Raw genomic sequence first — 55,887 nt, 5'->3', positions numbered from 1 at the left:
AACGATTACCACCACGGAAACGGCGATAACGATTTTCGAGCCCAGCTTGCCGCCTTCCAGCGTCTCACCGATGCCCATGTCCATGATCAAATGGCGCACACCGGCTACCAGGTGATACAGCAGAGCGGACAGGATGCCCCAAATCACTAGCTTGGCTAGCGGACTGGTCAGACACGCTTTCACCTGACCGAAGCCTTCCTCGGAGCTCAGCGACTTGTCCAATGCGTAAAGCATGATGGCAAGGCACACGAAGAGGATGACACCGGAAATTCGGTGAAGGATGGACGTGTAAGCAGTGACTGGGAGTTTGATGGTCCTTAGGTCTAGGTTTACAGGTCGTTGGCTTTTCACGGCTTTTTTTTCACACTGAAGAGCCCCTAACAATCAGGGCAAAGTTGTTGGGGAGTGCACTGGTCAGGTAACCACCACCCAGGGATGCGACCCCCAATAAAAGCAAGCCCAAAAGCCCTTGGCGGTCGGTGGCCGAGTATAGACAGTTAGGCTACTAATGACAACGCAAACACCTAACCCAAACAGCTGATTGCGCAACTGACATAAAAGGCGTAAATGGCTGGCAATTTCGAGAAAAAAGTGCGGTTAAAGCCTTCTGGAGCAAGACTTTAGGCAAATTGACATTCAAATTTATCTCACTATAGTGGTGCGGGCCCTGCGTGGGGGGTCTGTCTGATGATTTCAAGCATAAATAGGAGGCCACATGGCTGACAAAAAAGCGCAGTTGATCATCGAGGGCGCAGCCCCCGTCGAGCTGCCCATTTTAACCGGCACCGTTGGTCCCGATGTTATCGATGTTCGGGGCCTGACGGCCACGGGCCGCTTCACCTTCGACCCAGGCTTCATGTCGACCGCTTCGTGCGAGTCGAAGATCACCTATATTGACGGTGACAACGGCATTTTGTTGCACCGCGGTTACCCGATCGAACAGCTGGCTGAAAAATCGGACTACCTGGAAACCTGCTATCTGCTGCTCAACGGCGAACTGCCGACCGCAGAACAGAAGGCTCAGTTCGTCAGCACCGTGAAGAACCACACCATGGTTCACGAGCAGCTGAAGACTTTCTTCAACGGTTTCCGTCGCGACGCCCACCCGATGGCCGTCATGTGCGGCGTAGTCGGCGCCCTTTCGGCGTTCTACCACGACTCCCTGGACATCAATAACCCGCAGCATCGCGAAATCTCCGCGATCCGCCTGGTTGCCAAGATGCCTACCCTGGCTGCAATGGTTTACAAGTACTCCATGGGTCAACCCATGATGTACCCGCGCAACGACCTGTCGTACGCGGAAAACTTCCTGCACATGATGTTCAACACCCCGTGCGAGATCAAACCGATCAGCCCGGTACTCGCCAAGGCCATGGACCGGATTTTCATCCTCCACGCCGACCACGAGCAGAACGCATCGACCTCCACCGTTCGCCTGGCCGGCTCTTCGGGCGCCAACCCGTTCGCCTGTATCGCCGCTGGTATCGCTGCACTGTGGGGCCCTGCCCACGGCGGCGCCAACGAAGCGGTACTGACCATGCTCGATGAAATCGGCGATGTTTCGAACATCGACAAGTTCATTGCCAAGGCCAAGGACAAGAACGATCCGTTCAAACTGATGGGCTTCGGTCACCGCGTTTACAAGAACCGCGACCCGCGCGCCACCGTAATGAAGCAGACCTGCGACGAAGTCTTGCGCGAACTGGGGATCAACAACGATCCGCAACTCGAACTGGCCATGCGCCTGGAAGAGATCGCCCTGACCGATCCGTACTTCATCGAACGCTCGCTGTACCCGAACGTCGACTTCTACTCGGGGATCATCCTCAAGGCGATCGGCATTCCAACCAGCATGTTCACCGTAATCTTCGCCCTGGCGCGGACCGTCGGCTGGATCTCCCACTGGAAAGAAATGCTCTCCAGCCCGTACAAGATCGGCCGCCCGCGCCAGCTGTACACCGGCTACGAGTCGCGTGACATCACCAAGCTGGAAGACCGCAAGTAAGACCTGTCTTGCGGTAGCGTCTTAGCCCTATCAAAAACGGCCTCTACTTATATAGGGGCCGTTTTTGATTGAGCGCTTTCGTAGTTTTGGGTCGCCTATCTATCCATCAACTAAGATCAAGCTCACTCAGGACTTCTTTCGGACAGCTCCCATCAACTGATCAATACGCTCGAGATCCTCCACTCCAAACCCCGTCGCCTTCCGCCAGTTCCGAACGGCATCATCCATTTTCGTCCTTGCCTGCCGCAAGGCTTTATCCTCAGTAATTACCCTTTTCAGATCGGCATCCGCCAAAGCTGAGTTCTCTAGCAATTGTTCGAAATCTTTAGCGGGCCCACCTTCAACGTACCGCGGCCCCACAAAGTTTTCGACCTTCGCTTTCTGGTCCAATGCGTGGTTCCGGGTGGTGGTGAAAGGTGGAGTGTCGGTTAAATTCGCTCTGATTTTTTTGAAATCTTCAATGGCAACAAGCCTTTCTGCATCCCTGGCGCGAGTCAGCTCGGCGGCTCGGTAGGAGGGACGCAGCTTGTTGACGGCATTGAGACCTCCTTGAACGCCACGGCCTACCTTAATTACCGCAGCAACCGTAGTATTGACGGCACGCTGTAGCAACGCACCACCAGACAATCCCGTTACAAGAGCGGGCGCGAAATAACGACCTGTCGGGTCCACCCGATTGATCGGATCGCCCTGACAATATGCATACGCATTCACCCCGCCCCTCCCAAACGGGCTCAAACCGTCTGGACTATTGAATCGCATCAACACCGGATTGAATGCGCGATAACCATTCCCAAGCAAATAATGTCCGGTCAGCGGATCCCTACGCTCGCCATTGAACGCCAGGAGACTGCTCAAACCACTTTCAGGAGAACGATGCCCATAGGAGGAATAAACTGACTGCTGGCGCTGACCGGCGGCGACTGAATGCAAAACCGAACGCTGCAGATCAGTAGCAAGCAAAGAGCTATCAATTCGACCCGCTTCATGACGCTGTTGCGCCAACAACTGCGCCTCATGCTCAAACACCGAATACCGGACCCGCCCCTGCAGCTCCGTGGCCAATCGATCTTTGCGGTAATAGCGCTGAATTCCCGGCTCGTTCAGCGGTACAAAACTTGCGACCCGATCCAATGGGTCATAGTGGTAGCGGCATAACAATGTGTCTCGCTGAACGATCATGACTGGCTCCAATTCGTAACCCGAGGAAGAGTTACTAGATTCGGAGCATTCGTGGCAACCGTCTACTATCAGAACCGATAGTCAGCAGACAGATTCCTGCCGGCTGTACCGACACCATCGCGTGCCTGCTCGCGATGCCGGAATGTCAAATAGCGCGAGATCCCCTGACCAACCGCAACCCCGCAATCACCACCGCAAATACCGCCAATGTCGTGTTGTACAACGCCAGCGCCGGGAACCCGAGCGCCAGTGCCAGCACGCCCAGCCACCACCCTGCCCGGCCCTGCAGTACAAAACCGATCACGGCTGCAACCACGGCCGACCAACCCAGCACCTTGAAGTGAATCATCAAGCCCAGGCTCGACCGCACCTGACATTCCCACCGACTCGCCTCATCCACACAGACACCGACCCATTGCGCATCTTCCATGAAGCCATAGCGCGCACCATAGCTGGCGGCCAGCCAGACAGGCAGTAAAACAAGCAGCAGAATCACGGGCAGATGGCGGGACATGAAGCACTCCAATAGACGAAAAGCGGCGGTCAGCTTAATCGCCCGAAAGCGTTAAGCAAGTACCAACAACAGTTACTGGCCTTTCAATCACTGCAAAGTGTATCGTCAAGCTACTATTACTTGGGATTCTGGCCTATTTGGTGCCGATACTTGGCACTTTGGCGCAACTCCGGTGGTCATAGCCTGCGAAATTCAATCGGCACCTTCCTTCTAAGGGATCTAGTCATGCTCCGTTCCTTGCGCTTCGCCGCCCTGTTTGGCGGCCTTATATTGAGTGCGTCCGCACTGGCGGTCGACATCGACGCCGCCAGTTATGGCTATCCCCTGACCAACCCGTTCGAGGCAACCATTGCCACGACACCACCGGATTTGCGTCCGGAACTGCCGCTGGACGACGACATCGATCAATCTACGCGCAGCGTTACACTGCGGCCTGAGCGTGAGTTCCAATTGCCGGACAACTTTTGGGCAGTGAAGAAACTCGAGTACCGTATTGCCACGCAGGACAAGGCCGCGCCGCTGATTTTCCTGATCGCCGGTACTGGCGCACGCTATGACAGCACCCTGAACGAATACCTGAAGAAGCTGTACTACAAGGCCGGCTACCACGTGGTGCAACTGTCGTCGCCTACCAGCTTCGACTTCATCAGCGCCGCGTCACGCTTTGCCACTCCGGGCATCACCAAGGAAGACGCCGAAGACATGTACCGGGTGATGCAGGCCGTTCGGGCACAGAACCCGAAACTGCCAGTCACCGACTACTACCTCACCGGCTACAGCCTGGGCGCACTGGATGCGGCCTTCGTCGCGCACCTGGACGAAACCCGCCGCAGCTTCAACTTCAAGAAAGTCCTGCTGCTCAACCCGCCGGTCAACCTCTATACCTCAATCACCAATCTCGACAAGCTGGTACAAACCGAAGTAAAGGGCATCAACACCTCGACCACCTTCTATGAACTGGTCCTGGAAAAACTGACCCGCTACTTCCAGCAAAAGGGCTACATCGACCTCAACGATGCCCTGTTGTATGACTTCCAGCAGTCCAAGCAGCACCTGACCAACGAACAGATGGCCATGCTGATCGGCACCTCGTTCCGCTTCTCGGCGGCCGACATTGCCTTCACCTCGGACCTGATCAATCGTCGCGGACTGATCACCCCGCCGAAGTTTCCGATCACCCAGGGCACCAGCCTCACGCCATTCCTCAAGCGCGCCTTGCAGTGCGACTTCGATTGCTACATCACCGAACAAGTGATCCCGATGTGGCGCGCGCGCACCGACGGCGGCAGCCTGCTGCAACTGATCGACCAGGTCAGCCTGTATGCACTGAAGGATTATCTGCAAAACAGCCCGAAAATCGCCGTGATGCACAACGCCGATGACGTGATCCTCGGCCCGGGCGACCTGGGCTTCCTGCGCAAGACCTTTGGCGATCGCCTGACTGTTTATCCGCTGGGCGGCCATTGCGGCAATCTTAACTACCGCGTCAACAGCGACGCCATGCTGGAGTTCTTCCGTGGCTAAATATCTCCTGGTTATCGCAGCGTTACTCTGTGCAGGTGTCGCCAACGCCGACAACAGCAACGCCAACGCACCCGTGGTGGTTGACAGTGATGGCTTCAAAGAGCCGCTGAGCAAACTCAAAATCAACCCGGGCCTGGACCAACGCGAGTTCGAGCGTTCGACGCTAAACGCCCTGGCGGTCTACGACCCGCTGGAGGAGTGGAACCGTCGTGTTTACCACTTCAACTACCGCTTTGACCAATGGGTGTTCCTGCCAGTGGTCGATGGCTATCGCTACATTACGCCAAGCTTCTTGCGCACCGGGGTGAGCAACTTCTTCAACAACCTGGGCGATATCCCAAACCTGTTGAACAGCATGCTGCAACTCAAGGGCCAGCGCTCACTGGAAACTACCGGTCGCCTGCTGCTTAACACCACCCTCGGCGTCGCCGGCCTGTGGGATCCGGCCACTGCCATGGGCCTGCCACGCCAGAGCGAAGACTTCGGTCAGACCCTGGGCTTCTACGGAGTCCCGGGCGGCGCTTACTTCGTACTGCCGATCTTCGGTCCTTCGAACCTGCGGGATACAGGCGGCCTGGCAGTGGATTTCACTGCCGAGTCGGCAATCAACTTCCTCAACGTCTCCGAAGTCAGCTCCAACCATCCGGAAGTCTTGATCCTGCGCGGCATCGACAAGCGCTACCAGACCAGCTTCCGTTATGGCCAGATGAACTCGCCGTTCGAATACGAGAAAGTGCGTTACGTGTACACCGAGGCCCGCAAGCTGCAGATCGCCGAGTAATACCGGCGACCGCAAGACACCTCGGAACCTGTGGGAGCGGGCTTGCTCGCGAATGCGGTGTACCAGTCAAGATCAATGCTGACTGACACACCGCATTCGCGAGCAAGCCCGCTCCCACAGTTGTTTATGTGTTGTACATAAACGGGCGACCCAGGCTTCAGCCTTTGAGCGTTTTCCATATTTTGCTGGTGAGCATCACCCCTGCCAGCACCACTGCCCCCGCCACAATCCCCGCCACCGCATTGAGCAGCACCGGCACGATAAATCCTCCACCACCTGCCGCCGCGCTGACACTCTCGATCCAGTGATGCACCACCGGCACGCCGTGAGTGAGAATCCCGCCACCCACCAGAAACATCGCCGCCGTGCCGATCACCGACAGGCTTTTCATCATGTAGGGTGCCGCGCGCAGAATCGCGGCGCCAATGCCTTTGGCCATCCGCCCGGGTTTTTGCGTCAGCCACAGGCCCAGGTCATCGAGCTTGACGATGCCGGCGACCAGGCCATAGACGCCGATGGTCATGACAATGGCGATACCCGACAGCACGATGACTTGCTGGGTCAACGGCGCATCAGCCACGGTACCGAGGGTGATGGCGATGATTTCCGCCGAAAGGATAAAGTCGGTGCGGATCGCCCCCTTGATCTTGTCCTTCTCGAACGCCACCAGATCAGTGGCAGGGTCGGCCACGGCCTCGACCAATTGCGCATGCTCGACTGCGTCTTCAACCTTGCTGTGCAGGAACTTGTGGGCGAGTTTCTCGAAACCCTCGAAACACAGATAAGCGCCGCCAACCATCAGCAACGGAGTGACAAGCCAGGGAACGAACGCGCTGATGGCCAATGCCGACGGCACCAGGATCAGTTTGTTGATAAAAGAACCCTTGGCGACCGCCCAGACCACCGGGATTTCCCGCTCGGCACGCACGCCGCTGACCTGCTGGGCATTGAGCGCCAGGTCGTCACCGAGGACACCGGCGGTCTTCTTGGCGGCCATTTTGGTCATCAACGCCACATCGTCCAGTACAGCGGCGATGTCATCGATCAGCACCAGCAAACTGCTTCCAGCCATGGATCGGGTTTCCTTCTTGAATGATTGCCGTGCAGCATAGCGCGACACAACGGCGCGTGGCGCATTCTTGAGCGCTGCGCGAGGCCGGTGATACCATGCGCAACCGCCAGAGCAGGCAAGGAATCACCCGGTTTATGAGCACTATCCGCGAGCGCAACAAACAACTGATCCTGCGTGCCGCCAGTGAAGAATTTGCCGACAAAGGCTTCGCTGCGACCAAAACCAGCGACATCGCCGCCAAGGCGGGATTGCCCAAGCCGAACGTCTACTACTACTTCAAATCCAAGGAAAACCTCTATCGCGAGGTCCTGGAAAGTATCATCGTGCCAATCCTGCAGGCCTCGACACCGTTCAATCCGGACGGTGAGCCCAGCGAAGTGCTCAGCGGCTACATCCGCTCGAAAATCCGCATTTCCCGCGACCTGCCCTTCGCCTCCAAAGTGTTCGCCAGTGAAATCATGCACGGTGCACCGCACTTGAGTGCCGACCTGGTCGAGCAACTGAATGGCCAGGCCAGACACAACATCGACTGCATCCAGACCTGGATCGACCGCGGCCAGATCGCCCCGATCGACCCCAACCACCTGATGTTCAGCATCTGGGCTGCGACCCAGACCTACGCCGACTTCGATTGGCAGATCAGCGCCATCACCGGCAAGGCCCGGCTGGATGAAGAGGATTACGAGGCGGCCGCGCAGACGATCATCCGGTTGGTGCTCAAGGGGTGCGAGCCGGACTGATGCACCGCGGCGCGGCCATTCGCCAGCAAGCCCACTCCCAAATTGGGTTTGTGTTTGACGCAGATCAAATGTGGGAGCGGGCTTGCTCGCGAATGGGGCAACTCGGTCCCCGGTCAAACCCAGATCGCATCCCACAACGGATAGTCGCCAAGCTTTTCGACTAATCCCGCCCTCAGCGGATTGGCCACTACGTAGCGAGCAAGTTTGACCAGATCCTCTTCCTTGCGAAGCGCATGATCATGAAATCCCTGTTGCCAGAGGCTACCTGCTCTGCCGGTTGCCGCATTGATTGCTCGGGTACTCAAGGATTTCGCCTGGCACATCAGTTGCCCCAATGAGCCCTTGTTCAATTGAATCAACCAATGAAAATGATCGGGCATGACCACCCAGGCCAATGAATCGGCGAAGCCATCGTCCTGTGCTTGCTTGAATTGCTGAACGACCAGCCTGCCAAGGGTGTAATCCCTGAAGACAGGTTCCCGTTTCAAAGTATTGGCAGTCAGAAGGTAGATGCGGTTTTGTTCGGCATAGCGGCCGATACGTAGACGATGCGACGCTGACAATTCAGGCATTCCCTTGCCCTCTCCCATGTTGAAATCATGGGAAGGCTAGATCAGCGCACTCAGAGTTGCAGGGCAGACTTTTAGCTGGATGTGACTGGGAGATTGTCTTCGCGAGCAAGCCCACTCCCACAGGGGACTTGTGGTGTTAACAGAATTTTCGTCCACCGACGATCCCATGTGGGAGCGGGCTTGCTCGCGAAGGCTGCAAATCAGTCACCCATCAATCAAGCCGCAACCCCCGCATCCGCCCTCAACCCCAACGCCTCGATCGCAGTGATCGCACACTGCTCATCAACATCCGACAAATCCCCGCTGATCCCCACCGCTCCCAGCACACTCCCGGCCTGGTCGCGAATCAGCACACCACCCGGTGCCGGTACAACGCTGCCCTGCCCCAGGCTGTTCAGCGCGGCAATAAACGCCGGGCGTTGCTGCGCATCCAGCGCCAGCAGGCGCGAGCCTTTGCCTAATGCGATGGCCCCCCAGGCTTTGCCGATGGCGACGTGCGGGCGCAGCAGGCTTGCGCCGTCTTCGCGTTGCAGGGTGACCAAGTGCCCACCGGCATCGAGCACCGCGATGGTCAGGGGTGCCGCTGAAATGGCCCGCCCTGCAGAGATGGCCTCATTGACCAGGTTGACTGCAACTTTCAAGGTTAAAGCGCTCATGGTGCCGTCCTCATTTTGTTTTTCGGAAAGCCAGTGGGCTGCGCGTTTGTGCCGCAGCCAGATGCAACAAATAGAACACAATGAGTTATTTTTTTGTATACAATAATTCTCGAAAAGCGCCACATGCGACGAAAAGCCACAGTAGATTGGGCTTCAGACAAATGAAACGAGCGCTTGAGAAAATGGATTGACCTGCGCCGTCCGCCGTGAATACACTCTGCGCAAAGCCACTTGTATACAATTACAAAACGTAAGAGGCACAAAACCATGAGCAAAATGAGAGCAATCGAAGCCGCCGTTCTGGTGATGCGCCGTGAAGGGGTTGATACCGCTTTTGGCATCCCGGGTGCCGCCATCAACCCGCTGTACTCCGCCCTGCAAAAGGTCGGTGGCATCGATCACGTCCTCGCTCGCCACGTTGAAGGCGCGTCGCACATGGCCGAGGGTTACACCCGCACCAAGGCCGGCAACATCGGCGTGTGCATCGGTACTTCCGGCCCGGCCGGCACCGACATGGTCACCGGGCTCTACAGCGCCTCGGCCGACTCGATCCCGATCCTCTGCATTACCGGGCAAGCACCCCGCGCCCGTATGCACAAGGAAGATTTCCAGGCTGTCGATATCACCAGCATCGTCAAGCCAGTCACCAAGTGGGCAACCACCGTTCTGGAACCTGGCCAGGTGCCTTACGCGTTCCAGAAAGCCTTCTATGAAATGCGCTCTGGCCGTCCAGGCCCGGTGCTGATCGACCTGCCGTTCGACGTGCAGATGGCCGAGATCGAATTCGACATTGACGCTTACCAGCCATTGCCGCTGGCCAAGCCAACCGCCAGCCGCGTTCAGATCGAGAAAGCTTTGGCCCTGCTCGATCAGGCTGAGCGTCCATTGCTGGTAGCGGGTGGTGGCATCATCAATGCCGACGCCAGTGAGTTGCTGGTGGAGTTCGCCGAGCTGACCGGTATTCCGGTCATCCCGACCCTGATGGGCTGGGGCACCATCCCGGACGATCACCCGCTAATGGTTGGCATGGTCGGCCTGCAGACTTCGCACCGCTACGGCAACGCAACCATGCTCAAGTCCGACGTGGTGCTGGGTATCGGTAACCGTTGGGCCAACCGCCACACGGGCTCGGTAGACGTGTACACCGAAGGCCGCAAGTTCATTCACGTCGACATTGAAGGCACCCAGATCGGCCGTGTATTCACTCCGGACCTGGGCATCGTCTCCGACGCCGCTGCCGCGCTGACCGTGTTCATCGAAGTCGCTCGCGAATGGCAAGCCGCCGGCAAGCTGAAAAACCGCAGCGCCTGGCTGCAAGACTGCCAGCAGCGCAAAGCCAGCCTGCAGCGCAAGACCCACTTCGACAACGTACCGGTCAAACCGCAGCGCGTTTACGAAGAGATGAACCAGGTGTTTGGCAAAGACACTTGCTACGTCAGCACCATCGGTCTGTCGCAGATTGCCGGCGCGCAGTTCCTGCACGTCTACAAGCCGCGTCACTGGATCAACTGCGGCCAGGCCGGTCCCCTGGGCTGGACCATTCCGGCAGCGCTGGGTGTGGTCAAGGCTGACCCGAACCGCAAGGTTGTCGCGCTGTCGGGCGACTATGATTTCCAGTTCATGATCGAAGAACTGGCGGTGGGCGCGCAATTCAAGCTGCCCTACATTCATGTTGTGGTAAACAACTCGTACCTGGGGCTGATCCGTCAGTCGCAGCGCGGTTTCGACATGGACTACTGCGTGCAGTTGTCCTTCGATAACCTGAACGCGCCGGAACTCAACGGTTACGGTGTCGACCACGTCGCGGTTGCCGAGGGCCTCGGTTGCAAGGCACTGCGTGTGTTCGAACCGGCCCAGATCCAGCCGGCACTGCGCAGGGCCCAGGAGCTGATCGAAGAGTTCAAGGTGCCGGTGATCGTCGAGATTATTCTGGAGCGTGTGACCAACATTTCCATGGGTACCGAGATCAACGCCGTCAACGAATTCGAAGACCTGGCGCTGGTCGGCAACGACGCACCGACTGCGATTTCGATGCTTGATTGACTCGATCTGGCTCCCTCTCCCTCCGGGAGAGGGCTGGGGTGAGGGAAAGGTTTTGCGGTGTTCGCAGGATCGGGATCAGACTCAAGATTCCCCCTCACCCTAACCCTCTCCCCAGGGAGAGGGGACTGATTGCGTTTAGTCAGACCTACCCGTATCAAATCTGTTTCAGGAGACCATCATGCCGCGTTTCGCAGCCAACCTGTCCATGCTGTTCACAGAACAGGATTTCCTCGCCCGTTTCGAAGCGGCCGCCAAGGCCGGCTTCAGTGGTGTCGAATACCTGTTCCCTTACGACTTCAGCTCCGCCGAAATCAAGGCCCAGCTCGACGCCAACGGCCTGACCCAAGTGTTGTTCAACCTGCCGGCCGGTGACTGGGCCAAGGGCGAGCGCGGTATCGCGTGCCTGCCGGATCGGGTTGAAGAATTCCGCGCCGGTGTCGATCTGGCGATCGCCTACGCGCAAGTGCTGGGCAATACCCAGGTCAACTGCCTGGCCGGCATCCGCCCACAAGGCGTTGACGATGCCACCGTGGAAAATACCTTCGTCGCCAACCTCAAGTACGCAGCCGACAAGCTGCAAGCAGCAGGTATCAAACTGGTGATGGAAGCGATCAACACCCGTGACATTCCAGGCTTCTACCTGAACAACACGGCCCAAGCCCTGTCGATTCGCGAGCAGGTCGGCAGCGCCAATCTGTTCCTGCAATACGACATCTATCACATGCAAATCATGGAAGGCGACCTGGCTCGCACCCTGCAATCGCACCTGGGCGAGATCAACCATGTGCAGCTCGCAGACAACCCGGGGCGCAACGAACCTGGCACCGGAGAAATCAACTACCGCTTCCTGTTCGAACACCTGGACCGCATCGGGTACCAGGGTTGGGTCGGCTGCGAATACAAGCCGCTGACGACTACGGAAGCGGGCCTGGGCTGGCTGAAAACCCATAACGCAATCTGATTGTCAGAAGCGCTTTTGTGGCGAGGGGCTTGCCCCCGTTCGACCGCGAAGCAGTCGTATAACCAGCAAATGCGTTCTATCTGACTGACTGCGTAAATACATTGGGGCCGCTTCGCGACCCAACGGGGGCAAGCCCCCTCGCCACAAAGAGCTCACCGGCCAAGTGCCAGGAGCTACACAAAAACAAGAGGATTTTCTCATGGCTAAAATCGGATTTATCGGCACCGGCATCATGGGCCACCCAATGGCGGCGAACCTGCAGAAAGCCGGTCACAGCCTGTTCCTGTCGGCACACCACGACGCTGCCCCGGCAGACCTGGTCGCCGCTGGCGCCATTGCCCTGGCGAACCCGAAAGAAGTCGCCCAGGAAGCCGAATTCATCATCGTCATGGTCCCGGATACCCCGCAGGTCGATGACGTGCTGTTTCGCGCAGACGGCATCGCTGCCGGCGTTGGCAAAGGCAAGGTGGTGATCGACATGAGCTCGATCTCGCCGACCGCCACCAAGGCCTTCGCCGCGAAGATCAACGAAAAAGGCGCGCAATACCTCGACGCCCCGGTATCCGGCGGTGAAGTCGGCGCCAAGGCCGCGACCCTGAGCATCATGGTCGGTGGCGATGCCGACGCCTTCGAACGCGCCCTGCCACTGTTCCAGGCCATGGGCAAGAACATCACCCTGGTCGGTGGCAACGGCGACGGTCAAACCGCGAAAGTCGCGAACCAGATCATCGTCGCCCTGAACATCCAGGCCGTGGCCGAAGCCCTGCTGTTCGCTTCGAAAAACGGTGCCGATCCAGCCAAGGTGCGTGAAGCACTGATGGGCGGGTTCGCTTCGTCGAAGATCCTTGAAGTACACGGCGAGCGCATGATCAAGGGCACCTTCGATCCAGGCTTCCGCATCAGCCTGCACCAGAAGGACCTGAACCTGGCCCTGCAAGGCGCCAAGGAGCTGAATATCAACCTGCCGAACACCGCCAACGCCCAGCAAGTGTTCAGCACCTGCGCGGCCATCGGTGGCAGCAACTGGGACCACTCGGCGCTGATCAAAGGCCTGGAGCACATGGCGAACTTCTCGATTCGCGACAAGAAGTAAGCCCTGCCGCCCCCCAATGTGGGAGCGGGCTTGCTCGCGAAGAGGGAGTGTCAGTCGATATCAATGCTGACTGATACCCCGCCTTCGCGAGCAAGCCCGCTCCCATACTGGATCGAGTGCCCTTCCAATAACAAGAATTCCGGGAGCCCGCCATGTCGGTCGAACCACAACAATTGCTACGCGAACTGTTCGCTACAGCCATCGACGCGGCGCATCCGCAACATGTCCTCGAAGCTCATCTGCCCAAGGACCGCAGTGGTCGCGTGATCGTCATCGGTGCCGGCAAGGCCGCGGCCGCCATGGCCCAGGTGGTCGAGCGCTGCTGGCAGGGCGAAGTCACAGGGCTGGTAGTCACCCGCTACGGTCACGGCGCTTGCTGCGAAAAAATCGAAGTGGTCGAAGCCGCGCATCCGGTTCCCGATGCCGCCGGCCTGGCGGTAGCCAAGCGCGTGCTGGCGCTGGTCAGTGACCTCAGCGAAGACGACCGGGTGATCTTCCTGTTGTCCGGTGGTGGTTCGGCGTTGCTGGCCCTCCCTGCTGCCGGCATTACCCTGGCCGACAAGCAAGCGATCAACAAAGCCCTGCTCAAATCCGGCGCGACCATTGGCGAGATGAACTGCGTGCGCAAGCACCTCTCGGCGATCAAGGGCGGCCGCCTGGGCAAAGCCTGCTGGCCGGCAACCGTTTACACCTACGCGATTTCCGACGTGCCGGGCGACCTTGCCACGGTCATCGCCTCCGGCCCTACGGTGGCCGATCCGAGCACCTCGGACGAAGCCCTGGCGATCCTCAAACGCTACAACATTGAAGTGCCAGTCTCGGTGCGCAACTGGTTGCAAAGCCCGGAATCGGAAACCGTCAAGCCCGGCGACCCGAGCCTGGCGCGCAGCCATTTCCAGCTGATCGCACGCCCCCAGCAATCCCTCGAAGCCGCTGCGGTGAAGTGCCGCCAGGCCGGCTTCAGCCCGTTGATCCTCGGTGACCTGGAAGGCGAATCGCGCGAAGTGGCGAAAGTCCACGCCGGCATCGCCCGACAGATCGTCCTGCACGGTCAACCATTGGCCGCCCCCTGCGTGATTCTCTCCGGTGGTGAAACCACCGTCACCGTACGCGGCAACGGCCGTGGCGGGCGTAACGCCGAGTTCCTGCTGAGCCTGACCGACAGCCTCAAAGGCTTGCCCGGCGTCTACGCCCTGGCCGGTGACACCGATGGCATCGACGGCTCCGAAGACAACGCCGGCGCGATCATGACCCCGGACAGCTACGCCCGCGCCGAATCCCTCGGTTTGAGCGCCAGCGACGAGCTCGACAACAACAACGGCTATGGCTACTTCGAGGCGCTGGACGCACTGATCGTCACCGAGCCGACCCGCACCAACGTCAACGACTTCCGTGCCATCCTGATTCTCGAGAACCCTAAACATGACGCCTGATAAAAAGGTCAAAATCCTCGCCACCCTCGGCCCCGCCACATTAGGCATCGACGATATCCGCGAGCTGGTCGAGGCCGGGGTCAATATTTTTCGCCTGAACTTCAGCCATGGCGATCACGCCGATCACGCCCAGCGCTATCAGTGGATTCGTGAAGTCGAGCGCCAGCTCAATTATCCGCTGGGCATTCTGATGGACCTGCAGGGCCCGAAACTGCGGGTCGGCAAGTTCGCCGAAGGCAAGGTCCAACTGGTGCGCGGCCAGGCCCTGCGCCTGGACCTCGATGCCACGCCGGGGGATGAGCGCAGGGTGAACCTGCCGCACCCGGAAATCATCGCCGCGCTGGAGCCGGGCATGGACCTGCTTCTGGACGACGGCAAACTACGCCTGCGGGTCGTGAGCAAATACGCCGACGCGATCGACACCACCGTTCTCAACGGCGGCGAACTGTCGGACCGCAAAGGCGTGAACGTGCCGCAAGCGGTGCTCGACCTCAGCCCGCTGACGGCCAAGGATCGTCGCGACCTGAGCTTCGGTCTGGAACTCGGTGTGGACTGGGTGGCGCTGTCCTTTGTGCAGCGCCCGGAGGATATCCGCGAAGCCCGTGCGCTGATCGGCGACAAAGCGTTTTTGATGGCCAAGATCGAAAAACCGTCGGCGGTCAACCAACTGCGGGAAATCGCCGAACTGAGCGATGCGATCATGGTCGCCCGGGGTGACCTGGGCGTGGAAGTGCCGGCCGAAAGCGTGCCGCAGATCCAGAAGAACATCATCAGCACTTGCCGCCAACTCGGTAAACCGGTGGTGGTGGCGACGCAGATGCTGGAGTCGATGCGGTTCTCGCCGGCCCCCACCCGTGCCGAAGTGACCGATGTCGCCAATGCCGTGGCCGAAGGCGCCGATGCGGTCATGCTGTCGGCGGAAACCGCGTCCGGTGAATACCCGCTCGAGGCCGTGCAGATGATGAGCAAGATCATCCGCCAGGTGGAGAACGGCCCGGACTATCAGACCCAACTGGATGTCAGCCGACCGAAAGCCGAGGCGACCCTTTCCGATGCCATCAGCTGTGCGATTCGCCGCATCAGTAACGTGCTGCCGGTAGCGGTGCTGGTCAACTACAGCGAGTCCGGCGCTTCGAGCCTGCGCGCGGCACGGGAACGGCCGACGGTGCCGATCCTCAACCTGACACCCAACCAGCAGACCGCTCGCCGCCTGACCGTGGCCTGGGGCGTGCACTCGGTGGTCAATGATCGGCTGCGCCAGGTGGATGAAGTGTGTTCGACGGCCCTGGAGATTGCCCAGGCCCAGGGCATGGCGCAGCGTGGCGATACATTATTGATTACCGCCGGTGTGCCGTTTGGACAGCCGGGGTCGACTAACTCATTGCGCATCGAGACGTTGATCTAGAGCGCCCATACCGGCCTCATCGCCAGCAGGCTGGCTGCCACATTGGTTTTGTGTCGATCACACAATCAAGACTGAACAAAGATTCAGTGTGGGAGCCAGCCTGCTGGCGATGCAGCAAACCCGGTTTCACTGACTTTCAGACTTGCCATGCCTGCCAATCACTTCAACACCCACTGTCCCGACTGGGCCACGGCCCTGCTCAACGGCTTTAGCCAGATCTTCCTGCAGCGCCACCCACTGTTTGGTTTGCTGTGCCTTTTGGCAGTACTTTTCACGGCGCCAGCCCTGCTTGGCGGCGCATTGCTCGGTGGCGTCGCCGGGCTGCTCACCGCACAGCGTCGCGGCTATGAAAAGGCTGACCGCCAGGCCGGCCTGTTCAGCTATAACGGCGTATTGCTCGGCCTGCTGCTGAGCCTGTACTTCCCCTGGTCGGCCATGCTGCCGCTGATGATCATCGCCTGCGGCGGCTTGAGCGCGATGCTCACCCAACAGTGGCTCAAGCGCTCCCGGATCAGCCGATACCTGCCCGCCTACACCGCGCCCTTCGTGGGCCTGGGCTGGTTACTGCTGGGTTTCGCCACGCCGTCGACCCAGGCGCATCTGATCGAAGTCACCGCACTGAACATGCTCGCCGCACCACTCAAAGGCCTCGGCCAGGTGATGTTCCTCGGTCATCCGCTGGCCGGAGCGTTGATTGCCGCCGGCTTGCTGATCGCTGACCGTCGCGCATTCTGCTGGGCGTTGTTGGCATCTGTCGCGGGCATGGGCTGGAGCCTGCTGCACCACGACTTCTACACCGCCCTGCTCGGCCTTGGTGGTTATAACGCGGTGCTCGCTGCCCTCGCCTTCAGCGCGCAGCGCCAGCAGCCGTGGCTACCACTGATCGGCATTGCAGCGGCGCTGCTGCTGACGCCAATGTTTGCCGCTATTGGCCTGCCCACGCTGACCGCGCCGTTCATCCTCGCCTGCTGGCTGCTGCGTACGGTTGTTCAAGTGCTCGGCAAAGCCACGGATGCCAGTGCACCTTGCACTCCCGGGGAGAATCAACCTAGGCTGCGTTGATTCCCGGTTCAGGCGTTCTCCATGGACAGCAGCAAAAACTGGCGTGAAGACCTTTACGTCATGATTTTCCAGAGCGACACCAAGGCTGGTCGGCGCTTCGACGGCATTTTGCTGTTGATCATCCTCGCCAGCCTGGTGATCGTGATGCTCGACAGCATCGACAGCATTCACCGTGACTACGCCGATGTGCTGGCGTACATCGAGTGGGGCTTCACCGTTATCTTCCTGGGCGAGTACATCCTGCGCCTGTACTGCTCGCCCAAGCCCCTGCGCTACGCCTTCAGCTTTTACGGCCTGGTGGATTTGCTGGCGATCGTGCCCGGGATACTTGCGCTGTATTACGCCGATGCGCAGTACCTGTTGATCATCCGGATCATCCGCATGCTGCGGATTTTCCGCGTGCTCAAGCTGAGCCCCTACCTGAAACAAGCCAACTACCTGATGTCGGCGCTGCGCGGCAGCAAGCAGAAGATCGTGGTGTTTCTGGTCAGCGTCTGCACTCTGGTGACGGTGTTCGGCACCTTGATGTACGTGATCGAAGGCCCGGAACATGGCTTCACCAGTATTCCCAAAGGCATCTACTGGGCTATCGTTACGCTGACCACCGTGGGCTTCGGCGACATAGTGCCAAAGACGCCTCTGGGCCAGGTGATTTCGTCACTGGTGATGATCACCGGTTACTCGATCATCGCCGTGCCAACAGGGATTTTCACCGCAGAGCTGGCCAACGCCATGCGCGGCGAACAACTGCAACACGACTGCCCGGTGTGCCGCAAAAACAGCCACGAACACGGCGCAGCGTTCTGTTCACGTTGTGGTAATGCGCTGTTCAAGAAAATGGAATAAGCAAAGTACTTTTTAATCTTTAAAGGACTATGAAAGCACGGCTATAGTCGCTGGCAAAACGCAATCACCCCTATTTCAACAACACCCCTGTAGAACAAGGAATGCGCAGTGAAAAAACTCTTTGGCGCCTCACTTCTCGCCGCTGGCCTGGCCTTGGGCAATATGGCCCACGCCGCACCGACCCTGCTCAACGTTTCCTACGACGTGATGCGAGATTTCTACAAGGACTACAACACTGCGTTCCAGAAGCACTGGCAAGCTGAACACAACGAAAACATCACCCTGCAGATGTCCTTCGGCGGCTCCAGCAAACAGGCGCGCTCGGTGATCGACGGCCTGCCGGCTGACGTCATCACCATGAACATGGCCACCGACATCAACGCCCTGGCGGACAACGGCAAGCTGGTCCCGGACAACTGGGTGACCCGCCTGCCGAACAACAGCGCGCCATTCACCTCGGCCACGGTGTTCATCGTCCGCAAAGGCAACCCGAAAGCCCTCAAAGACTGGCCAGACCTGCTCAAGGATGGCGTACAGGTCATCGTTCCGAACCCGAAAACCTCCGGCAACGGCCGCTATACCTACCTCTCGGCTTGGGGTTACGTGCTGAAAAACGGCGGTGACGAGAACAAGGCAAAAGAGTTTGTCGGCAAACTGTTCAAGCAAGCACCAGTGCTCGATACCGGTGGCCGTGCAGCCACCACCACCTTCATGACCAACCAGATCGGCGACGTGCTGGTGACCTTCGAAAACGAAGCCGAGATGATTGCCCGCGAGTTCGGTCGCGAGCAGTTCGAAGTCATCTACCCAAGCGTCTCCGCCGAAGCCGAGCCACCGGTGTCGGTGGTCGACAAAACCGTCGACAAGAAAGGTACCCGTGCCGCCGCCGAGGAATACCTGAAGTACCTGTGGTCGCCTGAAGGTCAGGAAATCGCGGCCGCCAACTACCTGCGTCCCCGCGACCCGGCCGTGTTGGCCAAGTACACCGATCGTTTCCCGAAAGTCGACTTCCTCTCGGTGGAAAAAACCTTCGGCGACTGGCGTACCGTGCAGAAGACCCACTTCAATGATGGTGGCGTTTTCGACCAGATTTACACCGGCCAGTAAACGCTGAGTGGCAATGCCAAAGGCGACCTGCGAAGGTCGCCTTTTTTATGGGCTCTGCGATTTGTTACGCAAGCTACGCAGGCTGTGCATCCAGGCAGTCGTGGTTCAGGCCACCCATGCCGCAAGGGAATAATCACTATCACTGCAATTACTCTTCCGCCCTCTGCGTCTGCCGCTTAACCTGCGCACATTCCAATGTTCAGCGAGACACGTCATGACCCCTGCGACCCAGGCGCCCCACAGTGCCGCAACGATGACCCGAGGCATGGTGCTGCTGTTCGCCTTTTGCTGCGGCGCGATCGTCGCCAACATCTACTACGCCCAGCCGATAATCGGTCTTATCGCGCCCGACATCGGCCTGACCAACAGCATGGCCAGCCTGATCGTTTCGCTGACCCAGATCGGTTATGCACTGGGTCTGTTCTTTCTCGTGCCCCTGGGTGACCTGCTGGAGAATCGCCGGCTGATGATCACCACCACGCTGGTGGCAATTGCCAGCCTGCTGGGCGCGGCGTTCACCGATCAGCCCAATGTGTTTTTGCTGATCTCGCTGCTGGTGGGCTTCAGTTCGGTGTCGGTGCAGATCCTGATCCCGCTGGCCGCTCACCTCGCCCCGGAAGAATCTCGCGGCCGGGTAGTCGGCGGGATCATGGGCGGCTTGTTGCTGGGGATTCTGCTGGCGCGGCCGGTATCCAGCGTGGTGGCCGATCATTTCGGCTGGCGCGCGATGTTTGTTATCGCCGCGCTGTTGATGGCAGCGATCAGCATTGTGTTGGCGGTCACGATCCCCAAGCGCCAGCCTGATCACAGTGCGTCTTACGGTCATCTGCTGGGCTCGCTGTGGACACTGTTGCGCAAGCAACCGGTGCTGCGCCAGCGTGCGTTCTACCAAGGCTGCATGTTCGCTACCTTCAGCCTGTTCTGGACCGCCGTGCCGCTGGAACTGACACGTAATCACGGCTTGTCGCAAAGCCAGATTGCGATCTTCGCCCTGGTCGGTGCCATCGGCGCCATCGCCGCGCCCATCGCCGGGCGCCTGGCAGATGCCGGGCATACCCGCATCGCGTCCTTGCTGGCCCTGTTGTTCGCCAGCCTGAGCTTCCTGCCCGCATTCATCCATCCGGTCTACAGCGTCATCGGTCTGGCCGTGACGGGCGTGGTGCTCGATTTCTGCGTGCAGATGAACATGGTCCTCGGTCAACGCGCGGTTTACGCTCTCGACGCCAAAAGTCGCAGCCGTCTGAATGCGCTGTACATGACCAGCATCTTCATCGGTGGCGCGTTTGGCTCTTCGGTGGCCAGCCCGGTATACGAACACGGTGGCTGGTTGTGGATCGTGATTGTCGGCAGCGCATTTCCACTGTTGGCGTTGTTGCGGTTCTTGAGCGTTTCGCAAAAGGGTTCGTTGGCGACGGCGTAAGCATTAAAGGCTTGCCCACGAAGGCCACGTACGAGTACGACTCAGTTTCGAACCAGCTTCTCCATCGCCGCATCCGCCAGGAAGGAGGGGCTGCGCCAGCTCCTACAGGGCCATATGCACGATTAACGCAGGAACTGGCGCAGCCTGCGATCTTTTTACAGCTCACACCCATCAAACCCGACACTGACATTGCCCGGTAATTCATCGCGATGCTCAATCAACCACGCATCCAACGTATGCCCGACATGGGTCAACACCGCTGACGTTGGCTGCAGTTCGTCAATGCACTGCAAGGCCAGGTTAAGGTCGTTGTGATTGCGCGGCGCCTGAGGTTGCGGTGGTATGGAGCAGTCCAGCACCAGCACATCCAGCGGTTCACGCAGCAGCCAGTTCAAGGTGTCCGGCGGCAGGCCCACGGTGTCAGTCAAATAGGCGATCCGTCGCCCCTCGCCTTCCAACAAGTACCCCAGGGTCGGTTTGGAATGCAGCAACGGCAACGCTGTAACACCCAACGTGCCGAAAACACGTGTTTCAAAGGCCTCGAACGGCTGACTGAAATCGAGAATGCCGGGGTGTTTGTAGAGGTCGGCCAGGCCTTCCGGGTCCACCGGGCCGTGGACCGGGATCACCAGGCCCTGACCCCAGCGCAGATGCAACAAGCCCTGTGCGTGATCGGCGTGGTAGTGGGTCTGCAATATGCCGTTGAAGCTGCGCGGCGCAAAACGCTCGCACAGGTCTGGCAGGCCGCTGTCGATCAACCAGCGCTGATCGCCACACTCGATCAGCGCACAGCAGGGTCGACGTTGCTGACGCGGATCCTTACGCGCCCGGTCGCAAGCCACGCACTCGCAGCCGTAGACCGGAACTTGCCGGGCATCACCAGTACCGAGCAACGTCAAGCGCATATGGAGGGTTCGTCGATGCAGCCGAGCAAGCGTTCCACCGTATTTTCCAGTGCCCCGGAGTTATCGAGGACATGCACCATCGGGTCGTCGTCGGCCAGTACGCTTTGGTTGAATCGGGTGTTGCGCGCCAACCGTGCGTCTATTTCCACCACGGACTCCCGTCCTCGTGCCAGCAAGCGCTCGCGCAACACCGCTTGATCCACGGTCAGCAGCACCACAAGCATGTGCGGGTAGCGCTCACGGGCATTGTGCAAATGCCCGCGCGAGCCATTGACCAGCACATCTTGTCCGGCCTTCAGCCAATCGTCGATTTCCCGCGGGATGCCGTAGGACAAACCGTTGGCGTGCCAGCTCAGGGCAAACGCGCCCTGAGCCTCCATCTCGGCGAACTGCTGCGGGCTGACACCCAAGGCCGCCTCGCCCACCGCCTCCGCCGAACGGGTGATGACCCGCCGCACGATGCGGCAGCCTCTTTCGGCCAACCGGCCTCGCGCCGCGTCCAACAGGCTGTCCTTGCCCGACCCGGAAGGTCCGATGAGATAGATCAACCTGCCCGACATCAGTACACCCTCTTCGCTTGCCGCCATACTTGTTGAACCGCCGTCAGACCGTCGTGACTGCGTGCTTGCACCAGATCGGCCCGCAGGCCCGCTGCAATTTCGCCACGATCATGCAAACCCGCAGCGCGGGCCGGGTTCAGGCTGACCATGCGCACTGCTTCGGCCAGGCCGATGCGATTGTTCTGCGCTGCCAGCGCGAACGTCGATTGCAACAGGCTCGCCGGGTAGTAATCGCTGGACAGGATATCCAGCAAGCCTTCGGCCGCCAGTTCCGCGGCGGCCACGTTACCCGAGTGCGATCCGCCGCGCACGATGTTCGGTGCGCCCATCAATACTTTCATGTCCCGTTCCCGGCATCCGCGCGCCGCCTCGACCGTGGTCGGGAACTCGGCGATGGTCATGCCGTAGCGCGCCGACTCCTCGACGTGGGCCAGGGTCGCGTCATCATGACTGGCCACCGACAGGCCAAGGGCCAGACAGTGTTCGACAATCGCCGCACGATACCTGTCGCTGTACTGCCGCGAGTTGGCCATTTGCAGGGTGATGAAGTCATCCATCTGCGTCGTGGTCAGGTGGTACTTGCCCATGTAGTACTCACGGTACTTGGATTGCAGCACAAACTGGCGCTGGCCCGGCGAGTGGTCCATCACTGACACCAGTTGCACCAGCGGGTTTTCCACAAGATCGCGGAACACACTCAAGGTGTCCGGGTGGCACAGCTCGCAGCGCAAGTGCAAACGGTGTTCGGCGCGGGTAAGGCCGGCATCGGACGCTTTGGTGATTGCCTCCAGCATCGCCGGCAATTTCTGCATGCGATTGCCCTTCGGGTTTACGTCGCCGATGGACACCGCATCGAACACCGTGGTGATGCCCGCCGCGATGATCTGTGCATCGTGGCTGAGCACCGCCGGTACCGACGGCCAGTCCACACCGGGGCGCGGGGTCATGTGACGCTCCAGGTTGTCGGTGTGCAACTCCACCAGACCCGGCAGCAGGTAATCACCATGCAGATTTTGCGCCTGAGGCAAGCGGCTCGGACCTTCGCAGACTTCAGCGATCAAGCCGTCGCGCAGCACCACGGTGCCGTAGAACACACGGTCAGCGGTGACCAGTTGGGCATTGCTGAGGATCTGTTCAACGGGCATCGGCGTATTCCTCTTGGCTGACTGCGGCTGGGGTCATGTCGAGATGGCGGTCGGCGACCGCTTCACGGGCGATGCGGTCGTGGAAGATGCCGATCAGTGCAGCCCCTGCCGCTTTTGCTTCATTCATCAGTTCCAGCACCACCTGGCGATTGTTGTCGTCGAGTGATGCTGTCGGCTCGTCGAGCAACATCACCGGCCACGCCACCATGAAACCCCGGGCAATGTTGACCCGTTGCTGCTCGCCCCCGGAGAACGTGCCGGGCGCCAGTTGCCAAAGACGTTGCGGAATGTTCAGACGGCTGAGTAGCGATTCGGCACGCGCTTGCGCCTGCTCTTTCGCCCAGCCCCGGGCCAGCGCCGGCTCCATGACCACGTCCAGGCAGGCCACGCGGGGGATCACCCGCAGGAACTGGCTGACATAACCCAACGTGCGCTGACGCACTTGCAGGATGTCCCGGGGTTCGGCGCCCACCAGCTCCAGCCATTGGCCATCGTGCTGCACGCGAATGCTGCCGCCTGCGGGCAGATAGTTGCCGTACAAGGTGCGCAGCAAGGTGCTTTTACCCGCACCGGACTGACCGTGCAGCACCAGGCATTCACCGGCCGCCACACTGAAATCGATCCCGCGCAACACATTGAGGACCACGCCGTGCTGCTGATGCAGGGTGAAAGTTTTCGAGAGGTCACGGACCTCGATCAAGGTATTCATCGCTCGGTTTCCACTATTGAACGGGGCTTCACGGCTGCAACACCGACGACACCAGCAGTTGCGAATAAGGGTGCTGCGGATCGTCGAGGATCTGATCGGTCAGCCCGGTTTCCACCACCCGCGAGCGGCGCATCACCATCAAACGGTCAGCCAGCAGACGCGCAACAGCGAGATCGTGGGTGACAATTACCACCGCCAGATCCAGTTCACGCACCAGTCCGCGCAACAAATCGAGCAAGCGCGCCTGCACCGAGACATCGAGGCCACCGGTTGGCTCGTCCATGAACACCAACCGTGGACTCGACACCAGATTGCGGGCGATTTGCAGGCGCTGCTGCATGCCGCCGGAGAAGGTCCGGGGCAGGTCATCGATGCGCTGCGGATCGATTTCCACCTGACTCAACCAGTCGAGGCCGGCCCCGCGCAGCTGCTGATAATTGCGCACACCCTGGGCCATCAGGCGCTCACCGATGTTGGCGCCAGCGGACACGCCCATGCGCAAACCATCACGCGGGCTCTGTTCGACGAACCCCCATTCGGTGCGCAGCAAGGTGCGACGTTCGGCTTCGCTGGCGCTGTACAGGTCCAGCCATTGGTCCTGTTTGTCGCGGTAACCGATGCTGCCGCGCTGCGGCGGCAGGCGGCCGCTGAGCAGCGAGAGCAAGGTGGATTTGCCCGAGCCGGATTCGCCGACAATTCCCAATACTTCACCGGGGTACAGGTCGAAACTGACGTCTTGGCAGCCCTTTTCCGGCCCGTACAACAGCGACAGATCACGCACTCGCAGCAGCGGTTCAGTGGACACGGACAGATCGTTTTTCAGCGCCTGGTTCATTGGCCCTGCTCCTGCTGGCTGACGCGCTGGGCGCAGTAATAAGTGTCGGAACAGACGAAGCTCTGGGTGCCGGCGTCGTCGAGAATCAGCTCGTCGAGGAACGATTCACGGCTGCCACAAATCGCGCAGCACGCTTCCCACTTCTGCGCTTCGAAGGGATGATCCTCGAAGTCGAGGCTGGTGACCTTGGTGTAAGGCGGCACCGCGTACAGACGCTTCTCGCGGCCAGCGCCGAACAACATCAGCGCCGGGCTCATGTCGAGCTTCGGGTTGTCGAATTTGGGGATCGGCGACGGGTCCATCACGTAGCGCTCGTCGACCATCACCGGGTAGGCGTACGCCGTGGCGATATGGCCGAAGGTCGCGATGTCTTCGTAAAGCTTGACGTGCATGACCCCGTAATCGTTGAGGGCGTGCATGGTCCGGGTCTCGGTTTCCGACGGTTCGATGAAGCGCAGCGGCTCCGGAATCGGCACCTGGTAAACCATGATCTGATCGGCGTGCAGCGGGGTTTCCGGGATGCGGTGACGGGTCTGGATCACCGTCGCGTCAGGCGTGCTTTCGGTGGTTTCGACGCCTGCGGTGCGGGCGAAGAAGCGGCGGATCGACACGGCGTTGGTGGTGTCGTCGGCGCCCTGATCGATGACCTTGAGCACGTCTTCGTCACCGAGAATCGCGGCGGTCAACTGCATGCCACCGGTGCCCCAACCGTAAGGCAGCGGCATCTCGCGACCACCGAACGGCACCTGATAACCGGGGATCGCCACGGCCTTGAGCAAGGCGCGGCGGATCATGCGTTTGGTCTGTTCATCGAGGTAGGCGAAGTTGTACGCCGCATCGCGCACGGGTGCCTGGCTCACGTCATTCATGGTTTTGGCCCTCGGCAGGCTTGCGCAGTTTGCGGATCAGTTCCAGTTCGGCCTGGAAGTCGACGTAGTGAGGCAGCTTGAGGTGCGAGACGAAGCCGGCGGCCTCGACGTTGTCGCAGTGCATCAGCACGAATTCTTCCTGCTGCGCCGGGGAAACAACTTCTTCGTTGTATTCGTCGGCGCGCAACGCACGGTCCACCAGCGCCATGCCCATGGCCTTGCGCTCGGCGTGTCCGAAGGCCAGGCCGTAGCCGCGAGTGAACTGCGCCAGCTCCGTGGCCGAGCCGACGAACTGGTTGACCATCTCGCACTCGGTGACTTCGATGCTGCCCAGGTTGATCGCAAAACCCAGCTCTTCAGGGTCGATCCAGACCTCGACTTCGCCGATGCGGATTTCACCCGCGAAGGGGTGGTTGCGGCCATAACCGCGTTGGGTCGAATAGCCCAGCGCCAACAGGAAACCTTCGTCGCCACGGGCCAGGGCTTGCAGGCGTTGAGCGCGACTGGCGGGCAACTCCAGCGGGTCGCGGGTGATGTCGGCCACGCTTTCGCCGCTGTCGGATTCGGTCTTGATCAGGCCTTCCTGCGCCAGCAAACCGAGGACTCGCGGGCACGCTTCGAGGCTGGCATTCGGCGTGGTTTGCGGCCCCGGATATTCGCCTTCGGCCAGCAAGGCAAAGTCCAGCAGACGGTGGGTGTAATCGAAGGTCGGCCCCAGCAGTTGCCCGCCCGGCACGTCCTTGAAGGTCGCGGACAAGCGTCGGCTGAGCTGCATGCTCTGGGTATCGATCGGCAGGCTCGGGTTGAAGCGCGGCAACGTGGTGCGGTAGGCGCGCAGCAGGAAGATTGCTTCCACCAGATCCCCCGCCGCTTGCTTGATCGCCAGCGCGGCGAGTTCTTCGTCGTACAGCGAGCCTTCGCTCATCACCCGCGCCACTGCCAGCGGCAGTTGCTGACGGATCTGCTCGACACTCAACTCAGTGACTGCGGTATCGCCCCGACGTTTTTTTGCCAGCAGGCGGTGGGCATTGTCGATGGCCTGTTCGCCACCCTTGACGGCTACGTACATCAGGCACGCTCCTCTGCGATGCGGGTACTGCGCGGCAAACCGATCAGGTCGTGGCCGGCAGTGAAAAACAGGTCGAGGCCACGGGGAAATTCGTTGCGACGTTCACGTTCGCGCCACAAGCCATCGGCTACCGGCAGCGCCACGTCGTGTTCGCTTTCAATCCCCGGTCCACGCCACTTCAGCCCTGCCCCGCCATCGAGACTGGGCAGCTGAATGAACAAAGTGCAGGACTGGTCGGGATAACGATCATTGCCGGTGTCGAAACCGCTCAGGTCGAGCAGATCCTCGGTGGCAAGCAAGGCGAATCGCGCGTCTTCACGCTGGGTCGTCAGCGGGCAACCACAGTGGAACGCCAGGTTGGCGCGGATCAGCGGTGTGTCGAAGGACGGCGCCAGCCACAGCGGTGTGTCGACATCGAACATTGCCAGGCACAGTGCATATGTCGCGGGTGCCAGGCCTTCAAGGGTCGGCGTGGGGTGCAACGTCTGGATCAGACCGGGACCGGCCAAGGCCTTGAGTGCAGCGCGAAATCCGCGCTGGGCATCCAGCACCGGGTCGCTGAAGGCCGGTTGCAACAGCTGTGCGCTCATCAGTTTTCTCCTCGCACGAGGGTGAAAAATTCGACTTTGGTGGCGGCGGTTTCCGCCTCTTTTTGTGCCCGGCGCTCAGCTTGAGCGCCAGCCAGAGGCGTGATCATGTCCGCCAGCCAATGGCGTTGTTGCACGCCCTGCAAATGCGCGTCGGCCAGGGCGGCCAGTTCGGCGTGAACCTTGTCGCGCCCCGCCAGATAGCTGTAGCCGGTGCGGCCATCGGCCAGGCGCACCACGCAGCGGGTCACGCTCATTTCGCCGACGTTGAACGGCGCGCCATTGCCGCCCATGCGGCCACGGACCAGGGTCATGCCGATTTCCGGGGCGCGGATCAGTTGGTACTCAACGTCGCGCAGCGCATCCTCAAAGGGCTGCAATTCACTGCGACGGGCGCGGGCCAGTACGCCGATCCAGTGCTGCCGTTCGGCGTGAGGAACAGGGTTTTGCATGGCATTCTCCATCAGGTGACGACCTGGTACTGGAAGCGATCCGAACGGCTGGTGGACTGGGCCAGCTCCACCGCACGGCCGTCGCGGTCGCGGGAAAGGGTGAAGACACTCAGCGCCGGCAGATGCCGGGGCATCATCAGCAGCGCGGCTTCTTCGCGGTTGGGCAATCGGGCGCCGATCAGGCTCTGGGTACGGGTCAGCGGCAGGTCCCGTTCGCTCAGGTATTTGCGCAAAGAGCCACCGACGTAGTCGGCCAGCAGCGGCGCGTGAGTGGCGCAGTAGCGATGGCGGATCAGGCTGACCGGTTGATTGTCGAGCTTGCGCAAGGTCTGCAATTCGATCATCGGCGCCATCTCGGCGATGCCCAGATATTGGGCTTCTTCGCGGCTGGCAAAGCAGTAACGGCGCTTGAGCAACAATGCTTCGACGCCATGCCCCTGGGCCGACAGCGACTGGCTGTAGGCACTGTCGGCGGTCATCGAATAAATCAGCGGCCGCTCCAGCACTTGGGTACCTTTGCCCTGGCGGCGCAACAGGCTGCCTTCGAACACCAGTTCATCGATGGCACGGCGCAAGGTGTGGCGATTGACGCCGAAGCGCTCGGCCAGCATCACCTCGCCCGGCAGGAAATCCCCGGCGCGGTACTCCGCCAGCTCCCGCCGCAGGATGTCGGCCAATTCGCGGTACACCGGCTCATCTTGTCTAGACAACTGCATGCTTTAAAAAAAGCGCCCGGGGGCACCCCTCCGAAAAAGTCAGATGAACTGCTTGCGCAGGCGTTGCGACAGGATGTCGATCAGGCTGACGATGACGATGATCACCAGCAGCACGGCGCAGGTCTGCGTGAACTGGAAGGCGCGGATGTTCTCCCACAGAATCACGCCTATCCCGCCTGCGCCGACCATTCCCACCACCGTCGCCGAACGCACGTTGGCCTCGAAGCGGTACAACGCGTAGGACACCCACAGCGGCATCACTTGCGGAATCACGCCGTAGATCACCTCTTGCAAGGCACTGGCACCAGTGGCGCGAACGCCTTCGACCGGGCCGGGATCAATCGCTTCGACGGCTTCGGCGAACAGCTTGGCGAGTACGCCGGTGGTGCTGATCCACAGCGCCAATACCCCGGCAAACGGCCCCAGCCCGACGGCCACCACGAACAACATGGCGAAGACCATTTCGTTGATCGAGCGGAACGCATCCATCACCCGGCGCAGCGGTTGGTGGATCCACCACGGTGTGATGTTTTCCGAGCAGAGAATGCCCAGCGGCACCGAGCAGACAATCGCCAGCACCGTGCCCCACAGGGCGATTTGTACGGTGACGAGCATTTCCTTGAGGTACATGCGCCATTCATGGAAATCCGGCGGGAAGAAGTCCCCGGCGAACGTCGCCATGTTTCCCGAGTCGCGGTACAACGCCATCGGATTCATTTCAGCGCCGTGCCAGGCCCAGGCCAGCAGGACCAGAAACAGGCCCCAAGCGGCGTATTGCGGCCAGGTACGCTTTCCAACAGCTTCAGCGTGCAGAGTGGTCATGAGGGTTCTCTAGATTGCGTAATGCAGAACCTGCAGGAGCGAGCCTGCTCGCGATGGTCGTCAACGATGACGCGGGAAACCGGGAGAAACGCGGTGTCCATACGTTCATCGACGGAACGCCGCCCGGAGCAGGCTCGCTCCTACCGGGGTTAGCCGTTGGCTGCGGATTTTTTGTCGGCGGTTTTGTCGAGCAAGGTGATGCGCTCTTGCAGCTTCGCCAGCTCGGCATCGATCTCGGCCAGTTTTTTGGTTTTATCGGCCGCATCAAGCTTGGTGTCCGCAGTGATCGTGGTGCGTTGCTTGAACAACTCGAGCTGACGAATCGGCAGCAACTGGTCGTCGCTGGACTTCAGGAACATGCCCAGTTGCATGCCCTTGAGCACCGCTTTCTCTTCGTCGGTGTCGCCGTAGCTGAAGATGAAATCGCGGATCTTGCTCTTCTCGCTGTCACTCAGCGCTTTGCTCCACACCAACGGGTCGGCAGGGATCAGCGGCGACTTCCAGATCACTTTCAGCAGCGCAGCTTTGTCGGGCTGGGTGACTTCCAGGCGATCCCAGCTTTCGGTGTTGAACGTCGCCACATCCAGTTGCCCCTTGGCCACGCTCAAGGCGTTGACCTCATGGCTGGAATTGAGCGTGCGCTTGAACGCGGTGGCAGCATCGACGTTGTTCTTGGCGAACACGTAGTAGCCCGGCACCAGATAGCCCGAGGTGGAGTTCGGATCACCGTTGCCGAAGGTCAGGTTCTTGGCGTCTTTGAGCATGTCGTCGACCGAGTTGATCGGGCTGTCTTTGCGCGCGATCAACACGCTCCAGTAACCGGCAGCGCCACTGGCTGCAGCGGTCTGGGCGAAGATCTCGCCGTTGGAACGGTCCACGGCTTCGATGGCGGCCTTATTGCCCAGCCACGCCACATCGACCTTGTTGAAACGCATGCCCTGGATCAGGCCGGCATAGTCGGAAGCGAATGTGGCGTTGATCTTCAAGCCGGTTTGCTTCTGCATGTCATCGAGGAATGGCTGCCAGACGCTCTTGAGGTTTTGCGAAGACTCGGTGGACATGATGCCGAAGTTGATGGCTTTTTCTTCAGCCTGGGCGGTGCCCATCAAACAACCGGTGAGCAGTGCTGCACCAGCAAAAACGCGACCGATACGGTTCAACATGGAAAAGTTTCCTGAGGGTGAACGGTTGGGGAATCCGGAGTGATCAAACACGCGCCAGCACCAGCCGGGGTGCAGCTTCGTTGTGACGGGAAGGCTCGGAGCACATGAGGCTGGTGTCGATGTCGGCACCGTACAGATCGTTGAGGAACGCGCCACTGAGCTCAGTACCCGGGCCATCGAAATGAATCCGACCGGCCTTCAGCGCCACGGCGCGCGGGCAATAGCGGGTGGCGTAGTCGACCTGATGCAGGGTCACCACCACGGTCTTGCCGTCGCGGCGATTGATGTCGGCGAGGATTTCCATGACCTTGCGCGCCGATTCCGGATCCAGAGAGGCGATCGGCTCGTCCGCAAGGATGACTTCGGCACGCTGGGTCAGCGCACGGGCAATCGCCACGCGTTGCTGCTGCCCACCTGACAGGGTCGAGGCGCGCTGTGCGGCGAGGTCAGCCAGGCCGACGCGGGCCAGGGACTCCATGGCGAACTGTTTTTCCTCGGCATTGAACAGGCCCAGGTTGCCACGCCAGCGCGGCATGCGGCCCAGGCAACCGAGCAGCACGTTGTCGAGCACGCTCAGGCGATTGACCAGGTTGAACTGCTGGAAGATGTAGCCGATGTCGGCGCGCAAGCGGCGCACCTTGCCATTGAGCCGTCCGCTCGCCTGTACTTCCCGCCCCAGCACTTTGACGCTGCCACCGTTGTTTTTATCGCAACAGGCCAGGCCCGCGAGATGGCGCAACAAGGTGGATTTGCCGGAGCCGGACGCGCCGATCAGCGCGACCATCTCACCGGCCGCGATGCTCAGTTCGAGGTCGACCAGTGCGGTCTTACGCGCAAAGGTCTTGTTCAGATGATCGACATGGATAGCTGCGTTCATGGGCTTCTCTGTCTGGTTGAACAGCCGTCCGTGGCCGTATTTGAGTTCAACAGACTTTAGGCACGTCGCATGTCAGCCCTATGACTTGCACATGTCACTGGGTGAATCATTTGATGAAGGTTTTGTGAAAGGTTGAGCTGGAGGGCTGCCGCGTTTGGTCTTGATTCACCCGCCCCCTCGGGAGGCTGAGTGGAGGTGTTTATCCGGGGATTGGCGCGCAGCGCCGTTCGACGCAGTCGAACTCATTGCATGTAGGTCGAAGCGAAGCCGACCGGAGGGCAATGCCCCCGGATGAATACCGGAGCGAAGGAACGCCGAGCCTCAGCGAGGCGCCGTACGTAAGGGGCGAGCGTTTTTTGCTTACTTTTTTAGGCGCTTGTAAAAAAGTGAGTCGCCGTAAGGGCGAAACCATAAGCCGTCGTTACCGCAGGAATGGATATGTACCCGGTCAACCAAAGTCAGGCCGCCTTCGCGAACAAGCCCATTCCCAAAAAGTTCACACGCCGCCCGAAACACACTCAACGCCCACAAAAAAGGCGACCCGAAGATCGCCTCTCTGCGTTACTGCTCGAACTGCCGTCCCAACCCGCCCGGCACCCCGTGGATATCCGTCTCCTCCCAAGGCCCTTTCGGGCTGATCGAACGGCTCCAGCCATTATCCCAACGGTAGTAAGTCCGCTGGCGATAGAAGGTATTGGGTTGGTCATCAAGCACATAAACCCCCAGCTTCTGATCCCAATGACTGTTCCCGCCCGGCGGCGGCGCGAAGCTGGCCGAGGTACGCGGCATCGGCTTGGCCGGTTTGGCCGGGACGCTCGGTTTGCTCGGGGTGGGCGACGTCGATGGCGTAGGTTTGGGCTGCGACGGCGGCATCGGTGTCGGGGTCGGCTGTTCCGGTGGACGCTGGACCGCACAAGCGCTTAACCCCAAAACAGCGCTGAGCAGGGCAATACGAGCAATGGCGGTCATGGTGGCGTTTCCTGTTATTTATCCGGGCTGTCGATGGTCAGTTGTTGTAGCGCGGTGGTGCTGCTGGCCAGGGGCTGACTGCGACCGATCCACTCGCCTGCCGTTGGTTTGCCGGCACGGGAAATGCGCGCAACCAGTTGGACTTCAGGAAAGTTCGACAGTTTCAATTGCGGCATCATTGCATCGGCATCGCCCAGTTCGACGGTGACCGGCAGGTCTGCCACGGTCAGGCGCTTGACCGCCAGCGGAGCCGGTGGACCGGATACCGCACGGGCGAAAATGAATACGCTGTCGCCGGGCTGGACCTTGGTTTTGAGCTCCGCTGCCAGATCGACGCTGACCTTGAGCAGTGCCGCAGCCTTCGCCACAGGTGCTGTTGCAACCTTGCCGCCACTGGTCACCAGCTTCTCCGTGGCCCGGGTAATGCCGCCTTGCAACGCCTCGCGAGACTTGTCCTCAGGCGCCAGTTGCGCCAGAAGCCGGTTCCAGTAGTCGATGGCATCCTGATAACGCTCGCTTTCAAACGCGGCGATGCCTAGCAGGCCGAGGCTGGTGACTTCTTTCGGATCGGCCTTGAGGGCTTCATCCGTCAGGGCCTGGACTTTGTCCGACCACTTCTTGCCATCGGCGAAATACTGCGCCTGGGCCCATTGGCCTAGCAGTTCCGGCTCGCGACCGGCGAGGCTCACCGTGCGCTCGAACATCTTCGCCGCATCCGCAGGACGATCCTGCGCCATGTAGGTACGAGCGAGGAAATACACGCCTTCTGCGGAATCCGGTTGAGCGGCGACGGTGCGCTCCAGGCGACGGGTCATTTCTTCCATCGTTTGCGGTGCATGGGCGAATTCGCGGGTCAGTTCGACCTTGTCGCTGGCACCGTAATGCAAGTACAAGCCCAGACCGAGAACCGGCACCAGAACTGCCGCCAGCAATGGCAAGGGCTTGCCCAAACGAGACACCCGCGGCGCTTCGACCCCCTCGGTGTCCGCCAGCAACTCCCGGGCTGCCTCGGCGCGCCCGGTATCCATCTGCGCCGCATCAAGCACGCCCTCTTCCTGCTGAGTCTGCAACTCAGCCACGCGCTCCTGATACAAGGCGACGTTCAGGGCGGTACGATCCTCTTCGAGTTGTGCACGACGACTGCGCAGGATCGGGATCAACAGAAAACTCAGGGCAACCAGTAGCAGCAGACCTGCAGCAAGCCAGAAATCAATCATTCTTGGTTTTTATCCAACAGGTGGTCGAGGCGCGAGCGCTCCTCGGCGGAAAGCTCATCCTTGGTGTCAGAGCGTTGCACACGACGGCGGCGCACGATCACCGCGATGATCACCACACCGCCAAGCAGCAGGCCGGCCGGGCCGAACCAGAGCAGCGCGGTCTTGGCGTTCAGGGCTGGTTTGTAGCGCACGAAGTCACCGTAGCGATCGACCATGAAGTCGATGATCTGCTGGTTGTCCTTGCCCTCGCCGAGCATGCGGAAAATTTCCTTGCGCAGGTCGGCGGCGATCGGTGCGTTGGAGTCGGCAATATCCTGGTTCTGACACTTGGGGCAACGCAGCTCCTTGGTCAGCTCGCGAAAGCGCTCGCGATCGCCTTCCTTGGCGAACTCGTAGGTGTCGATGGCTGCATGTGCGACGCCGGCCATGCTCAAGCCCAGAACAGCGGCGGCAATCCAGCGCTTCATGGCTTGGCCTCGTCGACCAGCGCCTGATATTTGGCCGCCAGTTTTTCGCGCCAGACCTGCTCGTCGATCACGCCGACAAACTTGTCACGGATGATGCCCTTGGCGTCGATGAAGAAGGTTTCCGGCGCGCCATACACGCCGAGGTTCAGGCCCAGCGAGCCTTCATCGTCACGAATGTCCAGCACATAGGGGTTGTGGAATTCGCTCAGCCACTTCAAGGCATCGGCATTGACGTCCTTGTAGTTGATGCCGTAGATCACCACGCCCTGCCCGGCCAGCTTGTTCAGCACCGGGTGCTCGACCCGGCAGGAAATGCACCAGGTACCCCAGACATTGACCAACGCCGGTTTGCCGAGGATGTCGGCACGGGTCAGGGTCTTGTCGCCCTGCACCGCCGGCAGGGAAAACTCCGGGAACGGCTTGCCGATCATCGCCGAAGGCAACTCGGCCGGGTTCAGGTACAGCCCACGGTACAGAAATACGGCGACCACCAGAAAAATCGCCAGTGGCAACAACATCAACCAACGTCTCATGCAGTGGCTCCCGACATGCCCAGTGCTTCGCGCACACGGCTTTTCACCTTGACCCGATAACGCCGATCCAGCGCCGCCAGCAATCCGCCCAAACCGGTCAGCAGGCCGCCGAACCAGATCCAGCGCACGAACGGTTTGACGTGAACGCGCACGGCCCAGGCGCCATCGCCAAGGGGTTCGCCGAGGGCAACGTAGATGTCACGGGTAAAACCGGCGTCGATCCCGGCTTCGGTCATCACCGAGTTCTGCACGGTGTAGAGACGCTTCTCCGGGTGCAGCACGCTGACTTCCTTGCCGTTGCGGATGACGCGAACAGTGCCCTTGTCGGAGGTGAAGTTGGGGCCTTCGTAGTGCTTGGCCCCTTCGAACACGAAGTGATAACCGGCCAGGTCCATGGACTCGCCCGGTTCCAGGCGCAGGTCACGCTCGGCGCTGTTCTGGCTCGACAACACGACACCCAGGGCGCATACGGCGATGCCCAGGTGCGCGACCTGCATGCCCCAGTAGCTGCGGGTCAGGGTCGGCAAGCCCTTGATCAGGCCTTTGTGCCGGGTCTTGTCGAAGATGTCACGCACGCCGGCCAGCAACACCCAGGCCGCGAGCATGAAGGTCGCCAGGACCGCCCAGTTGAAATCGCCATACGCAATACCGGCCACAACGGCCAGGGCGGCGCTGCCGAGCAGTACCGGCGTGAGCATGCTCAACAGCCATTTCACCGGCGTGTCTTTCCAGCGCACGATCATACCGACTGCCATCACCACCATCAGCAACGCCATCAACGGAATGAACAGCGCGTTGAAGTACGGCGGGCCGACCGACAGTTTGGCGCCCGTCATGGCATCGAGAATCAGCGGATACAAAGTGCCCAGCAGGATCATCGAAGCCGCTACCACCAGCACCAGGTTATTGCCCAGCAACAGCGTTTCCCGCGACCACAGATTGAAGCCGACCTGGCTCTTGACCACCGGCGCGCGCAGGGCGAACAGGGTCAACGAACCACCGACCACAAACAGCAGGAAAATCAGGATGAACACGCCACGCTCCGGGTCGGAGGCAAAGGCGTGCACCGAAGTCAGTACGCCGGAACGCACGAGAAAGGTGCCCAGCAGGCTCAAGGAGAACGCGGCGATGGCCAGCAGCACCGTCCAGCTCTTGAACACGCCACGTTTCTCCGTGACCGCCAGGGAGTGAATCAGCGCGGTGCCAACCAGCCATGGCATGAACGAGGCGTTTTCCACCGGGTCCCAGAACCACCAGCCGCCCCAGCCGAGTTCATAGTAGGCCCACCACGAACCGAGGGTGATGCCGATACCGAGGAAGGCCCAGGCCACGATGGTCCATGGACGCGACCAGCGTGCCCACGCGGCATCCAGGCGTCCGCCCATCAGCGCCGCAATGGCGAAGGCGAAGGCCACGGAAAACCCGACGTAACCCATGTACAGCATCGGCGGGTGAACGATCAGGCCGATGTCCTGCAACAACGGATTAAGGTCGGCGCCATCGGTGGGCACTTGCGGCAGAATGCGCTTGAACGGGTTGGAGGTCATGATCAGGAACAGCAGGAAACCGGTGCTGATCATGCCCATCACCGCCAGCACGCGGGCCAGCATGACTTGCGGCAACTGCCGGGAGAACACCGATACCGCGAAGGTCCAGCCACCCAGAATCAACGCCCACAACAGCAAGGAACCTTCGTGGGCACCCCACACGGCACTGAACTTGTAGTACCAGGGCAAGGCGCTGTTGGAGTTATTGGCCACATAGGCGACGGAAAAATCATCCACCATGAAGGCATAAGTCAGACAGCCGAAGGCAAACGCCAGAAAGGTGAACTGCCCCCAGGCGGCCGGCTGGGCCAGGCTCATCCACAGGCGGTCACCGCGCCAGGCACCGAGCAACGGCACCACGGCTTGGGCCAGGGCGAAGCACAGGGCCAGGATCATGGCCAGGTGCCCAAGTTCGGGAATAAAGATACCGGACGTCATGGATCAACCCTCCTTCGCGGGCGTTGGAGCTGATTGACCGCTGTCTTTCAAAGCCTTGGTCACTTCCGGCGGCATGTACTTTTCATCGTGCTTGGCCAGCACTTCGTCGGCCACTACCACGCCATCGGCGTTGATCTTGCCCAAGGCGACAATGCCCTGCCCTTCGCGGAACAGGTCCGGCAGGATGCCGCGGTAGGTGATGGTCACGGATTTGTTGAAGTCGGTGACGACAAACTTCACATCCAGGGAATCGCCGGAGCGCTGCAGCGAGCCCGCCTCGACCATGCCGCCGGCACGGATGCGCGTGTCCTGCGGGGCTTCACCGTTGGCGATCTGGGTCGGTGTGTAAAACAGATTGATGTTCTGCTGCAGGGCGCTCAGGGCCAGGCCGACGGCAGCGCCGACCCCGACCAGGATCGCGAGAATGATGATAAGACGCTTTTTGCGCAGCGGATTCACTTGCCGTTCTCCCGGCGCAGACGACGCGCCTCTTGTTGCAGATACCGCTTGCGGGCCAGGATTGGCGCCGCCACGTTGAGGGTCAGCACCGCCAGGCAGATGCCATAGGCTGACCAGACATACAGGCCATGATGACCCATGGCGATGAAGTCGCCGAATGAAGCAAAACTCATCGAGCGGCCTCCAGGCTGTTTTCCACTTCGGCTTTGACCCAACTGGCCCGGGCTTCGCGCTTGAGCACTTCAAGGCGCATGCGCAGCAGCAGGACCGCGCCGAAGAAACAGTAGAAACCCAACGCCGTCAGCAGCAGTGGCAGCCACATCTCGGCGGGCATCGCCGGTTTTTCCGTGAGGGTGAAGGTCGCGCCCTGGTGCAGGGTGTTCCACCACTCTACCGAGTATTTGATGATCGGGATGTTGATCACACCAACAATCGCCAGCACCGCACAGGCCTTGGCCGCGCTGTCACGATTGCTGATGGCGTTGCCCAGCGCAATGAGACCGAAGTACAGGAACAGCAGGATCAACATGGACGTCAGGCGTGCATCCCAGACCCACCACGAGCCCCAGGTCGGTTTGCCCCAGATCGCCCCGGTGACCAGCGCCACGGCGGTCATCCAGGCACCGATGGGCGCGGCGCATTGCAGGGCGACGTCGGCCAGTTTCATTTTCCAGACCAGGCCGACGATGCCGCACACGGCCAGCATCACGTAGATGGACTGCGCCAGCATGGCAGCCGGGACGTGGATGTAGATGATGCGAAAGCTGTTGCCCTGCTGGTAATCCGGCGGCGCGAAGGCCAGGCCCCAGACCACGCCAATGCCGATCAGCAGCAACGCCGCGACGCTCAGCCAGGGCAGCAGTTTGCCGCTGATGCCGTAAAACCATTTGGGCGAGCCAAGCTTGTGAAACCACGTCCAGTTCATACTCTGTTTCCGTCACGGTTGCTCTTTACTGTGAAGAGCCAGGGCCTGCTTTTTTTCAAAAGGAGTGGTTAATTTTTAACCAGGCCTCATTATTATTCGCCGACGCTGATCTTCAGGCCAGCGGCTATTGCAAAAGGTGTCAGAGTTATCGCCAGGGCGGTCAGGCTGCCAAGCCACAGGAGATAACCGGTCGCCGGCATGCCCTGCAAGGCTGCCTGCAAGGCGCCACTGCCAAGGATCAACACCGGGATGTACAGCGGCAGAATCAGCAGCGCCAGCAACAGGCCGCCGCGCTTCAATCCCACCGTCAATGCCGCGCCCACTGCACCGAGCAGGCTCAGCACCGGTGTACCGAGCAGCAACGAAAGCAGCAACACCGGCAGACAGGCGGCAGGCAAACCGAGCATCAACGCCAGCAAAGGCGCGAGCAACACCAGTGCCAGGCCGGAAAACGCCCAGTGTGCCAGCACCTTGGCCAAAACCAGAAGAGCCAGGGGGTGCGGCGAAAGGACCCACTGTTCGAGCGATCCATCCTCGAAATCACTACGGAAAAGCCCGTCCAGCGAGAGCAAGACCGATAAAAGTGCCGCCACCCAGACCAGTCCCGGAGACAAGGTTTGCAACAATTGAGACTCGGGTCCGACCGCCAGCGGGAACAGCGCAACCACGATGGCGAAAAATACCAGCGGATTGGCCAGTTCCGCGGGACGGCGAAACAGCAGGCGAGCCTCACGGGCGACCAACAGGCCGAACACACTCATACGGCCCAGTTCCCCAGATCAATGTTGCGATAACCGGCCGGCATCCGGCTCAGGGTGTGGTGAGTCGTCAACACCACCATGCCGCCACGTTCACAGTGGCCGGCCAAGTGTTCTTCAAGCTGCGCCACGCCTTGTTTATCGAGGGCGGTAAACGGCTCGTCGAGGATCCACAACGGCGGACTGTCCAGGTACAAGCGCGCCAGCGCGACGCGACGCTGCTGGCCGGCGGACAGGGTGTGGCACGGAACGTCCTCGAACCCACGCAGCCCGACCGCCGCCAAAGCCTGCCATATCGCCTCATGGTCAGCCGGATGATGCAAGGCACACAGCCAGCTCAGATTCTCCTCCGGCGTCAGCAAATCCTTGATCCCCGCCGCGTGACCGATCCACAGCAGATTGCGCGCCAGCTCGCTGCGTTGCGCGTTCAACGGCTGGCCATTGAGCAACACCCGGCCCGCGGTCGGCTGCATCAGCCCGCTCAGCAGGCGTAAAAGACTGGTCTTGCCACTGCCGTTGGGGCCGCTGATTTGTACCATTTCGCCACTGGCCAGTCGCAACTCGAGGTTTTCGAAGAGCAGCCGAAGGTCTCGCTCGCAGGCAAGGTCAACGGTTTGCAGGACGGGACTGGTCAAGGGATCACGGGCCTTATACGGTTCAAGTCGGCACTGGCGCGGCCGTTAAAGAGATGCAGCATAAATGCAATGACGGCTTGTTCCAGAGAGCTGCGTCAAATAATTGCAAAGTTTTCGCCATTTTTGGATACAACGGCGCCGCATTATACATGCCATGCCTTACTCTAAAGAGTGCATTTTCCTCAGGTTGTGACCGCGTATGACAGGCGAAATGAACATCCTGCCGCTACCGCAAATCCTCCCGGCGACTTCGCGCCCGCAGGTGCTCAGCGGTGAGTTGCTCAAGTTGCAGACGCCGATGGACGGGCTGATCAGCGTCGGTCAAACCGCCCAGGCCGAAGTGTTGTCGCTTAAGCAGACAGACCAGACTTTCCAGATGCTGCTCAAGGTCACACTCGACAGCGGCCGCCAGACCACGGTCCAGACTACCGGTAATCAACCGTTGGCCCTGGGCACCACACTGGTCGTCAGCCAACCCTCGGCCGGCAGCCTGGCCGTGACGGTACAACAGGCCATTGCTTCCAGCATCGCCACCCTCACCAGCCTCGACACCGCGCAACTGCCCGTTGGCACCTTGCTGCAGGGTAAAGTGCTGACCTCGCAAGTGCTGCCCCGGTTGCCCGGCCAGCCCCTGGTATTTCATTCGATGGTGAGCCTGCTCAACACCGCACTGAGCGGCAGCACCCTGAGCATCGACAGCCCGCAGCCCTTGCGCATCGGCACCTTGTTGAGCGCGCAGGTGCAGGACGCCCAGACCGTGAAATTCGTGCCTCTGAGTAGTCGTCAGGAACAACTGGCGGTGACCCGGCAACTGGTCGACCAGCAAAGTCGCCAGGGATCGCTGGATGGCTTGCTCAACCTCCTGCAGAGCCTTCCACCCTCAGACCAGACATCCGCTGAGTTGCGCAGCGCCGCTACCCGTTTGCTCGCCGGCCTGCCGGATGTTCAACAGTTGAGTACGGCCAAAGGCCTTGCCCAGGCCCTTGCCGGCAGCGGTGTGTTTCTCGAAAGCAAACTGCTCACCGGGCAAAACCCGACGCTGGCGCCCGACATGAAGGGCGATCTGCTCAAACTGGTGGCGCAATTGAGTCAGGGCCTGCCGACCAACACCAGCCTCGGCGCGATCGTTGCGGCCAACACCCTCGCCCAGACCATGCCGAGTTTCGTGCGCAACGCCCTGGGCATGCTCGGCCAGGTCAGCGCCAAACCGTCGCCGACCGGCTTTCCGCTTGCCGAGCGCCAACTGCCAGGCGCCGAGGGTGAGGATGACCTCGAACACCTGCTGCGCCTGGCCGCCGCCGCGGTTTCACGCCTGCAGAGCCACCAGCTGGCAAGCCTGGAACAAACCGGCGTCACCGCCGACGGACGGCTGATGAGCACCTGGCAGCTGGAAATCCCGATGCGCAATCTGCAAGACATCGTGCCCTTGCAGGTCAAGTTCCAGCGTGAAGAGGCCCCTGAGCACGACCACCCCAATGAGCGCCGCGAAGAACGCGAAACGAAACAACAACTATGGCGTGTAGAGCTGGCCTTCGACATGGAACCCTTGGGCCCCTTGCAGATTCAGGCACAGTTGATCAAAGGCAGCCTGTCCAGTCAGCTGTGGGCCGAACGGCCTTATACCGCCAGCCTGATTGAAAGTAACCTGGCCGCTCTGCGCGAACGCCTGCTGTCCTGCGGCCTGAACGTCGGCGACCTCGACTGTCACCACGGCTCGCCGCCCCAAGGCCCCCAAACCCGCCTCGATCAACGCTGGGTCGACGAAACCGCATGAAAAACCCCAACGCCCCACGCCAGGCCATCGCCCTCAAATACGACGGCAGCCACGCCCCTACCCTCACCGCCAAGGGCGACGAAGAACTGGCCGAAGAAATCTTGCGCATTGCCCGCGACTGCGAAGTGCCAATCTATGAAAACGCCGAGCTGGTGAGAATGCTGGCGCGCATGGAGCTGGGGGACAGTATTCCTGAGGAGCTGTATCGGACGATTGCCGAGATCATTGCGTTTGCCTGGAACTTGAAGGGGAAGTTTCCGGCGGGGCAGGATCCGGATGCGCCGAGGGTGGAGAAGGATATTAGCGAACGCGGGGATGACTATTGAGGTTTCGAGGACGCCCTCGCGAGCACGCTCCATCAGGTAATCTGCGGTGAACACATGTTCTGTGCCGGACATAGAACCACTGTAGGAGCGAGCACGCTCGCGATGGAGGTATGAGCGCCGCGTTTCTCCAGGAGACCCGCGTCATCGTTAACGTCCATCGCGAGCATGCTCGCTCCTACAGATTTCTATCAGTGCTTGTGCAACTTGCTCATCAACTCCGCCTCAGCCTGGGTCAAGCCACAGGACTGAGTCAGTTCATCAACGCTGGCGCCCATGCCGACCAGCCGCGCCGCCTGGGCGAACGACAGGCTGGTTGGGTCGCGCTGTTCCAGCTGGGCCAGTTTGTCCGGCAGCGGCGCGACGATCGAGCGCAGTTCGTGCAGGTCTTCGCCCATGCGCACATTGCCGTTCTGATAATCGTCAACGCGCTTGGCCAGGTCCTTGATGCGCTGTTCGCGCAGCACATCGCCCTTGGCCTGTTGTGCGGCAATCAGTTTCTGCGCGCGAATGTACGCCAGGAACATTGCCAGGGTGCCTGCCCAGAACAGGAACAGGACAATGACCGCAACCTCGAGAATCAATCAGATGTTCTCCAGTTCCGACCATTCTTCTTCGCTCATCATTTTGTCGAGTTCGACCAGGATGAGCAGTTCGTTGTTCTTGTTGCACACGCCTTGAATGAACTTGGCGGACTCTTCGTTACCGACGTTCGGCGCGGTCTCGATTTCCGACTGCCGCAGGTAAACCACCTCGGCCACGCTGTCGACCATGATCCCGACCACTTGCTTGTCGGCTTCGATGATGACGATACGGGTGTTGTCGCTGATCTCGGCATTCATCAGGCCGAAGCGCTGGCGGGTGTCGATCACGGTGACGACGTTGCCGCGCAGGTTGATGATGCCCAGCACGTAGCTGGGGGCACCGGGAACCGGGGCGATTTCGGTGTAACGCAGCACTTCCTGGACGCGCATCACGTTGATGCCGTAGGTCTCGTTGTCCAGCTTGAAGGTGACCCATTGCAGGATCGGATCTTCGGAACCCTTTGCCGCCGTTGCCTTGTCGTTCATACCCTGCCCCCTCAAAAAACCGCCCTGGCGGTGTGTGTTCCGTGCGACGCCATCGAGTGGCGTCGCTAGTCTGTTATTCGGCTTATGTGTGCTTGTGGATCGGCTTGACGCCGGCCATTTGCTTTGCCCCGCCACTGGCGATCAATTCGGCCAGCGAGGCGACATCAAGCAAAGCGCACATGTGTTCGATCACCGTGCCGGCCAGCCATGGCCGCTGACCTCGATGACTTCTCCATTTGATTTCGTTCGGGTCCAGGCGCAATGAGCGGCTGACCTGATGCACCGCCAGACCCCACTCGTAGCCCTGGACCGAAATGACGTATTGCAGGCCCTGCCTGAAATCGTCGCGGTATCGATCCGGCATGACCCAACGCGCGGTATCCAGCACCTTCAGGTTGCCGGCCTGACTGGGCAGGATGCCCAGGAACCACTCCGGCTGGCCGAACAACGGCGTCAGCTCTTGGCCGGCCAGGGAATAGATCGATCCCAGGCACACCAACGGCACCGCCAGGGTCAACCCGGCAACATCGAACAGCAGGCATTCGAAAGGCTCTGCCGCCCAGGCCGGACGACCGTCGGCTTGCACAGGTGGCGGCGTGTTGCCCGGTGGCAGATGCACTTCGACCACCGGTGGTACCAGGGCCTGGGGCACCTCGACCGAAGACTCCACGAGGGCTTGCGGCACTTCGACCACCGGCGCCACTAGCGCTTGCAGCAGCGGTGCGATGGTCGAAACCGGTGCCAGAACGGGAGATGCTGTTTCGGTCACTACCGGCTTGGCCACAGGAACTGCAGAAGCAACGTGCGGTACGGCGACTGCAACTTTCTGTGCGTCACGTGCCTGTTCTTCGAGTACGGCGGCCTGGAATTCATCCAGTACGCCCTGCTCTTCGATAGCCTTGACCGCTTCGACGACTTCCTCCACCACGGGGAGCGCTTCGAACGCCTCCAGGGTTGCGTCTTGCAGCAGATTGTCCAGATAAGACTGCAACGCCAGTTGCGGGCGCGATGTCGTGTTGACCAGTCGACTCATGAGCGCTCACCTGCAGAAGCGACGGAGCGACGATTCCACTTGCTCGCGAAACACTCCCGGAAAACGCGATCATTCAGACAGCCCGCGCTATCGTTGTCGTCCATCGCGAGCAAGCTTGCTCCTACAAAAGCCGAGGTCATCTCAGGCCACCTGCGGGACAAGTTGTGCGGTCAGCAGATGCTTGAGAAGCGCACGGTATGCGAGGACGCCACGGCTCTTGCCGTCGAACTGTGAAGGCGTGAGCCCGGCCCGGCTGGCGTCGCGCAGCCGCGTGTCCACGGGGATGTAGCCCTGCCAGATTTCTTCCGGGAACTTGTCGCGCAACACCCGCAGCGTCCCGAGGGAGGCTTGCGTGCGGCGGTCGAACAAGGTTGGAATGATGGTGAACGGCAACGCCTGTTTGCGTGACCGGTTGATCATCGCCAGGGTGTTGACCATGCGCTCCAGGCCTTTGACCGCCAGGTGTTCGGTCTGCACCGGGATCACCAGTTGCTGGCTCGCCGCCAGGGCATTGACCATCAACACACCGAGCAAGGGCGGGCTGTCGATCACCGCGTAATCGAAGTCCTGCCACAGCTGCGCCAGACTCTTGGCAATCACCAGCCCCAGACCACTCTGGCCCGGCGACTGACGTTCAAGGGTGGCCAGGGCGGTACTGGACGGCAACAGGGAGATGCGCTTGTCGCTGGTCGACAGCAGCAACTGGCCGGGCAAGCCTTGGGGCACGCTGCCCTTATGCAAAAACAGATCGTAGTTACTGTGTTCCAGACTGTCCGGATCGTAACCGAAATAGCTGGTCATGGAGCCGTGGGGGTCGAGGTCGACGACGACCACGCGCTTGCCCGCTTCGGCCAGCAAACCGGCTAAGGCGATAGAGGAAGTGGTTTTACCAACACCACCCTTTTGATTGGCGACTGCCCAGACTCTCATTCGGATTGTTCCTCCCGGCCCAATGAACCAACCGAGAAATAGCTCAACGTGTTAATGCGGGTGACGGAGAATTGACGGCACTCTCTCGTACCGGCGCCTTGGCCGGGGTCGGTGCAGTTTGTGTGCCAGCACGCTTCAATGCCGCATCCGGTTGCGCATGAGCAGTGCCGGTGCCGGTCAGGCTGCGGCGCACATCAAGGTTGCGCGACACCACCAACACCACCCGGCGGTTGCGTGCGCGACCTTCGGCGGTCGCGTTATTGGCCACCGGCTGGAATTGACCGTAACCCACCGAGGCCAGGCGACCGGGGTTCACCCCCTGCATCGCGAGCATGCGCACGATGCTTGCAGAACGGGCCGACGACAGCTCCCAGTTGGTCGGGTATTGCGCGGTGCGGATCGGTTGATCGTCAGTAAAGCCTTCGACGTGAATCGGGTTGTCGAAGGGTTTCAGGATCGCCGCCACCTTGTCGATGATATTGAATGCAATGTCGCTGGGCATGGCGTCGCCGCTGCCGAACAACAGGCTGGAATTGAGCTCGATCTCGACCCACAACTCATTGCCGCGCACGGTCATCTGATTGGAACTGATCAGGTCACCGAAGGCCGCACTGATGTCGTCGGCAATGCTTTTGAGCGGATCGCTGGCACCGGCGACGCCGGCATCGACCTGCTCACTGTCCTTGACCAGGGGCTTGGCCGGGGTCACGGTCTTGGGCCGCTCTTCGCCGATCGGGATCGGCTTGAGGGCGCTGTCGTTATCGGCGAATACCCCGATCAACGCCTCGGAGATGATCTTGTACTTGCCTTCGTTGATCGACGAGATGGAGTACATCACCACGAAAAAGGCGAACAGCAAGGTGATGAAGTCGGCGTAGGAAACCAGCCAACGTTCATGGTTTACATGTTCTTCATGCTGGCGACGACGGGCCATGAGGTTATTCCCTTAATCCATGAAGCCCTGGAGCTTCAACTCAATGGAGCGAGGGTTTTCACCTTCGGCGATCGACAGGATCCCTTCCAGCAACATTTCGCGATAACGTGACTGGCGCAAAGCGATGGATTTGAGCTTGGCGGCGATGGGCAGCAGCACCAGGTTGGCACTGGCCACACCGTAGATGGTAGCGACGAAGGCCACGGCAATGCCGTTACCCAATTGTGACGGATCGCCCAGGTTGCCCATGACGTGAATCAGGCCCATCACCGCGCCGATAATACCGATGGTCGGCGCGTAGCCGCCCATGCTCTCGAAGACTTTGGCAGCTTCGATATCGCGGCTTTCCTGGGTGTAGAAATCAACCTCCAGAATACTGCGGATCGCTTCCGGCTCGGCACCGTCAACCAGCAGTTGCAGGCCTTTGCGCGCGTAGCTGTCGGGCTCGGCATCCGCTACACCTTCAAGGCCGAGCAAGCCTTCCTTACGGGCGGTCAGGCTCCAGTTCACCACGCGATCGATGCCACCGGCCAGATCGACACGGGGCGGGAACAGAATCCACGCCAGAATCTGCATGGCGCGCTTGAACGCGCTCATCGGCGATTGCAGCAATGCCGCACCAATGGTCCCGCCGAGCACGATCAGCGCAGCCGGGCCGTTGGCCAGTGCGCCGAGGTGGCCGCCTTCGAGATAGTTACCGCCGATGATGGCGACGAACGCCATGATGATGCCAATCAGGCTTAGAACATCCATTAGATACACGCCTCGGCCAAATGCCTGCCAATGTCGTCCAGGCTGTACACCGCGTCGGCGAGTTCAGCTTTGACGATGGCCATCGGCATGCCATAGATCACACAACTTGCTTCGTCCTGGGCCCATACAGCACTGCCAGCCTGCTTGAGCAGGCGAGCGCCTTCGCGACCGTCGGCGCCCATGCCGGTCAGCACCACCGCCAGAACTTTGTCGCCGTACGACTTGGCCGCAGAACCGAAGGTGATGTCCACGCACGGCTTGTAGTTGAGTCGGTCGTCGCCCGGGAGGATTTTCACCGCGCCCCGGCCGTCGATCATCAATTGCTTGCCGCCCGGTGCCAACAGCGCCAGGCCCGGACGCAGAATGTCGCCGTCTTCGGCTTCCTTGACGCTGATATGGCAGAGTTTGTCCAGACGCTCGGCAAACGCCTTGGTGAAGGCCGCCGGCATGTGCTGAACCAGCACGATCGGCGCCGGGAAGCTGGCCGGCAACTGGGTCAGGACGCGCTGCAGGGCAACCGGGCCGCCGGTGGAGGTGCCGATGGCAACCAGTTTGTAGGCTTTACGCTTGGGTGCCGGTGACGAATGACTGGCGGCTGGCACACGGGCCGGGATCGGAGCCGGGACCGGTCGCACGGGCGCGTTGCTGGCATAGCTGCCGATGCTCGAAGACGCAGTTGTCGGGGCAGGTGCAGCGACAGGAGCCGGGGCGCTGTAGGAGCGGACAGGACGGTTACTGCGCGAGATGCTGAGAATCTTCTCGCACAACAGTTGCTTGACCTTCTCGGGGTTGCGCGAAATGTCTTCGAAGTTCTTCGGCAGGAAGTCCACCGCACCGGCGTCCAGAGCATCAAGGGTGACGCGAGCACCTTCGTGGGTCAGCGAGGAAAACATCAGGACCGGCGTCGGGCAGCGCTGCATGATATGCCGCACTGCCGTGATGCCGTCCATCATTGGCATTTCGTAGTCCATGGTGATCACGTCGGGCTTGAGCGCCAGCGCCTGGTCGATCGCATCTTTGCCGTTGGTCGCCGTGCCGACAACCTGGATGTTCGAATCCGCCGAAAGAATTTCCGAGACGCGGCGGCGGAAAAACCCCGAATCGTCCACCACCAGGACCTTGACTGCCATAAACACTCCGTTAGACAGAGCGAGGCTCAGTCGCCCCGCTCCACCAGAATCAAATACGCCGTGTGGCGTAACGCTTGAGCATGCTCGGTACGTCGAGAATCAGCGCGATGCGGCCGTCACCGGTAATGGTGGCGCCGGACATGCCCGGGGTTCCCTGGAGCATCTTGCCCAAAGGCTTGATGACCACCTCTTCCTGGCCCACCAGTTGATCGACGACAAAGCCGATCCGCTGGGTGCCCACCGAAAGGATCACCACATGGCCTTCACGCTGCTCTTCGTGAGCGGCGGATCTGACCAGCCAGCGCTTGAGGTAGAACAATGGCAGTGCCTTGTCCCGCACGATCACCACTTCCTGGCCGTCCACCACGTTGGTGGTCGACAGGTCGAGGTGGAAAATCTCGTTGACGTTCACCAGCGGGAACGCAAACGCCTGGTTGCCTAGCATGACCATCAGGGTCGGCATGATCGCCAGGGTCAACGGCACCTTGATGACGATCTTCGAACCCTGGCCCTTGGCCGAGTAGATGTTGATCGAACCGTTGAGCTGGGAGATCTTGGTTTTCACCACGTCCATGCCCACGCCACGCCCGGACACGTCGGAGATCTCGGTCTTGGTCGAAAAGCCCGGGGCGAAAATCAGGTTGTAGCACTCGGTGTCGCTCAGTCGGTCGGCGGCATCCTTGTCCATCACTCCGCGCTTGACCGCGATGGAGCGCAGGACGTTCGGGTCCATGCCCTTGCCGTCATCGGAGATCGACAACAGGATGTGATCGCCTTCCTGTTCTGCCGCCAGGATCACCTTGCCACCCCGGGATTTGCCCGAGGCTTCGCGTTCTTCCGGTGACTCGATGCCGTGGTCGACCGCGTTGCGCACCAAGTGCACCAGCGGGTCGGCCAGGGCCTCGACGAGGTTCTTGTCGAGGTCGGTTTCTTCGCCCACCAGCTCCAGGTTGATCTCTTTCTTGAGCTGGCGAGCCAGGTCGCGAACCAGCCGCGGGAAGCGCCCGAAAACCTTCTTGATCGGTTGCATCCGGGTCTTCATCACCGCGGTCTGCAGGTCGGCCGTGACCACGTCGAGGTTCGATACGGCCTTGGACATGGCCTCATCGGCACTGTTGGCACCCAGGCGAACCAGACGGTTACGCACCAGCACCAACTCGCCGACCATGTTCATGATTTCGTCGAGTCGCGCGGTATCCACGCGTACGGTGGTCTCGGCTTCGCTGGCTGGCTTTTCCACTGGCGCCGCAGCGGCGGCACGAGCTGGAGCCGGAGCAGCGGCAGGCGCTGGCACTTTTGCTTCGGGCGCCTTGGCAACCGGTTTGGCTGCCACGGCCTTAACGACGGAAGTCGCAACGGCGGCATTGCCGCCATCCACCGCCGTGGCGGTACCGACTTCGCTGAATTTGCCTTTGCCGTGCAATTCGTCGAGCAGCGCTTCGAACTCGTGATCGGAAATCAGATCGCTGCCGGCCGCCGCTGCAGTCGGCGCCGCGGGTGCAGGCACCGCAGCAATGGCCGACTCCAGGGCCTCGACAGCAAAATTACCCTTGCCATGCAACTGGTCCAGCAGTGCTTCAAATTCGTCGTCAGTAATATCGGAACTGTCGCCCGCCGCTTTCGGCGCCTCTGGCGCTGCCGCAGTCGGGACCAGCGCATCAACGGCAAACTGGCCCTTGCCGTGCAGTTGATCGAGCAACGACTCGAACTCGGCATCGGTGATTTCATCGCTGCCCGCAGCGGCGCTGACCGGCGCAGGAACAGGTGCCGGCGCCTCGGCCTGAGCCTTGACGGCGTTCAGCGAGTCCAGCAGTTGTTCGAATTCATTGTCGGTGATATCGCCCGTTTCGGCTTCAGCCAAAGGCGTTTCAACCACTGCAGTGACAGCAGCCACTTCGTCAGCCGATTGCGGCTCGGCCAGGCGGGCCAGTGCCGCAAGCAATTGTGGTGTGGCAGCGGTGATCGGGCTGCGCTCGCGGACTTCGCTGAACATGCCGTTGACCGCGTCCAGCGCTTCGAGAACCACATCCATCAGTTCCGAGTCGACGCGACGCTCACCCTTGCGCAGGATGTCGAACACGTTCTCGGCGATGTGGCAGCACTCCACCAGTTCGTTGAGCTGGAGGAACCCGGCGCCCCCCTTTACAGTGTGGAAACCGCGAAAAATTGCATTGAGCAAGTCAGCATCATCAGGTCGGCTTTCCAGCTCGACCAGCTGTTCGGACAGCTGCTCCAGAATCTCGCCAGCCTCCACCAGGAAATCCTGAAGGATCTCTTCATCGGCGCCGAAGCTCATGTATGGGGTGCTCCTAACAGGTCTAAAAACCTAAAAAACCTAAAATTTCAAAACCCTAGGCTGGATAGCAAATCGTCCACATCGTCCTGACCGGACACAACGTCTTCTCTTTTATCGGCATGAATCTGCGGACCTTCACCCTGAGAGAGATGTTTTTGTGGATCTTTTTCGGCAAGCATCGCTTCACGGTCATGCTCGATGCCCGCAAAGCGGTCCACCTGGCTGGCCATGAGCACGAGCTTGAGCAGGTTGCTTTCAACTTCGGTGACCAGTGTGGTCACACGTTTGATCACCTGACCGGTGAGGTCCTGATAGTCCTGAGCAAGCAGGATGTCATTCAGGTTGCTCGACACCGCACGATTGTCCGTGCAGCTGCGCGCCAGGAAACCATCGACTCGCCGCGCCAATGCACGGAACTCCTCAGCCCCGACTTCACGGCGCATGAAGCGTCCCCAGTCGGTGCTCAAGGCCTGGGCTTCATCAGCCAGGCTGTTGACCAGTGGCGTGGCGCTTTCCACCAAATCCATGGTGCGGTTGGCTGCGGCCTCGGTCAGCTTGACCACATAACCCAGACGCTCGGTGGCGTCGGTGATCTGCGAGACCTCCTTGGCCTGCGGCATGTTCGGGTCAATCTGGAAATTGACGATGGCGCTATGCAGTTCGCGGGTGAGCTTGCCCACTTCCTGATACAGGCCGCGGTCACGGGTCTGGTTGAGCTCATGGATCAATTGCACCGCTTCGCCGAACTTGCCTTTCTCAAGGCTCGCGACCAGTTCGACGGCGTGTTTTTTCAGGGTCGATTCAAAATCGCCCAATGAAGACTCGTTATTGCCCATAGCTCCCCCGTGGCGCGCTCATCAACCGATGCGTTCGAAAATCTTCTCGATTTTTTCTTTCAACGCTTGGGCCGTGAAGGGTTTGACCACATAGCCGTTGACGCCGGCCTGGGCCGCTTCGATGATCTGCTCGCGCTTGGCTTCAGCGGTCACCATCAGCACCGGCAAGTGCTTGAGCTTTTCATCGGCGCGCACGTGACGCAACAGATCGATACCGGTCATGCCAGGCATGTTCCAGTCCGTTACCAGAAAGTCGATACTTCCGCTGTTGAGCACCGGAATGGCAGTGGTGCCATCGTCGGCCTCGACGGTGTTGGTGAACCCAAGGTCACGCAGCAGGTTCTTGATGATCCGCCGCATCGTTGAGAAGTCATCAACGATGAGGATTTTCATGTTCTTGTCCAATTCGACCTCCAAGCAGTCTTAAGCGCGCCCAGCACCTGGACGCGCCATTTCAATCAATCCGGCAAAGCACTCGATGACTGTCTGGAGCACAACAGATCGCGACCGGTGCCGTTCAAATCCGCACCAGTCTCGTTCGCAGTGTCCCCACACTGCCTTCAGCGCGCTCGCCACTCCCCCAAACGCCCCCGCAAACGGGCCGCGCACTGGCTGTGTAACTGGCTGACCCGAGATTCGCTGACCCCCAGGACCTCTCCGATTTCCTTGAGGTTCAGTTCTTCGTCGTAGTACAGCGCCAACACCAGTCGCTCACGCTCCGGCAAATTGGCAATCGCGTCCGCCAGCGCTGCCTGGAAGCGTTCATCTTCCAGATCGCGTGACGGCTCCAGATGAGCACTCGCGCCATCCTCGTGCAGCCCTTCGTGTTCGCCGTCCTGCAACAGATCGTCGAAACTGAATAACCGGCTGCCCAGGGTGTCGTTCAAAATCCCGTAATAATCGTCGAGACTCAATTGGAGTTCGGCCGCAACCTCGTGATCTTTAGCGTCACGGCCGGTTTTAGCTTCAATCGAGCGAATTGCGTCGCTGACCATGCGGGTATTGCGGTGGACCGAACGTGGCGCCCAGTCCCCCTTGCGCACTTCATCGAGCATCGCGCCGCGGATTCGAATGCCCGCGTACGTTTCGAAGCTCGCGCCTTTGCTGGCGTCGTATTTGGTTGAAACTTCGAGCAGGCCGATCATCCCGGCCTGGATCAGGTCTTCGACCTGGACACTGGCCGGCAGACGCGCCAGCAAGTGGTAAGCAATGCGTTTGACCAGCGGCGCGTAACGCTCGATCAGCTCGTACTGCGCGTCACGCGCCGACTTCTTGTAGAGGTTGTAACCGCTGGCTGTCATAGAACCGGACCTGCGGTTTGCTGCACCAGACGCTCGACAAAAAACTCAAGATGCCCACGGGGGTTGGCAGGCAGCGGCCAGGCATCGACCTTCTGCGCGATCGCCTTGAACGCCAGCGAACACTTGGAACGCGGGAACGCTTCGTAGACCGCTCGCTGCTTCTGCACAGCCTTGCGCACGCTTTCGTCGTAGGGCACCGCGCCGACGTATTGCAAGGCGACGTCGAGGAAGCGATCGGTGACCTTGGTCAACTTGGCGAACAGGTTACGCCCTTCCTGCGGACTTTGAGCCATGTTGGCCAGGACGCGGAAGCGGTTCATGCCGTAGTCGCGATTGAGCAACTTGATCAAGGCGTAGGCGTCGGTGATCGAGGTCGGTTCGTCGCAGACCACCAGCAACACTTCCTGGGCTGCGCGAACGAAACTGACCACCGACTCACCAATGCCCGCAGCGGTGTCGATCACCAGTACGTCGAGGTTGTCGCCGATATCACTGAAGGCCTGGATCAGGCCGGCGTGTTGCGCGGGGCTCAGATGCACCATGCTCTGAGTCCCGGATGCGGCCGGGACGATACGGATGCCGCCGGGGCCCTGCAGCAGTACATCGCGCAGTTCGCAGCGGCCTTCGATCACGTCGGCCAGGGTACGTTTGGGTGTCAGCCCCAGCAGGACGTCAACGTTCGCCAGGCCCAGGTCGGCGTCCAGCAACATAACGCGCCGGCCAAGTTCAGCCAAAGCCAGGGACAAGTTCACTGACACGTTAGTTTTCCCGACGCCACCTTTGCCGCCGGTCACCGCGATCACCTGTACAGGATGCATGCTGCCCATGTTATTTCACTACCTTGTCTTGCATAGACGGAGGCCACATTACTGGCTGCGCGTTCGCAAACGGAACAATGCATGGCAGACCATCGATGTAGGTACAAAATCTATTCATTATTACCTCAGCCAACCTGCTTGGTCGGACTGTGGTAGATATCAGCGAACATGTCAGCCATGGCTTCTTCGCTGGGCTCTTCCTGCATTTGCACACTGACGGCGCGGCTGACCAACTGGTGACGACGGGGCAGATGCAAATCATCCGGGATCCGCGGTCCATCAGTCAGGTAAGCCACCGGCAGCTCATGGCCGATCGCCAGGCTCAACACCTCGCCCAGGCTCGCCGTCTCATCCAGTTTAGTCAGAATGCAGCCAGCAAGCCCACAGCGCTTGTAACTGTGATAAGCGGCAGTTAGAACCTGTTTCTGGCTGGTGGTTGCCAGAACCAGATAATTTTTTGAACGGATGCCGCGACCGGCCAGACTTTCGAGCTGCATGCGCAACGCCGGATCGCTGGCCTGCAGGCCGGCGGTATCGATCAACACCACCCGTTTGCGCAGCAACGGCTCCAGCGCCTGCACCAGGGATTGGCCCGGATCGACGTGGGTCACCGACACATTGAGGATGCGTCCGAGGGTCTTGAGTTGCTCCTGGGCACCGATGCGGAAACTGTCCATGCTGACCAGCGCGATGTTCTGCGCGCCGTACTTGAGCACATAACGCGCCGCCAGCTTGGCCAGGGTGGTGGTCTTGCCCATGCCGGCAGGACCCACCATGGCGATCACACCGCCCTCTTCCAGAGGTTCGACTTCCGGGGTGACGATCATCCGCGCCAGGTGCGCCAGCAACATGCGCCAGGCCTGACGCGGCTCCTCGATATCCGTAATCAGCCCCAGCAGGTCGCGTGACAACGGGCCGGACAGGCCGATACGTTGCAGGCGACGCCAGAGGTTGGCCTGATCCGGACGGCTGCCTTGCAGTTGATTCCAGGCCAGGGAGCCGAGCTGGACTTCCATCAGTTCGCGCAGGCTGTTGAGTTCAAAACGCATGGAGTCGAGCGCACGAGGATCGACACCTGCCGCCGCAGCCGGGGCCGGAGCGGGACGCCGCGGCTCGGCCAGGGTCGGTTCGATCAGCGGCTCGGCGGCTGTCAGGGGCAGGCCGGCGAACAACTGGCGATTGGTTGCATTGTCGCTCTCGCCTTCGCCACGCAGGCTCAGTTCGGCCTGGGCGGTGACGATCCGCGACTGGGTCTTGCGCAGCTCGTCTTCGAGTTCCATGTTCGGAACACGAGGCGCCAGCGCCGACAATTTGTAGTCGAGCGCAGCCGTCAGCTCGACACCACCGGCGATCCGGCGGTTGCCAATGATGGCGGCATCAGCGCCCAGCTCATCACGAACCAGCTTCATGGCCTGACGCATATCGGCGGCGAAAAAACGCTTAACTTGCATAAACCACTACCTCAGCCGTTGGGGCCTACTGTCGCAACGATGGTCACTTGCTTGTTGTCAGGAATTTCCTGGTAAGCCAACACATGCAAACCCGGGACTGCCAGTCGGCCGAATCGCGAGAGCATCGCGCGAACCGGACCGGCTACCAGCAGAATCACCGGCTGACCTTGCATCTCCTGACGCTGTGCCGCATCGATCAACGAGCGCTGCAGCTTTTCAGCCATGCTCGGCTCCAGCAGAACACCCTCTTCTGAGCCCTGCCCTGCCTTCTGCAGACTATTGAGCAATATTTGTTCCAACCTTGGCTCCAAGGTGATCACAGGCAGCTCGGAGTCAGTGCCTACAATGCTTTGCACGATTGCACGGGACACGCCGACGCGCACGGCGGCCACCAAAGCGGCAGTATCTTGACTCTTGGCGGCGTTGTTAGCGATGGCTTCGGCAATGCTGCGAATGTCGCGCACCGGCACCTGCTCGGCCAGCAACGCCTGCAGAACCTTGAGCAGTTGCGACAGCGAAACCACACCCGGAACCAGCTCTTCGGCGAGTTTTGGCGAGCTTTTTGCCAGCAATTGCATGAGTTGCTGCACTTCTTCGTGACCGATCAGTTCACTGGAGTGCTTGTACAGAATCTGGTTCAAGTGGGTGGCCACGACCGTGCTGGCGTCGACCACGGTGTAACCCAAGGATTGCGCCTGTGCCCGCTGACTGATTTCGATCCAGACCGCCTCCAGGCCAAAAGCCGGATCTTTGGCGGTTATGCCATTGAGCGAGCCGTAGACTTGCCCCGGGTTGATGGCCAATTCGCGGTCAGGGTAAATCTCTGCTTCAGCGAGAATCACCCCCATCAAAGTCAGGCGATAGGCGCTTGGCGCCAGGTCGAGGTTGTCGCGGATGTGCACGGTCGGCATCAAAAAGCCCAGATCCTGGGACAGCTTCTTGCGCACCCCCTTGATCCGCGCCAGCAACTGGCCGCCCTGGTTGCGGTCCACCAGCGGAATCAGGCGATAACCGACTTCCAGGCCAATCATGTCGATCGGCGTGACGTCGTCCCAGCCAAGCTCCTTGGTTTCCATGGCGCGGGCCGGTGATGGCAGCAGCTCCTGCTGGCGCTTGACCTCCTGCAGTGCCTGAACCTTCACCGCATTCTGCTTTTTCCAGAACAGGTAAGCGCCACCGGCTGCGAGGGCGGCCATGGTCAGGAAGGAGAAATGCGGCATGCCGGGCACCAGGCCCATGACGGCCATCAGGCCGGCCGCTACTGCCAGCGCCTTGGGCGAGGCGAACATCTGCCGATTGATCTGCTTGCCCATGTCTTCCGAGCCGGAAGCACGGGTCACCATGATCGCCGCCGCTGTCGATAACAACAGTGATGGCAATTGCGCCACCAAACCGTCACCGATGGTCAGCAGCGCGTACACCCGGCCGGCATCACCGAAGCTCATGCCGTGCTGGAAAATCCCGACCGCCATGCCACCAATCAGGTTGATGAACAGAATCAACAGGCCGGCGATGGCGTCACCGCGAACGAACTTGCTGGCACCGTCCATCGAACCGTAGAACTCGGCCTCCTGGGCGACTTCCGAGCGACGGGCCTTGGCCTGGGCCTGATCGATCAATCCGGCGTTGAGGTCGGCGTCGATCGCCATCTGCTTGCCGGGCATCGCATCGAGGGTAAAACGCGCGCTCACCTCGGAAATCCGCCCGGCACCCTTGGTCACCACGACGAAGTTGATGATCATCAGGATCGCGAAGACCACGATACCCACCACGTAGTTGCCGCCGATGACTACCTCACCGAAAGCCTGGATCACCTTGCCCGCGGCGGCGTGGCCGTCCTGGCCGTGGAGCATCACCACTCGCGTGGAGGCCACGTTCAACGCCAGCCGCAGCAACGTCGCCACCAGCAGAATGGTCGGGAACACGGCGAAATCCAGCGGACGCAAGGCGTACACGCAGACCAGCAGCACGACAATGGACAGGGCAATGTTGAACGTGAAGAACACGTCCAGCAGGAACGGCGGCACCGGCAACATCATCATCGCCAGCATGACCAGCAGCAACAACGGCACGCCCAGATTGCCACGACTTAAATCGGCAACGTTCGTGCGGGCTGTGTTGATTAACTGAGAGCGATCCACCGGTATTCCCCGTTCCTTTAAAGC

At 60.5% G+C, this 55,887-nt stretch carries 58 protein-coding genes (1 of these 58 cut by a window edge); 15 read left to right on the top strand and 43 right to left on the bottom strand.

Annotated elements, in window-relative coordinates:
- A protein-coding gene (sdhC, locus tag ASE98_RS11425; RefSeq protein WP_016773673.1) for a succinate dehydrogenase, cytochrome b556 subunit crosses the window boundary here: on the bottom strand, nucleotides 1-351 show its 5' portion. The gene continues 24 nt to the left of window position 1, outside the view; 351 of the gene's 375 nt are visible here — the first part of the coding sequence; the start codon lies at nucleotides 349-351; its stop codon lies off the left edge, out of view.
- Nucleotides 352-715: 364 nt separating this feature from the next.
- Here sdhC and gltA point away from each other — a divergent pair, with 364 nt between their 5' ends.
- Nucleotides 716-2,005 carry a citrate synthase gene (gltA, locus tag ASE98_RS11420; protein ID WP_053156800.1) on the top strand — a complete coding sequence of 430 codons (1,290 nt, stop codon included), beginning with the start codon at nucleotides 716-718 and terminating at the stop codon, nucleotides 2,003-2,005.
- Nucleotides 2,006-2,131: 126 nt separating this feature from the next.
- Here gltA and ASE98_RS11415 read toward each other — a convergent pair whose 3' ends face one another.
- Nucleotides 2,132-3,187, bottom strand: coding sequence for an RHS repeat-associated core domain-containing protein (locus ASE98_RS11415; protein WP_060541473.1), 1,056 nt, complete (start codon nucleotides 3,185-3,187; stop codon nucleotides 2,132-2,134).
- A 145-nt stretch (nucleotides 3,188-3,332) separates the two neighbouring features.
- Nucleotides 3,333-3,701, bottom strand: coding sequence for a hypothetical protein (locus ASE98_RS11410; protein WP_060541472.1), 369 nt, complete (start codon nucleotides 3,699-3,701; stop codon nucleotides 3,333-3,335).
- A gap of 225 nt (nucleotides 3,702-3,926) precedes the next feature.
- Here ASE98_RS11410 and ASE98_RS11405 point away from each other — a divergent pair, with 225 nt between their 5' ends.
- A complete protein-coding gene (locus ASE98_RS11405) occupies nucleotides 3,927-5,225 on the top strand; it encodes a serine/threonine protein kinase (RefSeq protein ID WP_060541471.1) in 1,299 nt (432 codons plus the stop codon).
- Complete coding sequence (locus tag ASE98_RS11400) at nucleotides 5,218-6,006, top strand: MlaA family lipoprotein (protein ID WP_060541470.1); 789 nt, start codon at nucleotides 5,218-5,220, stop codon at nucleotides 6,004-6,006. Before ASE98_RS11405 ends, ASE98_RS11400 begins: the two co-directional genes overlap by 8 nt.
- A 157-nt stretch (nucleotides 6,007-6,163) precedes the next feature.
- On the opposite strand, the gene ASE98_RS11395 is transcribed toward ASE98_RS11400, so the two are convergent.
- Nucleotides 6,164-7,078: a DUF808 domain-containing protein gene (locus ASE98_RS11395; protein WP_060541469.1), complete on the bottom strand. Its 915-nt coding sequence runs from the start codon at nucleotides 7,076-7,078 to the stop codon at nucleotides 6,164-6,166.
- Nucleotides 7,079-7,212: 134 nt separating this feature from the next.
- Between ASE98_RS11395 and ASE98_RS11390 the strand changes: the two genes are divergently transcribed.
- Entirely contained in the window at nucleotides 7,213-7,818 is a 606-nt protein-coding gene (locus ASE98_RS11390) for a TetR/AcrR family transcriptional regulator (protein WP_060541468.1), read from the top strand.
- Between the two features lie 113 nt (nucleotides 7,819-7,931).
- Here ASE98_RS11390 and ASE98_RS11385 read toward each other — a convergent pair whose 3' ends face one another.
- Nucleotides 7,932-8,390 (bottom strand): REP-associated tyrosine transposase, encoded by a 459-nt coding sequence (locus ASE98_RS11385; protein ID WP_060541592.1) that lies wholly within the window; start codon nucleotides 8,388-8,390, stop codon nucleotides 7,932-7,934.
- 215 nt (nucleotides 8,391-8,605) lie between these two features.
- Nucleotides 8,606-9,046, bottom strand: coding sequence for a GlcG/HbpS family heme-binding protein (locus tag ASE98_RS11380; protein WP_060541467.1), 441 nt, complete (start codon nucleotides 9,044-9,046; stop codon nucleotides 8,606-8,608).
- Nucleotides 9,047-9,313: 267 nt separating this feature from the next.
- On the opposite strand from ASE98_RS11380, the gene gcl reads away from it, so the two are divergent.
- From gcl to ASE98_RS11335, 9 genes are all read left to right on the top strand, one after another.
- A complete protein-coding gene (gene gcl, locus ASE98_RS11375) occupies nucleotides 9,314-11,089 on the top strand; it encodes a glyoxylate carboligase (RefSeq protein WP_060541466.1) in 1,776 nt (591 codons plus the stop codon).
- Nucleotides 11,090-11,267: 178 nt separating this feature from the next.
- The gene (hyi, locus tag ASE98_RS11370) at nucleotides 11,268-12,050 is read left to right on the top strand and encodes a hydroxypyruvate isomerase (protein WP_060541465.1); all 783 of its coding nucleotides are present in this window, start codon (nucleotides 11,268-11,270) and stop codon (nucleotides 12,048-12,050) included.
- 199 nt (nucleotides 12,051-12,249) lie between these two features.
- Nucleotides 12,250-13,143, top strand: coding sequence for a 2-hydroxy-3-oxopropionate reductase (locus ASE98_RS11365; RefSeq protein WP_060541464.1), 894 nt, complete (start codon nucleotides 12,250-12,252; stop codon nucleotides 13,141-13,143).
- Nucleotides 13,144-13,295: 152 nt separating this feature from the next.
- Nucleotides 13,296-14,576, top strand: a complete 1,281-nt coding sequence (locus ASE98_RS11360; RefSeq protein ID WP_060541463.1) for a glycerate kinase type-2 family protein — start codon at nucleotides 13,296-13,298, stop codon at nucleotides 14,574-14,576.
- Nucleotides 14,566-15,981, top strand: coding sequence for a pyruvate kinase (gene pyk / locus ASE98_RS11355; RefSeq protein WP_060541462.1), 1,416 nt, complete (start codon nucleotides 14,566-14,568; stop codon nucleotides 15,979-15,981). Before ASE98_RS11360 ends, pyk begins: the two co-directional genes overlap by 11 nt.
- A gap of 147 nt (nucleotides 15,982-16,128) precedes the next feature.
- Complete coding sequence (locus tag ASE98_RS11350) at nucleotides 16,129-17,043, top strand: urea transporter (RefSeq protein WP_060541461.1); 915 nt, start codon at nucleotides 16,129-16,131, stop codon at nucleotides 17,041-17,043.
- A 21-nt stretch (nucleotides 17,044-17,064) separates the two neighbouring features.
- The gene (locus tag ASE98_RS11345) at nucleotides 17,065-17,889 is read left to right on the top strand and encodes an ion transporter (protein WP_060541460.1); all 825 of its coding nucleotides are present in this window, start codon (nucleotides 17,065-17,067) and stop codon (nucleotides 17,887-17,889) included.
- Nucleotides 17,890-17,997: 108 nt separating this feature from the next.
- Entirely contained in the window at nucleotides 17,998-18,996 is a 999-nt protein-coding gene (locus ASE98_RS11340) for a sulfate ABC transporter substrate-binding protein (protein WP_060541459.1), read from the top strand.
- A 214-nt stretch (nucleotides 18,997-19,210) separates the two neighbouring features.
- Nucleotides 19,211-20,416, top strand: coding sequence for an MFS transporter (locus tag ASE98_RS11335; protein ID WP_060541458.1), 1,206 nt, complete (start codon nucleotides 19,211-19,213; stop codon nucleotides 20,414-20,416).
- 155 nt (nucleotides 20,417-20,571) lie between these two features.
- On the opposite strand, the gene phnP is transcribed toward ASE98_RS11335, so the two are convergent.
- From phnP to ccmA, 23 genes are all read right to left on the bottom strand, one after another.
- The gene (gene phnP / locus ASE98_RS11330; RefSeq protein WP_060541457.1) at nucleotides 20,572-21,321 is read right to left on the bottom strand and encodes a phosphonate metabolism protein PhnP; all 750 of its coding nucleotides are present in this window, start codon (nucleotides 21,319-21,321) and stop codon (nucleotides 20,572-20,574) included.
- Nucleotides 21,312-21,881, bottom strand: coding sequence for a phosphonate metabolism protein/1,5-bisphosphokinase (PRPP-forming) PhnN (gene phnN / locus ASE98_RS11325; protein ID WP_060541456.1), 570 nt, complete (start codon nucleotides 21,879-21,881; stop codon nucleotides 21,312-21,314). The genes phnP and phnN overlap by 10 nt, the downstream gene beginning before the upstream one ends.
- Complete coding sequence (locus ASE98_RS11320) at nucleotides 21,881-23,026, bottom strand: alpha-D-ribose 1-methylphosphonate 5-triphosphate diphosphatase (protein WP_060541455.1); 1,146 nt, start codon at nucleotides 23,024-23,026, stop codon at nucleotides 21,881-21,883. The genes phnN and ASE98_RS11320 overlap by 1 nt, the downstream gene beginning before the upstream one ends.
- Nucleotides 23,016-23,735 (bottom strand): phosphonate C-P lyase system protein PhnL, encoded by a 720-nt coding sequence (phnL, locus tag ASE98_RS11315; protein WP_060541454.1) that lies wholly within the window; start codon nucleotides 23,733-23,735, stop codon nucleotides 23,016-23,018. Before phnL ends, ASE98_RS11320 begins: the two co-directional genes overlap by 11 nt.
- 28 nt (nucleotides 23,736-23,763) lie before the next feature.
- On the bottom strand, nucleotides 23,764-24,570 hold the full coding sequence (gene phnK / locus ASE98_RS11310) for a phosphonate C-P lyase system protein PhnK (RefSeq protein ID WP_060541453.1): 807 nt from the start codon (nucleotides 24,568-24,570) through the stop codon (nucleotides 23,764-23,766).
- Nucleotides 24,567-25,439, bottom strand: coding sequence for an alpha-D-ribose 1-methylphosphonate 5-phosphate C-P-lyase PhnJ (locus ASE98_RS11305; RefSeq protein WP_060541452.1), 873 nt, complete (start codon nucleotides 25,437-25,439; stop codon nucleotides 24,567-24,569). Before ASE98_RS11305 ends, phnK begins: the two co-directional genes overlap by 4 nt.
- Nucleotides 25,432-26,508, bottom strand: a complete 1,077-nt coding sequence (locus ASE98_RS11300; RefSeq protein WP_060541451.1) for a carbon-phosphorus lyase complex subunit PhnI — start codon at nucleotides 26,506-26,508, stop codon at nucleotides 25,432-25,434. The genes ASE98_RS11305 and ASE98_RS11300 overlap by 8 nt, the downstream gene beginning before the upstream one ends.
- The gene (gene phnH, locus ASE98_RS11295; protein ID WP_060541450.1) at nucleotides 26,508-27,098 is read right to left on the bottom strand and encodes a phosphonate C-P lyase system protein PhnH; all 591 of its coding nucleotides are present in this window, start codon (nucleotides 27,096-27,098) and stop codon (nucleotides 26,508-26,510) included. The genes ASE98_RS11300 and phnH overlap by 1 nt, the downstream gene beginning before the upstream one ends.
- Nucleotides 27,098-27,547, bottom strand: a complete 450-nt coding sequence (gene phnG / locus ASE98_RS11290; RefSeq protein ID WP_060541449.1) for a phosphonate C-P lyase system protein PhnG — start codon at nucleotides 27,545-27,547, stop codon at nucleotides 27,098-27,100. Before phnG ends, phnH begins: the two co-directional genes overlap by 1 nt.
- 11 nt (nucleotides 27,548-27,558) lie before the next feature.
- Nucleotides 27,559-28,263: a phosphonate metabolism transcriptional regulator PhnF gene (phnF, locus tag ASE98_RS11285; protein WP_177336964.1), complete on the bottom strand. Its 705-nt coding sequence runs from the start codon at nucleotides 28,261-28,263 to the stop codon at nucleotides 27,559-27,561.
- Between the two features lie 39 nt (nucleotides 28,264-28,302).
- A complete protein-coding gene (gene phnE / locus ASE98_RS11280; RefSeq protein ID WP_060541447.1) occupies nucleotides 28,303-29,085 on the bottom strand; it encodes a phosphonate ABC transporter, permease protein PhnE in 783 nt (260 codons plus the stop codon).
- Between the two features lie 149 nt (nucleotides 29,086-29,234).
- The gene (phnD, locus tag ASE98_RS11275; RefSeq protein ID WP_060541446.1) at nucleotides 29,235-30,248 is read right to left on the bottom strand and encodes a phosphonate ABC transporter substrate-binding protein; all 1,014 of its coding nucleotides are present in this window, start codon (nucleotides 30,246-30,248) and stop codon (nucleotides 29,235-29,237) included.
- Between the two features lie 43 nt (nucleotides 30,249-30,291).
- Nucleotides 30,292-31,125, bottom strand: a complete 834-nt coding sequence (gene phnC, locus ASE98_RS11270; protein WP_060541445.1) for a phosphonate ABC transporter ATP-binding protein — start codon at nucleotides 31,123-31,125, stop codon at nucleotides 30,292-30,294.
- A gap of 561 nt (nucleotides 31,126-31,686) precedes the next feature.
- Nucleotides 31,687-32,094 carry a hypothetical protein gene (locus ASE98_RS11265; protein WP_060541444.1) on the bottom strand — a complete coding sequence of 136 codons (408 nt, stop codon included), beginning with the start codon at nucleotides 32,092-32,094 and terminating at the stop codon, nucleotides 31,687-31,689.
- 14 nt (nucleotides 32,095-32,108) lie between these two features.
- Nucleotides 32,109-33,311 carry a c-type cytochrome biogenesis protein CcmI gene (gene ccmI / locus ASE98_RS11260; RefSeq protein ID WP_060541443.1) on the bottom strand — a complete coding sequence of 401 codons (1,203 nt, stop codon included), beginning with the start codon at nucleotides 33,309-33,311 and terminating at the stop codon, nucleotides 32,109-32,111.
- Nucleotides 33,308-33,778, bottom strand: a complete 471-nt coding sequence (locus ASE98_RS11255) for a cytochrome c-type biogenesis protein (protein ID WP_060541442.1) — start codon at nucleotides 33,776-33,778, stop codon at nucleotides 33,308-33,310. The genes ccmI and ASE98_RS11255 overlap by 4 nt, the downstream gene beginning before the upstream one ends.
- Complete coding sequence (locus tag ASE98_RS11250; protein WP_060541441.1) at nucleotides 33,775-34,311, bottom strand: DsbE family thiol:disulfide interchange protein; 537 nt, start codon at nucleotides 34,309-34,311, stop codon at nucleotides 33,775-33,777. The genes ASE98_RS11255 and ASE98_RS11250 overlap by 4 nt, the downstream gene beginning before the upstream one ends.
- The gene (locus ASE98_RS11245) at nucleotides 34,308-36,296 is read right to left on the bottom strand and encodes a heme lyase CcmF/NrfE family subunit (RefSeq protein WP_060541440.1); all 1,989 of its coding nucleotides are present in this window, start codon (nucleotides 36,294-36,296) and stop codon (nucleotides 34,308-34,310) included. Before ASE98_RS11245 ends, ASE98_RS11250 begins: the two co-directional genes overlap by 4 nt.
- A 3-nt stretch (nucleotides 36,297-36,299) precedes the next feature.
- Nucleotides 36,300-36,755: a cytochrome c maturation protein CcmE gene (gene ccmE / locus ASE98_RS11240; protein ID WP_060541439.1), complete on the bottom strand. Its 456-nt coding sequence runs from the start codon at nucleotides 36,753-36,755 to the stop codon at nucleotides 36,300-36,302.
- Nucleotides 36,752-36,928, bottom strand: a complete 177-nt coding sequence (gene ccmD, locus ASE98_RS11235; protein WP_060541438.1) for a heme exporter protein CcmD — start codon at nucleotides 36,926-36,928, stop codon at nucleotides 36,752-36,754. The genes ccmE and ccmD overlap by 4 nt, the downstream gene beginning before the upstream one ends.
- On the bottom strand, nucleotides 36,925-37,680 hold the full coding sequence (locus tag ASE98_RS11230; RefSeq protein ID WP_060541437.1) for a heme ABC transporter permease: 756 nt from the start codon (nucleotides 37,678-37,680) through the stop codon (nucleotides 36,925-36,927). The genes ccmD and ASE98_RS11230 overlap by 4 nt, the downstream gene beginning before the upstream one ends.
- 92 nt (nucleotides 37,681-37,772) lie before the next feature.
- On the bottom strand, nucleotides 37,773-38,441 hold the full coding sequence (gene ccmB / locus ASE98_RS11225) for a heme exporter protein CcmB (protein WP_060541436.1): 669 nt from the start codon (nucleotides 38,439-38,441) through the stop codon (nucleotides 37,773-37,775).
- The gene (ccmA, locus tag ASE98_RS11220; RefSeq protein WP_060541435.1) at nucleotides 38,438-39,073 is read right to left on the bottom strand and encodes a cytochrome c biogenesis heme-transporting ATPase CcmA; all 636 of its coding nucleotides are present in this window, start codon (nucleotides 39,071-39,073) and stop codon (nucleotides 38,438-38,440) included. The genes ccmB and ccmA overlap by 4 nt, the downstream gene beginning before the upstream one ends.
- Nucleotides 39,074-39,272: 199 nt before the next feature.
- On the opposite strand from ccmA, the gene fliK reads away from it, so the two are divergent.
- Entirely contained in the window at nucleotides 39,273-40,847 is a 1,575-nt protein-coding gene (gene fliK, locus ASE98_RS11215; RefSeq protein ID WP_060541434.1) for a flagellar hook-length control protein FliK, read from the top strand.
- On the top strand, nucleotides 40,844-41,173 hold the full coding sequence (locus ASE98_RS11210) for an EscU/YscU/HrcU family type III secretion system export apparatus switch protein (protein ID WP_060541433.1): 330 nt from the start codon (nucleotides 40,844-40,846) through the stop codon (nucleotides 41,171-41,173). Before fliK ends, ASE98_RS11210 begins: the two co-directional genes overlap by 4 nt.
- Nucleotides 41,174-41,361: 188 nt before the next feature.
- Here the strand turns inward: ASE98_RS11210 and ASE98_RS11205 are convergent, their stop codons facing one another.
- From ASE98_RS11205 to flhA, 14 genes are all read right to left on the bottom strand, one after another.
- Complete coding sequence (locus ASE98_RS11205) at nucleotides 41,362-41,754, bottom strand: DUF2802 domain-containing protein (protein ID WP_060541432.1); 393 nt, start codon at nucleotides 41,752-41,754, stop codon at nucleotides 41,362-41,364.
- Nucleotides 41,755-42,240, bottom strand: a complete 486-nt coding sequence (locus ASE98_RS11200) for a chemotaxis protein CheW (RefSeq protein ID WP_060541431.1) — start codon at nucleotides 42,238-42,240, stop codon at nucleotides 41,755-41,757.
- An 82-nt stretch (nucleotides 42,241-42,322) separates the two neighbouring features.
- Nucleotides 42,323-43,273, bottom strand: a complete 951-nt coding sequence (locus ASE98_RS11195; RefSeq protein ID WP_060541430.1) for a CheW domain-containing protein — start codon at nucleotides 43,271-43,273, stop codon at nucleotides 42,323-42,325.
- A gap of 141 nt (nucleotides 43,274-43,414) precedes the next feature.
- A complete protein-coding gene (locus ASE98_RS11190; RefSeq protein ID WP_060541429.1) occupies nucleotides 43,415-44,203 on the bottom strand; it encodes a ParA family protein in 789 nt (262 codons plus the stop codon).
- Between the two features lie 43 nt (nucleotides 44,204-44,246).
- Complete coding sequence (gene motD, locus ASE98_RS11185) at nucleotides 44,247-45,137, bottom strand: flagellar motor protein MotD (RefSeq protein ID WP_060541428.1); 891 nt, start codon at nucleotides 45,135-45,137, stop codon at nucleotides 44,247-44,249.
- 12 nt (nucleotides 45,138-45,149) lie between these two features.
- On the bottom strand, nucleotides 45,150-45,890 hold the full coding sequence (locus ASE98_RS11180; RefSeq protein ID WP_060541427.1) for a flagellar motor protein: 741 nt from the start codon (nucleotides 45,888-45,890) through the stop codon (nucleotides 45,150-45,152).
- Nucleotides 45,890-47,020: a protein-glutamate methylesterase/protein-glutamine glutaminase gene (locus tag ASE98_RS11175; RefSeq protein ID WP_060541426.1), complete on the bottom strand. Its 1,131-nt coding sequence runs from the start codon at nucleotides 47,018-47,020 to the stop codon at nucleotides 45,890-45,892. Before ASE98_RS11175 ends, ASE98_RS11180 begins: the two co-directional genes overlap by 1 nt.
- Nucleotides 47,021-47,069: 49 nt before the next feature.
- A complete protein-coding gene (locus ASE98_RS11170; protein WP_060541425.1) occupies nucleotides 47,070-49,316 on the bottom strand; it encodes a chemotaxis protein CheA in 2,247 nt (748 codons plus the stop codon).
- 47 nt (nucleotides 49,317-49,363) lie between these two features.
- Complete coding sequence (locus ASE98_RS11165; RefSeq protein WP_060541424.1) at nucleotides 49,364-50,152, bottom strand: protein phosphatase CheZ; 789 nt, start codon at nucleotides 50,150-50,152, stop codon at nucleotides 49,364-49,366.
- 21 nt (nucleotides 50,153-50,173) lie between these two features.
- Nucleotides 50,174-50,545, bottom strand: coding sequence for a chemotaxis response regulator CheY (locus ASE98_RS11160; RefSeq protein ID WP_003183998.1), 372 nt, complete (start codon nucleotides 50,543-50,545; stop codon nucleotides 50,174-50,176).
- Nucleotides 50,546-50,712: 167 nt separating this feature from the next.
- Nucleotides 50,713-51,453 (bottom strand): RNA polymerase sigma factor FliA, encoded by a 741-nt coding sequence (gene fliA / locus ASE98_RS11155; RefSeq protein WP_007894214.1) that lies wholly within the window; start codon nucleotides 51,451-51,453, stop codon nucleotides 50,713-50,715.
- Nucleotides 51,450-52,280 (bottom strand): flagellar synthesis regulator FleN, encoded by an 831-nt coding sequence (fleN, locus tag ASE98_RS11150; protein ID WP_060541423.1) that lies wholly within the window; start codon nucleotides 52,278-52,280, stop codon nucleotides 51,450-51,452. The genes fliA and fleN overlap by 4 nt, the downstream gene beginning before the upstream one ends.
- Nucleotides 52,281-52,396: 116 nt before the next feature.
- Nucleotides 52,397-53,722, bottom strand: coding sequence for a flagellar biosynthesis protein FlhF (gene flhF / locus ASE98_RS11145; RefSeq protein WP_060541422.1), 1,326 nt, complete (start codon nucleotides 53,720-53,722; stop codon nucleotides 52,397-52,399).
- Nucleotides 53,723-53,733: 11 nt separating this feature from the next.
- Entirely contained in the window at nucleotides 53,734-55,863 is a 2,130-nt protein-coding gene (flhA, locus tag ASE98_RS11140) for a flagellar biosynthesis protein FlhA (RefSeq protein WP_060541421.1), read from the bottom strand.
- Nucleotides 55,864-55,887 lie beyond the last annotated feature (24 nt).

This window comes from Pseudomonas sp. Leaf48, assembly GCF_001421885.1.
Classification (GTDB): domain Bacteria; phylum Pseudomonadota; class Gammaproteobacteria; order Pseudomonadales; family Pseudomonadaceae; genus Aquipseudomonas.
This window is presented reverse-complemented; position numbering and strand designations above follow the sequence as displayed.

What these genes read in the sequence shown, in the direction of transcription:
- gltA (WP_053156800.1), top strand. Translation starts at nt 716, where the DNA reads ATGGCTGACAAAAAAGCGCAGTTGATCATCGAGGGCGCAGCCCCCGTC.
- ASE98_RS11415 (WP_060541473.1), bottom strand. Translation starts at nt 3,187, where the DNA reads ATGATCGTTCAGCGAGACACATTGTTATGCCGCTACCACTATGACCCA.
- ASE98_RS11410 (WP_060541472.1), bottom strand. Translation starts at nt 3,701, where the DNA reads ATGTCCCGCCATCTGCCCGTGATTCTGCTGCTTGTTTTACTGCCTGTC.
- ASE98_RS11405 (WP_060541471.1), top strand. Translation starts at nt 3,927, where the DNA reads ATGCTCCGTTCCTTGCGCTTCGCCGCCCTGTTTGGCGGCCTTATATTG.
- ASE98_RS11395 (WP_060541469.1), bottom strand. Translation starts at nt 7,078, where the DNA reads ATGGCTGGAAGCAGTTTGCTGGTGCTGATCGATGACATCGCCGCTGTA.
- ASE98_RS11390 (WP_060541468.1), top strand. Translation starts at nt 7,213, where the DNA reads ATGAGCACTATCCGCGAGCGCAACAAACAACTGATCCTGCGTGCCGCC.
- ASE98_RS11385 (WP_060541592.1), bottom strand. Translation starts at nt 8,390, where the DNA reads ATGCCTGAATTGTCAGCGTCGCATCGTCTACGTATCGGCCGCTATGCC.
- ASE98_RS11380 (WP_060541467.1), bottom strand. Translation starts at nt 9,046, where the DNA reads ATGAGCGCTTTAACCTTGAAAGTTGCAGTCAACCTGGTCAATGAGGCC.
- gcl (WP_060541466.1), top strand. Translation starts at nt 9,314, where the DNA reads ATGAGCAAAATGAGAGCAATCGAAGCCGCCGTTCTGGTGATGCGCCGT.
- hyi (WP_060541465.1), top strand. Translation starts at nt 11,268, where the DNA reads ATGCCGCGTTTCGCAGCCAACCTGTCCATGCTGTTCACAGAACAGGAT.
- ASE98_RS11365 (WP_060541464.1), top strand. Translation starts at nt 12,250, where the DNA reads ATGGCTAAAATCGGATTTATCGGCACCGGCATCATGGGCCACCCAATG.
- ASE98_RS11360 (WP_060541463.1), top strand. Translation starts at nt 13,296, where the DNA reads ATGTCGGTCGAACCACAACAATTGCTACGCGAACTGTTCGCTACAGCC.
- pyk (WP_060541462.1), top strand. Translation starts at nt 14,566, where the DNA reads ATGACGCCTGATAAAAAGGTCAAAATCCTCGCCACCCTCGGCCCCGCC.
- ASE98_RS11350 (WP_060541461.1), top strand. Translation starts at nt 16,129, where the DNA reads ATGCCTGCCAATCACTTCAACACCCACTGTCCCGACTGGGCCACGGCC.
- ASE98_RS11345 (WP_060541460.1), top strand. Translation starts at nt 17,065, where the DNA reads ATGGACAGCAGCAAAAACTGGCGTGAAGACCTTTACGTCATGATTTTC.
- ASE98_RS11335 (WP_060541458.1), top strand. Translation starts at nt 19,211, where the DNA reads ATGACCCCTGCGACCCAGGCGCCCCACAGTGCCGCAACGATGACCCGA.
- phnP (WP_060541457.1), bottom strand. Translation starts at nt 21,321, where the DNA reads ATGCGCTTGACGTTGCTCGGTACTGGTGATGCCCGGCAAGTTCCGGTC.
- phnN (WP_060541456.1), bottom strand. Translation starts at nt 21,881, where the DNA reads ATGTCGGGCAGGTTGATCTATCTCATCGGACCTTCCGGGTCGGGCAAG.
- ASE98_RS11320 (WP_060541455.1), bottom strand. Translation starts at nt 23,026, where the DNA reads ATGCCCGTTGAACAGATCCTCAGCAATGCCCAACTGGTCACCGCTGAC.
- phnL (WP_060541454.1), bottom strand. Translation starts at nt 23,735, where the DNA reads ATGAATACCTTGATCGAGGTCCGTGACCTCTCGAAAACTTTCACCCTG.
- phnK (WP_060541453.1), bottom strand. Translation starts at nt 24,570, where the DNA reads ATGAACCAGGCGCTGAAAAACGATCTGTCCGTGTCCACTGAACCGCTG.
- ASE98_RS11305 (WP_060541452.1), bottom strand. Translation starts at nt 25,439, where the DNA reads ATGAATGACGTGAGCCAGGCACCCGTGCGCGATGCGGCGTACAACTTC.
- ASE98_RS11300 (WP_060541451.1), bottom strand. Translation starts at nt 26,508, where the DNA reads ATGTACGTAGCCGTCAAGGGTGGCGAACAGGCCATCGACAATGCCCAC.
- phnH (WP_060541450.1), bottom strand. Translation starts at nt 27,098, where the DNA reads ATGAGCGCACAGCTGTTGCAACCGGCCTTCAGCGACCCGGTGCTGGAT.
- phnG (WP_060541449.1), bottom strand. Translation starts at nt 27,547, where the DNA reads ATGCAAAACCCTGTTCCTCACGCCGAACGGCAGCACTGGATCGGCGTA.
- phnF (WP_177336964.1), bottom strand. Translation starts at nt 28,263, where the DNA reads ATGCAGTTGTCTAGACAAGATGAGCCGGTGTACCGCGAATTGGCCGAC.
- phnE (WP_060541447.1), bottom strand. Translation starts at nt 29,085, where the DNA reads ATGACCACTCTGCACGCTGAAGCTGTTGGAAAGCGTACCTGGCCGCAA.
- phnD (WP_060541446.1), bottom strand. Translation starts at nt 30,248, where the DNA reads ATGTTGAACCGTATCGGTCGCGTTTTTGCTGGTGCAGCACTGCTCACC.
- phnC (WP_060541445.1), bottom strand. Translation starts at nt 31,125, where the DNA reads ATGAACGCAGCTATCCATGTCGATCATCTGAACAAGACCTTTGCGCGT.
- ASE98_RS11265 (WP_060541444.1), bottom strand. Translation starts at nt 32,094, where the DNA reads ATGACCGCCATTGCTCGTATTGCCCTGCTCAGCGCTGTTTTGGGGTTA.
- ccmI (WP_060541443.1), bottom strand. Translation starts at nt 33,311, where the DNA reads ATGATTGATTTCTGGCTTGCTGCAGGTCTGCTGCTACTGGTTGCCCTG.
- ASE98_RS11255 (WP_060541442.1), bottom strand. Translation starts at nt 33,778, where the DNA reads ATGAAGCGCTGGATTGCCGCCGCTGTTCTGGGCTTGAGCATGGCCGGC.
- ASE98_RS11250 (WP_060541441.1), bottom strand. Translation starts at nt 34,311, where the DNA reads ATGAGACGTTGGTTGATGTTGTTGCCACTGGCGATTTTTCTGGTGGTC.
- ASE98_RS11245 (WP_060541440.1), bottom strand. Translation starts at nt 36,296, where the DNA reads ATGACGTCCGGTATCTTTATTCCCGAACTTGGGCACCTGGCCATGATC.
- ccmD (WP_060541438.1), bottom strand. Translation starts at nt 36,928, where the DNA reads ATGAGTTTTGCTTCATTCGGCGACTTCATCGCCATGGGTCATCATGGC.
- ASE98_RS11230 (WP_060541437.1), bottom strand. Translation starts at nt 37,680, where the DNA reads ATGAACTGGACGTGGTTTCACAAGCTTGGCTCGCCCAAATGGTTTTAC.
- ccmB (WP_060541436.1), bottom strand. Translation starts at nt 38,441, where the DNA reads ATGAGTGTGTTCGGCCTGTTGGTCGCCCGTGAGGCTCGCCTGCTGTTT.
- fliK (WP_060541434.1), top strand. Translation starts at nt 39,273, where the DNA reads ATGACAGGCGAAATGAACATCCTGCCGCTACCGCAAATCCTCCCGGCG.
- ASE98_RS11210 (WP_060541433.1), top strand. Translation starts at nt 40,844, where the DNA reads ATGAAAAACCCCAACGCCCCACGCCAGGCCATCGCCCTCAAATACGAC.
- ASE98_RS11200 (WP_060541431.1), bottom strand. Translation starts at nt 42,240, where the DNA reads ATGAACGACAAGGCAACGGCGGCAAAGGGTTCCGAAGATCCGATCCTG.
- ASE98_RS11195 (WP_060541430.1), bottom strand. Translation starts at nt 43,273, where the DNA reads ATGAGTCGACTGGTCAACACGACATCGCGCCCGCAACTGGCGTTGCAG.
- ASE98_RS11190 (WP_060541429.1), bottom strand. Translation starts at nt 44,203, where the DNA reads ATGAGAGTCTGGGCAGTCGCCAATCAAAAGGGTGGTGTTGGTAAAACC.
- motD (WP_060541428.1), bottom strand. Translation starts at nt 45,137, where the DNA reads ATGGCCCGTCGTCGCCAGCATGAAGAACATGTAAACCATGAACGTTGG.
- ASE98_RS11180 (WP_060541427.1), bottom strand. Translation starts at nt 45,890, where the DNA reads ATGGATGTTCTAAGCCTGATTGGCATCATCATGGCGTTCGTCGCCATC.
- ASE98_RS11175 (WP_060541426.1), bottom strand. Translation starts at nt 47,020, where the DNA reads ATGGCAGTCAAGGTCCTGGTGGTGGACGATTCGGGGTTTTTCCGCCGC.
- ASE98_RS11170 (WP_060541425.1), bottom strand. Translation starts at nt 49,316, where the DNA reads ATGAGCTTCGGCGCCGATGAAGAGATCCTTCAGGATTTCCTGGTGGAG.
- ASE98_RS11165 (WP_060541424.1), bottom strand. Translation starts at nt 50,152, where the DNA reads ATGGGCAATAACGAGTCTTCATTGGGCGATTTTGAATCGACCCTGAAA.
- ASE98_RS11160 (WP_003183998.1), bottom strand. Translation starts at nt 50,545, where the DNA reads ATGAAAATCCTCATCGTTGATGACTTCTCAACGATGCGGCGGATCATC.
- fliA (WP_007894214.1), bottom strand. Translation starts at nt 51,453, where the DNA reads ATGACAGCCAGCGGTTACAACCTCTACAAGAAGTCGGCGCGTGACGCG.
- fleN (WP_060541423.1), bottom strand. Translation starts at nt 52,280, where the DNA reads ATGGGCAGCATGCATCCTGTACAGGTGATCGCGGTGACCGGCGGCAAA.
- flhF (WP_060541422.1), bottom strand. Translation starts at nt 53,722, where the DNA reads ATGCAAGTTAAGCGTTTTTTCGCCGCCGATATGCGTCAGGCCATGAAG.